Source organism: Burkholderia sp. USMB20, assembly GCF_000949135.2.
GTDB lineage: Bacteria > Pseudomonadota > Gammaproteobacteria > Burkholderiales > Burkholderiaceae > Burkholderia.
On the sequence record NZ_JTAN02000015.1, the window covers coordinates 56,993 to 114,177 of the forward strand.

Annotated in this window: 52 protein-coding genes, 1 other RNA gene and 2 pseudogenes (2 of these 55 running past the window's edge); 31 read left to right on the forward strand and 24 right to left on the reverse strand. The window is 67.4% G+C overall.

Annotated elements, in window-relative coordinates; translation table 11 throughout:
• The 3 genes from PL79_RS19465 to PL79_RS19475 form a co-directional block, all read left to right on the forward strand.
• Positions 1–1,070, forward strand: the 3' portion of a protein-coding gene (locus tag PL79_RS19465) for a replicative DNA helicase (protein WP_044847233.1). Its footprint begins 313 nt before the window's first position; only the last 1,070 of its 1,383 coding nucleotides appear in the window; the start codon falls outside the window, past its left edge; it ends in the stop codon at positions 1,068–1,070.
• A 146-nt stretch (positions 1,071–1,216) separates the two neighbouring features.
• Positions 1,217–1,843: a DUF47 domain-containing protein gene (locus PL79_RS19470; protein WP_044847234.1), complete on the forward strand. Its 627-nt coding sequence runs from the start codon at positions 1,217–1,219 to the stop codon at positions 1,841–1,843.
• A gap of 10 nt (positions 1,844–1,853) precedes the next feature.
• Positions 1,854–2,864: an inorganic phosphate transporter gene (locus tag PL79_RS19475; RefSeq protein WP_044847235.1), complete on the forward strand. Its 1,011-nt coding sequence runs from the start codon at positions 1,854–1,856 to the stop codon at positions 2,862–2,864.
• A gap of 121 nt (positions 2,865–2,985) precedes the next feature.
• On the opposite strand, the pseudogene PL79_RS19480 reads toward PL79_RS19475, so the two are convergent.
• Both PL79_RS19480 and PL79_RS19485 read right to left on the reverse strand, forming a co-directional pair.
• Positions 2,986–4,036 (reverse strand): annotated as a pseudogene (locus PL79_RS19480) (NlpC/P60 family protein).
• 239 nt (positions 4,037–4,275) lie between these two features.
• The gene (locus tag PL79_RS19485; protein ID WP_044847237.1) at positions 4,276–6,096 is read right to left on the reverse strand and encodes a PhoH family protein; all 1,821 of its coding nucleotides are present in this window, start codon (positions 6,094–6,096) and stop codon (positions 4,276–4,278) included.
• Here PL79_RS19485 and PL79_RS37035 point away from each other — a divergent pair.
• Positions 6,046–6,239: pseudogene (locus tag PL79_RS37035) on the forward strand (hypothetical protein). The gene PL79_RS19485 and the pseudogene PL79_RS37035 sit on opposite strands and share 51 nt — an antisense overlap.
• Before the next feature lie 192 nt (positions 6,240–6,431).
• Here the strand turns inward: PL79_RS37035 and PL79_RS19495 are convergent.
• The 9 genes from PL79_RS19495 to PL79_RS19535 form a co-directional block, all read right to left on the reverse strand.
• On the reverse strand, positions 6,432–6,893 hold the full coding sequence (locus tag PL79_RS19495) for a peroxiredoxin (protein WP_006756046.1): 462 nt from the start codon (positions 6,891–6,893) through the stop codon (positions 6,432–6,434).
• Positions 6,894–6,996: 103 nt separating this feature from the next.
• The gene (locus PL79_RS19500; RefSeq protein ID WP_044847238.1) at positions 6,997–7,893 is read right to left on the reverse strand and encodes a polysaccharide deacetylase family protein; all 897 of its coding nucleotides are present in this window, start codon (positions 7,891–7,893) and stop codon (positions 6,997–6,999) included.
• 12 nt (positions 7,894–7,905) lie between these two features.
• Complete coding sequence (locus PL79_RS19505; protein ID WP_052664794.1) at positions 7,906–8,961, reverse strand: bifunctional UDP-4-keto-pentose/UDP-xylose synthase; 1,056 nt, start codon at positions 8,959–8,961, stop codon at positions 7,906–7,908.
• A complete protein-coding gene (locus PL79_RS19510; RefSeq protein ID WP_044847239.1) occupies positions 8,958–9,905 on the reverse strand; it encodes a formyltransferase in 948 nt (315 codons plus the stop codon). The genes PL79_RS19505 and PL79_RS19510 overlap by 4 nt, the downstream gene beginning before the upstream one ends.
• Entirely contained in the window at positions 9,902–10,924 is a 1,023-nt protein-coding gene (locus PL79_RS19515) for a glycosyltransferase (RefSeq protein ID WP_044847240.1), read from the reverse strand. The genes PL79_RS19510 and PL79_RS19515 overlap by 4 nt, the downstream gene beginning before the upstream one ends.
• A gap of 6 nt (positions 10,925–10,930) precedes the next feature.
• On the reverse strand, positions 10,931–12,082 hold the full coding sequence (locus PL79_RS19520) for a DegT/DnrJ/EryC1/StrS family aminotransferase (protein WP_044847241.1): 1,152 nt from the start codon (positions 12,080–12,082) through the stop codon (positions 10,931–10,933).
• A gap of 139 nt (positions 12,083–12,221) precedes the next feature.
• Positions 12,222–12,593, reverse strand: coding sequence for an EamA family transporter (locus PL79_RS19525; RefSeq protein WP_044847242.1), 372 nt, complete (start codon positions 12,591–12,593; stop codon positions 12,222–12,224).
• 13 nt (positions 12,594–12,606) lie between these two features.
• Entirely contained in the window at positions 12,607–14,283 is a 1,677-nt protein-coding gene (locus PL79_RS19530) for a glycosyltransferase family 39 protein (RefSeq protein ID WP_044847243.1), read from the reverse strand.
• Positions 14,284–14,418: 135 nt separating this feature from the next.
• Complete coding sequence (locus tag PL79_RS19535) at positions 14,419–14,793, reverse strand: Mth938-like domain-containing protein (protein ID WP_006754746.1); 375 nt, start codon at positions 14,791–14,793, stop codon at positions 14,419–14,421.
• A gap of 315 nt (positions 14,794–15,108) precedes the next feature.
• Here PL79_RS19535 and PL79_RS19540 point away from each other — a divergent pair, with 315 nt between their 5' ends.
• The 6 genes from PL79_RS19540 to PL79_RS19565 all read left to right on the forward strand — a co-directional run bounded on the left by PL79_RS19540 (position 15,109) and on the right by PL79_RS19565 (position 21,757).
• On the forward strand, positions 15,109–16,347 hold the full coding sequence (locus tag PL79_RS19540; RefSeq protein ID WP_044847244.1) for a pyridoxal phosphate-dependent aminotransferase: 1,239 nt from the start codon (positions 15,109–15,111) through the stop codon (positions 16,345–16,347).
• Between the two features lie 54 nt (positions 16,348–16,401).
• Positions 16,402–17,730 carry a homoserine dehydrogenase gene (locus tag PL79_RS19545; protein WP_044847245.1) on the forward strand — a complete coding sequence of 443 codons (1,329 nt, stop codon included), beginning with the start codon at positions 16,402–16,404 and terminating at the stop codon, positions 17,728–17,730.
• Positions 17,731–17,744: 14 nt separating this feature from the next.
• Complete coding sequence (gene thrC, locus PL79_RS19550; RefSeq protein WP_044847246.1) at positions 17,745–19,196, forward strand: threonine synthase; 1,452 nt, start codon at positions 17,745–17,747, stop codon at positions 19,194–19,196.
• Between the two features lie 304 nt (positions 19,197–19,500).
• Entirely contained in the window at positions 19,501–20,748 is a 1,248-nt protein-coding gene (locus tag PL79_RS19555; protein WP_044847247.1) for a molybdopterin molybdotransferase MoeA, read from the forward strand.
• Positions 20,749–20,767: 19 nt separating this feature from the next.
• Complete coding sequence (gene moaD / locus PL79_RS19560; RefSeq protein WP_044847248.1) at positions 20,768–21,025, forward strand: molybdopterin converting factor subunit 1; 258 nt, start codon at positions 20,768–20,770, stop codon at positions 21,023–21,025.
• 255 nt (positions 21,026–21,280) lie between these two features.
• Complete coding sequence (locus PL79_RS19565) at positions 21,281–21,757, forward strand: molybdenum cofactor biosynthesis protein MoaE (RefSeq protein WP_044847275.1); 477 nt, start codon at positions 21,281–21,283, stop codon at positions 21,755–21,757.
• A gap of 69 nt (positions 21,758–21,826) precedes the next feature.
• On the opposite strand, the gene PL79_RS19570 is transcribed toward PL79_RS19565, so the two are convergent.
• Entirely contained in the window at positions 21,827–22,387 is a 561-nt protein-coding gene (locus tag PL79_RS19570) for a group III truncated hemoglobin (protein WP_044847249.1), read from the reverse strand.
• A gap of 264 nt (positions 22,388–22,651) precedes the next feature.
• Here PL79_RS19570 and PL79_RS19575 point away from each other — a divergent pair, with 264 nt between their 5' ends.
• Together PL79_RS19575 and clpB are read left to right on the forward strand one after the other, a co-directional pair.
• Entirely contained in the window at positions 22,652–23,170 is a 519-nt protein-coding gene (locus PL79_RS19575) for an Rrf2 family transcriptional regulator (protein ID WP_044847250.1), read from the forward strand.
• Between the two features lie 156 nt (positions 23,171–23,326).
• A complete protein-coding gene (clpB, locus tag PL79_RS19580) occupies positions 23,327–25,924 on the forward strand; it encodes an ATP-dependent chaperone ClpB (RefSeq protein ID WP_044847251.1) in 2,598 nt (865 codons plus the stop codon).
• Positions 25,925–26,046: 122 nt separating this feature from the next.
• On the opposite strand, the gene PL79_RS19585 is transcribed toward clpB, so the two are convergent.
• Together PL79_RS19585 and PL79_RS19590 are read right to left on the reverse strand one after the other, a co-directional pair.
• Entirely contained in the window at positions 26,047–26,478 is a 432-nt protein-coding gene (locus tag PL79_RS19585) for a YidB family protein (RefSeq protein WP_044847252.1), read from the reverse strand.
• Positions 26,479–26,566: 88 nt separating this feature from the next.
• A complete protein-coding gene (locus PL79_RS19590) occupies positions 26,567–27,193 on the reverse strand; it encodes a ComEA family DNA-binding protein (RefSeq protein ID WP_044847253.1) in 627 nt (208 codons plus the stop codon).
• 285 nt (positions 27,194–27,478) lie between these two features.
• On the opposite strand from PL79_RS19590, the gene PL79_RS19595 reads away from it, so the two are divergent.
• Both PL79_RS19595 and PL79_RS19600 read left to right on the forward strand, forming a co-directional pair.
• On the forward strand, positions 27,479–27,940 hold the full coding sequence (locus PL79_RS19595) for a MerR family transcriptional regulator (RefSeq protein ID WP_044847254.1): 462 nt from the start codon (positions 27,479–27,481) through the stop codon (positions 27,938–27,940).
• Positions 27,924–28,358 carry a carboxymuconolactone decarboxylase family protein gene (locus tag PL79_RS19600; protein ID WP_044847255.1) on the forward strand — a complete coding sequence of 145 codons (435 nt, stop codon included), beginning with the start codon at positions 27,924–27,926 and terminating at the stop codon, positions 28,356–28,358. Before PL79_RS19595 ends, PL79_RS19600 begins: the two co-directional genes overlap by 17 nt.
• 37 nt (positions 28,359–28,395) lie before the next feature.
• Here PL79_RS19600 and PL79_RS19605 read toward each other — a convergent pair whose 3' ends face one another.
• Entirely contained in the window at positions 28,396–30,327 is a 1,932-nt protein-coding gene (locus tag PL79_RS19605; protein WP_044847256.1) for a sigma-54-dependent Fis family transcriptional regulator, read from the reverse strand.
• 523 nt (positions 30,328–30,850) lie between these two features.
• On the opposite strand from PL79_RS19605, the gene PL79_RS19610 reads away from it, so the two are divergent.
• The 6 genes from PL79_RS19610 (at position 30,851) to lipA (ending at position 36,968) form a co-directional block, all read left to right on the forward strand.
• Positions 30,851–31,909: an ATP-NAD kinase family protein gene (locus tag PL79_RS19610; protein WP_044847258.1), complete on the forward strand. Its 1,059-nt coding sequence runs from the start codon at positions 30,851–30,853 to the stop codon at positions 31,907–31,909.
• A gap of 59 nt (positions 31,910–31,968) precedes the next feature.
• A complete protein-coding gene (locus PL79_RS19615; protein WP_044847259.1) occupies positions 31,969–32,745 on the forward strand; it encodes an SDR family NAD(P)-dependent oxidoreductase in 777 nt (258 codons plus the stop codon).
• A 76-nt stretch (positions 32,746–32,821) separates the two neighbouring features.
• Positions 32,822–33,805, forward strand: a complete 984-nt coding sequence (locus tag PL79_RS19620; RefSeq protein ID WP_044847260.1) for a thiamine pyrophosphate-dependent dehydrogenase E1 component subunit alpha — start codon at positions 32,822–32,824, stop codon at positions 33,803–33,805.
• A gap of 70 nt (positions 33,806–33,875) precedes the next feature.
• Complete coding sequence (locus PL79_RS19625; protein ID WP_044847261.1) at positions 33,876–34,880, forward strand: alpha-ketoacid dehydrogenase subunit beta; 1,005 nt, start codon at positions 33,876–33,878, stop codon at positions 34,878–34,880.
• 4 nt (positions 34,881–34,884) lie between these two features.
• Entirely contained in the window at positions 34,885–36,000 is a 1,116-nt protein-coding gene (locus PL79_RS19630) for an acetoin dehydrogenase dihydrolipoyllysine-residue acetyltransferase subunit (RefSeq protein WP_044847262.1), read from the forward strand.
• A 2-nt stretch (positions 36,001–36,002) separates the two neighbouring features.
• Entirely contained in the window at positions 36,003–36,968 is a 966-nt protein-coding gene (gene lipA / locus PL79_RS19635) for a lipoyl synthase (protein WP_044847263.1), read from the forward strand.
• A gap of 15 nt (positions 36,969–36,983) precedes the next feature.
• Here the strand turns inward: lipA and PL79_RS19640 are convergent, their stop codons facing one another.
• The 8 genes from PL79_RS19640 to trxA all read right to left on the reverse strand — a co-directional run bounded on the left by PL79_RS19640 (position 36,984) and on the right by trxA (position 45,595).
• On the reverse strand, positions 36,984–38,348 hold the full coding sequence (locus tag PL79_RS19640; protein WP_044847264.1) for an MATE family efflux transporter: 1,365 nt from the start codon (positions 38,346–38,348) through the stop codon (positions 36,984–36,986).
• A gap of 2 nt (positions 38,349–38,350) precedes the next feature.
• Positions 38,351–40,108, reverse strand: a complete 1,758-nt coding sequence (locus PL79_RS19645; RefSeq protein ID WP_044847265.1) for an ArnT family glycosyltransferase — start codon at positions 40,106–40,108, stop codon at positions 38,351–38,353.
• Positions 40,109–40,332: 224 nt separating this feature from the next.
• On the reverse strand, positions 40,333–40,593 hold the full coding sequence (locus tag PL79_RS19655) for a type B 50S ribosomal protein L31 (protein WP_044847266.1): 261 nt from the start codon (positions 40,591–40,593) through the stop codon (positions 40,333–40,335).
• A 161-nt stretch (positions 40,594–40,754) separates the two neighbouring features.
• Positions 40,755–41,585, reverse strand: a complete 831-nt coding sequence (locus tag PL79_RS19660) for a zinc-dependent peptidase (RefSeq protein WP_044847267.1) — start codon at positions 41,583–41,585, stop codon at positions 40,755–40,757.
• Positions 41,586–41,623: 38 nt separating this feature from the next.
• A complete protein-coding gene (locus PL79_RS19665; protein WP_044847268.1) occupies positions 41,624–43,180 on the reverse strand; it encodes an MFS transporter in 1,557 nt (518 codons plus the stop codon).
• Entirely contained in the window at positions 43,177–43,677 is a 501-nt protein-coding gene (locus tag PL79_RS19670) for a MerR family transcriptional regulator (RefSeq protein WP_044847269.1), read from the reverse strand. Before PL79_RS19670 ends, PL79_RS19665 begins: the two co-directional genes overlap by 4 nt.
• Before the next feature lie 133 nt (positions 43,678–43,810).
• Positions 43,811–45,073, reverse strand: coding sequence for a transcription termination factor Rho (rho, locus tag PL79_RS19675; RefSeq protein ID WP_006478662.1), 1,263 nt, complete (start codon positions 45,071–45,073; stop codon positions 43,811–43,813).
• Between the two features lie 195 nt (positions 45,074–45,268).
• On the reverse strand, positions 45,269–45,595 hold the full coding sequence (gene trxA / locus PL79_RS19680) for a thioredoxin TrxA (RefSeq protein WP_006402348.1): 327 nt from the start codon (positions 45,593–45,595) through the stop codon (positions 45,269–45,271).
• A 415-nt stretch (positions 45,596–46,010) separates the two neighbouring features.
• Between trxA and ffs the strand changes: the two genes are divergently transcribed.
• The 10 genes from ffs to PL79_RS19730 all read left to right on the forward strand — a co-directional run bounded on the left by ffs (position 46,011) and on the right by PL79_RS19730 (position 55,572).
• Positions 46,011–46,109, forward strand: an RNA gene (ffs, locus tag PL79_RS19685) — signal recognition particle sRNA small type.
• 127 nt (positions 46,110–46,236) lie between these two features.
• Positions 46,237–48,600 (forward strand): DNA polymerase III subunit gamma/tau, encoded by a 2,364-nt coding sequence (locus tag PL79_RS19690; protein WP_235879290.1) that lies wholly within the window; start codon positions 46,237–46,239, stop codon positions 48,598–48,600.
• 94 nt (positions 48,601–48,694) lie between these two features.
• Positions 48,695–49,021, forward strand: coding sequence for a YbaB/EbfC family nucleoid-associated protein (locus PL79_RS19695; RefSeq protein ID WP_006755698.1), 327 nt, complete (start codon positions 48,695–48,697; stop codon positions 49,019–49,021).
• A gap of 31 nt (positions 49,022–49,052) precedes the next feature.
• Positions 49,053–49,649, forward strand: coding sequence for a recombination mediator RecR (recR, locus tag PL79_RS19700; protein WP_044847271.1), 597 nt, complete (start codon positions 49,053–49,055; stop codon positions 49,647–49,649).
• A 48-nt stretch (positions 49,650–49,697) separates the two neighbouring features.
• A complete protein-coding gene (locus PL79_RS19705) occupies positions 49,698–50,903 on the forward strand; it encodes a CaiB/BaiF CoA transferase family protein (RefSeq protein ID WP_044847272.1) in 1,206 nt (401 codons plus the stop codon).
• Positions 50,904–51,120: 217 nt separating this feature from the next.
• Positions 51,121–51,882, forward strand: a complete 762-nt coding sequence (gene surE / locus PL79_RS19710) for a 5'/3'-nucleotidase SurE (protein ID WP_124486298.1) — start codon at positions 51,121–51,123, stop codon at positions 51,880–51,882.
• Positions 51,879–52,808 carry a protein-L-isoaspartate(D-aspartate) O-methyltransferase gene (locus PL79_RS19715; RefSeq protein WP_044848975.1) on the forward strand — a complete coding sequence of 310 codons (930 nt, stop codon included), beginning with the start codon at positions 51,879–51,881 and terminating at the stop codon, positions 52,806–52,808. The genes surE and PL79_RS19715 overlap by 4 nt, the downstream gene beginning before the upstream one ends.
• A 5-nt stretch (positions 52,809–52,813) precedes the next feature.
• On the forward strand, positions 52,814–53,695 hold the full coding sequence (locus PL79_RS19720) for a peptidoglycan DD-metalloendopeptidase family protein (RefSeq protein ID WP_044848976.1): 882 nt from the start codon (positions 52,814–52,816) through the stop codon (positions 53,693–53,695).
• Between the two features lie 11 nt (positions 53,696–53,706).
• Entirely contained in the window at positions 53,707–54,792 is a 1,086-nt protein-coding gene (gene rpoS, locus PL79_RS19725) for an RNA polymerase sigma factor RpoS (RefSeq protein ID WP_040144287.1), read from the forward strand.
• A gap of 3 nt (positions 54,793–54,795) precedes the next feature.
• On the forward strand, positions 54,796–55,572 hold the full coding sequence (locus tag PL79_RS19730; RefSeq protein ID WP_044848977.1) for a 3'-5' exonuclease: 777 nt from the start codon (positions 54,796–54,798) through the stop codon (positions 55,570–55,572).
• A 27-nt stretch (positions 55,573–55,599) separates the two neighbouring features.
• On the opposite strand, the gene PL79_RS19735 is transcribed toward PL79_RS19730, so the two are convergent.
• Positions 55,600–56,460 carry an endonuclease/exonuclease/phosphatase family protein gene (locus PL79_RS19735; protein ID WP_044848978.1) on the reverse strand — a complete coding sequence of 287 codons (861 nt, stop codon included), beginning with the start codon at positions 56,458–56,460 and terminating at the stop codon, positions 55,600–55,602.
• Between the two features lie 228 nt (positions 56,461–56,688).
• Between PL79_RS19735 and rlmD the strand changes: the two genes are divergently transcribed.
• A protein-coding gene (gene rlmD, locus PL79_RS19740) for a 23S rRNA (uracil(1939)-C(5))-methyltransferase RlmD (protein WP_082088767.1) crosses the window boundary here: on the forward strand, positions 56,689–57,185 show its beginning. 901 nt of this gene lie beyond the right edge of the window; only the first 497 of its 1,398 coding nucleotides appear in the window; its start codon is at positions 56,689–56,691; its stop codon lies off the right edge, out of view.

The following is a 57,185-nucleotide window of genomic DNA, read 5'->3' on the forward strand; positions in this document are numbered from 1 at the left end:
CGAACATTCGCCGCTACGCGGAAATCGTGCGCGACCGCGCGGTGCTGCGCCGGCTCGTGTCGGTCGCCGACGAAATCTCGGCCGACGCGTTCAATCCGCAGGGCAAGGAAGTTCGCCAGCTGCTCGACGAGGCCGAGTCGAAGGTGTTCTCGATCGCCGAAGAGGGCGCGCGCGGCAACCAGGGCTTCCTCGAGATCGGGCCGCTGCTCACGCAGGTCGTCGAGCGCATCGACACGCTGTATCACACCGCGAACCCGAGTGACGTCACGGGCACGCCGACGGGCTTCGTCGACCTCGACCGGATGACGTCCGGGATGCACGGCGGCGAACTGATCATCGTTGCCGGAAGACCGTCAATGGGAAAAACGGCCTTTTCCATGAACATCGGCGAATACGTCGCCGTCGAATACGGGCTGCCGGTCGCCGTGTTCTCGATGGAAATGCCGGGCACCCAGCTCGTGATGCGTATGCTCGGCTCGATCGGCCGGCTCGACCAGCACCGGATGCGTACCGGCCGGCTGACGGACGAGGACTGGCCGAAGCTGACGCACGCGGTGCAGAAGATGAGCGAGGCGCAGCTCTTCATCGACGAGACGGGCGGCCTGAACCCGATGGAATTGCGCTCGCGCGCGCGGCGTCTCGCACGTCAGTGCGGCAAGCTCGGCCTGATCATCGTCGACTACCTGCAGCTGATGTCGGGTTCGTCGCAGGGCGAAAACCGTGCGACCGAAATTTCCGAAATCTCGCGATCGCTGAAGAGCCTGGCAAAGGAGCTGGACGTGCCGGTGATCGCGCTGTCGCAGCTGAACCGCGGGCTGGAGCAGCGTCCGAACAAGCGTCCGGTGATGTCGGATTTGCGTGAATCGGGCGCAATCGAACAGGATGCGGACGTGATCCTGTTCATCTACCGTGACGAGGTCTACAACCCGGACAGCCCGGACAAGGGCACGGCCGAAATCATCATCGGCAAGCAGCGTAACGGCCCGATCGGACCCGTTCGGCTCACGTTTCTGGGGCAATACACGAAGTTCGACAACTTTGCGGGGGCGCAGAACTTCTACGGCGAGTAACACTTCTACGCCGGTTGTAAACCCTTATTTCGCCAAGCGTTGTATCCAATCCCGGCGCGCGCATATGCGCGCGTCGCGGCGCAACCGAAAACGGTACAATATCGCCCGTTTTCGTGACAGTCGTTTGACAATCTCTCAGGAATCCCATGTTCGGTCGATTCATGCCCACCGAGGGCAAGTTCTTTGAACTCTTCAACGCGCACGCGAAGCACATCGTTTCCGGTGGCCGCGAGCTCGAACTGCTGATCGACAATCTCGCCGACGCCGAGATTCACAAGCAAAACGTGCAGACCGCCGAGAAGGCCGCTGACAAACTGACGCATGAAGCGATCGATCTGCTGCACAAGACCTTCATCACGCCGCTCGATCGCGACGAGATCCACAAGCTGATCACGACGATGGACGACATCCTCGACCTGATGGAAGACGTCGCGACGGCCGTGTCGCTGTACGACGTGCAGTCCGTCACGTCCGAGGCGAGCCAGCTCGCGCACATCGTCACGCAGTCGGCGCAGCACGTGCAGCAGGCCGTCGGGTTGCTGTCCGACATGAAGCAGTCGGCACAGATCCTCAAGCAGTGCGAGGAGATCGACCGCTGGGAGTCGGAGGCCGATCGCGTGCTGCGCGCGGCGATGTCGAAGCTGTTCCGCGAGGAAGACGACGTGAAGACGCTCATCAAGCTGAAGGCGATCTACGAACTGCTCGAAGAGATCACCGACAAGTGCGAGGACGTCGCGAACATCATCGAAGGCATCGTGCTGGAAAACGCCTGAGCGGACCACGATGCATTCGATACAACTCGCCCTATGGATGGTCGCGACGCTGGTGCTCGTCGCGCTCGTATTCGACTTCATGAACGGCTTCCACGACGCGGCGAACTCGATCGCCACCGTCGTGTCGACCGGGGTGCTGAAGCCCCAGCAGGCCGTGGTGTTCGCGGCCGCGTTCAACGTCATCGCGTATTTCATCTTCCACCTGAAAGTCGCGCAGACTGTCGGTAAAGGCACGATCGATCCCGAGATCGTCGACCACTATGTCGTGTTCGGCGCGCTGGTCGGTGCGATCGGCTGGAACGTGATCACGTGGTACTACGGGATTCCGTCGAGCTCGTCGCACGCGCTGATCGGCGGCCTCGTCGGCGCGGCGCTCGCGAAGTCGGGCTGGAGCTCGCTGAACATCGACGGTCTGCTGAAGACGATTGCGTTCATCTTCATTTCGCCGCTGCTCGGTTTCATCCTCGGCTCGCTGTTCATGCTCGGCGTGTCGTGGCTGTATTTCCGCACCGCACCCAGCAAGGTCGACCGGCGCTTCCGGCGGCTCCAGCTGCTGTCGGCCGGCCTGTACAGCCTGGGCCACGGCGGCAACGACGCACAGAAGACGATCGGCATCATCTGGATGCTGCTGATCGCGTCGGGCTATGCGTCGGCGACGTCCGATGCGCCGCCCGCGTGGGTGATCGGCGCGTGCTACCTGTCGATGGGGCTCGGCACGCTGTTCGGCGGCTGGCGCATCGTGCGCACGATGGGCCAGAAGATCACGAAGCTCAAGCCGGTCGGCGGTTTCTGTGCCGAAAGCGGCGGGGCGATCACGCTGTTCATCGCGTCGTTCCTCGGCATTCCGGTGTCGACCACGCACACGATCACCGGCGCGATCGTCGGCGTCGGCGCCACGCAGAAGCTGTCGGCCGTTCGCTGGGGCGTCGCCGGCAACATCGTCTGGGCGTGGGTGCTGACGCTGCCGGCGGCCGCGCTGTTCGCGGCCGGCGGATGGTGGCTCGGGCACCAGATCTTCTGATATCGACGCTGTCGGGTCGACACGCGCAATGCGCCGCACACCGAAAGGTTGCGGCGCATTTTCTTTGCGCGGTCGGGAAAGGGGCGGCGCACGGCGGGGCCACCGCCGGGGATGCGCCGGATCAGTAACTGCCGTTCGCGAAGCGGGCGATCGGATCGTCGGCGGTGGCGGTGCGCGGGCTGACCGGCGCGGATTGCGTCGAAGCGCGCAACACCTGCACGGGCTCGGTGTTGCGCAGCGACGGCGCGGCGGCCGCGGGCGGCGGTTCTGCGTCGAACGCGGCAGCCTGGGCGGCCGTCAGCGCGGTGGTCGGAATCTGCGTGCCGGTCTCGGTGGGGCCAGTCGGCCCCGGATTCGCCGTCGTGGCGGTCATGTCGCCATTCACGGACGTTGCCTGCTGCTGCGCGGTCAGCACGCGCGGCGGCGGTTCGTATGGATCGGCGGCGGGGGCGGTTGCCGTGCCGTCGGGGCAACCGCCGCGGTCGAGACGACCGGCGCGGGCGACGGCGCGACGCCCGCCTGAGACGCGGCATACGCAGAGGCAGGCGCGCGACGCGGCTGCCGCGACGACAGGCGCCGCGCCGGCGCATCGCGCCGAGCCTCGTAGGTCGGCGCATCGAACGGCCGGGGCGCACCGCGCGCGGCGCGACGCGGCGAATGCCGTCGAAGCGCTTGGCCCAGTACGGGTTCGTCAGGTAGTCGAGCCGCACGGTGCCGCCGGTCGACGGCGCGTTGACGAAACGCAGCTTGCCGACATAGATGCCGACGTGCGAATGCGGGCGTCCGGTCGTATTGAAGAAGATCAGGTCGCCCGGCGCGACCTGGTCGGGGTCGATCGACACGCCGCGGCTGCTCATGTCGGCGGTCGTGCGCGGCAGGTCCACGTCGGCCGCGCGGCCGATCACGTAGCGCACCAGGCCGCTGCAGTCGAAGCCGCTCATCGGCGTGTTGCCGCCCCAGCGGTACGGCACGCCGACGAGGCTCATCGCCTGGATCGAGATCTCTTCCTGGCCGACGCTGTGGTCGACGAATTTCGGGAAATTGGCGGGTGCCGGGAAGGCGCGCGGCGTCGTGATCTTCATGCCGGAGGTGCGCGAGGCCGACTGCGGCGGCACGCTGGAGCAGGCCGCGAGCAGTGAAACGACGGCGACGGGAACCCAGATTCGAAGCATGGCAAGGCGGACGAGCGCGGCGCGCTCGCGAATCGTATGACAACAGACAGACCCGATGGTAGACGTTCCGGCGGGGCTTAGGCAACCATTCCTGAGAATTTACTTGAAGTTTCGCGTGTAAGTGAAGTGGTTGCGTAACGAAGCATGACCAACGTTTTCGACCCCAAAAATGAAAACGGCGCTCCGGAAAACCGGAGCGCCGCGTGGCGTCGGAGGCCGGCGGCAGCCGGCGTATCGCGTTACAGGATGTCCGACGCGTAGTCGGCGAGCCGCGAGCGTTCGCCGCGCGCGAGCGTCACGTGGCCGCTGTGGCCCCAGCCCTTGAAGCGGTCGACGACGTAGGTCAGGCCCGAGCTGCCTTCGGTCAGGTAAGGCGTGTCGATCTGCGCGATGTTGCCGAGGCACACGATCTTCGTGCCCGGGCCCGCGCGCGTCACGAGCGTCTTCATCTGTTTCGGCGTCAGGTTCTGCGCTTCGTCGATGATCAGGTACTTGTCGACGAACGTGCGGCCGCGCATGAAGTTCATGCTCTTCACCTTCAGGCGTGAACGGATCAGCTCCTGCGTCGCCGCACGGCCCCATTCGCCGGCTGCGTCGTCGGTTTTCTGCAGCACTTCGAGGTTGTCGTCGAATGCACCCATCCACGGCTGCATCTTCTCTTCCTCGGTGCCGGGCAGGAAACCGATGTCCTCGCCGACGGGCACGGTCGCGCGCGTCACGATGATCTCGTTGTAGCGCTTGTCGTCGAGCACCTGCGCGAGGCCGGCCGCGAGCGCGACGAGCGTCTTGCCGGTGCCGGCCTGGCCGAGCAGCGTGACGAAGTCGATCTCGGGGTTCATCAGCAGGTTCAGCGCGAAGTTCTGCTCGCGGTTGCGCGCGGTGATGCCCCACACGTTGTTCTTGTGATGGCTGTAGTCGCGCAGCGTCTGCAGCAGCGCCGTCTTGCCGTTCAGCTCGCGCACGATCGCGTGGAACGTCGGCTCGCCGTTCTGCGGCTCGAGATAGACGAACTCGTTGACGAGCATCGACCCGCAGAGCGGGCCGGTCACGCGGTAGTACGTGGTGCCCGTCTTCGTGTCCTGCCAGCTCTCCATCCCCTTCGCGTGTTTCGTCCAGAAGTCCTGCGGCAATTCGCGCACGCCGCTATAGAGGAGATCCTTGTCCTCGAGGACCTGGTCGTTGAAGTAGTCTTCCGCGGGCAGGCCGAGCGCATGCGCCTTGATGCGCATGTTGATGTCTTTCGACACCAGCACGACCTGGCGGTCCGGCCGGTCGCGCTGCAGCGCGCGCACGACGCCGAGGATCTGGTTGTCGGCCTTGCCTGCGGGCAGGCCTTCGACCGGCGCGATGTCCGCGAGCCTGGTCTGGAAGTAGAGGCGGCCGAGCGCCTCGCGGCTGCCGAGACGCGACAGCGGAATGCCGTCGGAGATCGGGCCGCCGTCGGCGACCAGCGCGTCGAGCGTGCGGCTCACCTGGCGCGCGTTGCGCGCGACTTCGGACATCCCCTTCTTGTGGTTGTCGAGTTCCTCGAGCGTCATCATCGGCAGATAGACGTCGTGTTCCTCGAAGCGGAAGAGGCTGCTCGGGTCGTGCATCAGCACGTTCGTGTCGAGCACGAACAGCTTCTGCAATTCGGCTTCGGCCGGCTTGCGGCTGCGCGACTTCGTCGCGGCGCCGGCATCGCGTGCGCTCGCGGTGGTCGGCTTGCCGGCCGCGGGCTTGTCGTTGCGTGCGACGACCGGCGCGGCGGGGGCGGCGGGGGCCGCCGGTTCGACCGGTGCCGGCATCGGCTGCAGCAGCGCGGCCGTCTGTCTGGTCTTGCGACCACGGGCGGGCGTGCCAGCGGCTTCTTGCGTCGACGCCGCGACGGCGCGCAGCGGCGCGGCCGTGTTCGCGGCTTCGGTCATCGGTTGGGCCACGCTGGCCGGGCCATATTCTCCGGCTGTGGAGGCGTCCCCTTCGGCGGATTTCTTCGCGGCTTTCGCGGGCCGCGCTTTCGCCTTGTATTCATCGGGCGGCAGCAGGCTGCCGAGCTTGCTGGGGGCAGTAGGCAAAGGCATGGTGTCCCTCGGGAGGAATCGTGTCGCATGGCGTGCGCCGCTGATCGCATCCTGCGTGACGTGGAAGGTGCATGCAGTTTGCGCGCGGTGGCGCACAGGAAATTCGTCTAGCCGGTTCGCCTAAGTGTCGATCAGCTCCTTGACGGGGTGAGGGGCCGGACCGAGAGCCGGCGCGCAGTCCATAAAAAAAGCCGCTGCCCCGTGGACCGGGACATGCGGCTGGCTGATACCGTTGTGATGCGCGTCAGGTGCCGGAAAGCATCGCAACGGGCACCGGCGCAGCTACGAGAAATATGGAGCGAACTGGCATTCATTGCGGCCCAATATAACGCGCCTCAAAGCGCTTGTACAGCACTTAGCACGTCGTCCACGTGACCGGGTACCTTGATGCCGCGCCATGCCTGGCGAAGCACACCGTCGGCGTCGATCAGGAACGTCGAACGCTCGATTCCGCGCACTTCCTTGCCATACATTTTCTTCATCTTGATGACATCGAACAGCGCGCACAGCGCTTCGTCGGCATCGGAAATCAGCGGGAACGGCAGTTCGAGCTTCGCCTTGAAATTGTCATGCGAGCGCAGGCTGTCGCGCGACACGCCGATCACTTCGGCGCCGGCCTTCTTGAACTTCGGATAGAGATCGCGGAACTGCAGGCCTTCGGTGGTGCAGCCCGGCGTGTTGTCCTTCGGATAGAAATACAGGACGAGCTTCTTGCCCTTGAGGTCGGACAGCGAAATGTCGCCGCCCGTCGCCGGTGCGGTGAAATCGGGAACTTGACGGTCAACTTCGACGGACACGTGTTTCTCCTGTTGTTATGGAAAGGCGCCGCTCGGGCGGCGCGGTTCGGCGGGGCGTCGCGGCGGCACGCCGCAAGGGCAGGCGGCGCGGGCGCGCGCGAACTCAGTCGGGCTGGACGATCAGCTCGCCGGAGCGGCCGGGAATCTCGCCCCACGTGACAGGGTACGATGGCAGCGAGTCGCGGTCCAGCGTCGCGTGGTAGTCGCCCATCGTCGCAAACGTATGGCCCTGTGCGCGCCAGCCGGCGAGCAGCTGCTCGAATACCGGCGCGAGCTTCTGGCCTTCCAGTTCCGCATGCAGCGTGAACACCTGGTCGTGCGGATTGGTTTCCGTGAACTTCAGGATGTGCGCGGCGACGTTGTGCGTGTCGATGCCGTCGATGCCGAGCACTTCGTCGAGGGTCGGCAGCGTGGTCGGCATCTGCACGTGCGACAGCGTGCGGCCGCCGACCACGGGCAGGTACGGCGAATGGCCGCGGCCGTCGGATGCGTAGCGCATCCCCCATGCGTCGATCTGCTCGAACGCGGAGTCGTTCATCTGCCAGCCGGCCGCGCCGTGCGTTGCGGGCGGCGCGCCGAAGACGTCGACGAAGCGCGCGTGGCTCTTCTGCATTTCACGCGCGGTCCAGTCGCGATCGCGCACGCGCACGTTGTCCTGCCAGTACACGTGATCCCACGTATGGATCCCGCATTCGAAGCCGGCCTCGTGGATCGCGCGCATGTCGGCGATCGCGCGGCGGCCGATGTCGGGGCCCGGCAGCAGCACCCCGTACATCAGCTGCTTCACGCCGTAGTGCTCGACCACCGACGTGCGCGACACCTTCTTCAGGAAGCCGGGGCGGAACACGCGCCGCAGCGCCCAGCCCGTGTGATCGGGGCCGAGGCTGAAGAGGAAGGTCGCGCGCGCGCTGAAGCGGTCGAAGATGCGCGCGAGGTTCGGCACGCCTTCGCGCGTGCCGCGCAGCGTGTCGACGTCGATCTTGAGGACGATACGAGCCAAGCGAGCGTCCCGTCAGTTCTGCTGCTCGACCAGCGCGCGCGCATCGGCGACATGGCCGCGATACGCTTCGAAGATCTTGCGCAGTGCGTCGTCGAACGTCGATTGCGGCGCCCAGGCGAGCTCCTGCATCGTGTTGTCGATCTTCGGCACGCGGTTCTGCACGTCCTGGTAGCCATTGCCGTAGTAGGCGCCCGACGTCGTTTCGACGAGTTGCACCTGCTTCGCGGAGCTGGCGTATTCCGGGTATTCGGCGGCCAGTTCGAGCATCTTGTGCGCGAGTTCGCGAACCGAGAAATTATTCTTCGGATTCCCGATGTTGTAGATCTTGCCCGACGCGACGCCGTTCTTGTTGTCGATGATCTTCATCAGCGCGCTGATGCCGTCGTCGATGTCGGTGAACGCGCGCTTCTGCGAGCCGCCGTCGACGAGGCTGATGTTCTCGCCGCGCACGATGTGGCCGAGGAACTGCGTGACGACGCGCGAGCTGCCTTCCTTCGGCGTGTAGATCGAGTCGAGGCCCGGGCCGATCCAGTTGAACGGACGGAACAGCGTGAAGTTCAGGCCTTCCATCCCGTAGCCCCAGATCACGCGGTCCATCAGCTGCTTCGAGCACGCGTAGATCCAGCGCGGCTTGTTGATCGGGCCGTAGGTGAGCGCCGATGCGTCCGGGTCGAACTGCTCGTCCGAGCACATGCCGTAGACCTCGGAGGTCGACGGGAACACGAGGTGCTTGCCGTACTTGACGGCCGAACGCACGATCGGCAGGTTCGCCTCGAAGTCGAGCTCGAACACGCGCAGCGGCTGCTGGACGTAGGTCGCGGGCGTCGCGATCGCGACGAGCGGCAGGATCACGTCGCACTTCTTCACGTGATACTCGACCCACTCCTTGTTGATCGTGATGTCGCCTTCGAAGAAGTGCATCCGCTCGTGGTTGACGAGGTCGCCAAGCCGATCGGTCTGCATGTCCATGCCGAACACTTCCCAATCGGTGGTTTCAAGAATGCGCTTCGACAGGTGATGGCCGATGAAGCCGTTCACACCCAGGATCAGGACTTTTTTTGCTTTCATGAATGACGGGAAGAATGAATGAACTGCGCGAATTCCGCGGGCGTCACGACGGTTTCGCTGCCGTCGCGCTGCTGCCACAGCTCGAGAATGGATAGGGCGCGGCTGTCGCCGCAGACGCCGAATAGCGCATTATCGCTTACGTGCAGGCCGGGCGGCAAATCCGCTGCGGCCGCGGCGGCGGCGCTGCCGGGCGCCGCGAGGCGCGCGCGGGCGATCACGAAACGCGTGCCGGCGACGTCGGTGAACGCGCCCGGATACGGGGGCGCGACCGCGCGTACCAGGTTATAGACCTGCGCGGCCGGCTTCGACCAGTCGACGCGGCCGTCCTCCGGCTTGCGCCCGCCGTAGTAGCTGCCGCTCGCGAGATCGTTCGGCAGATGCGGCGCCTCGCCCGCGAGCAGCGCGGGCAGCACGCGCCAGAGCGTCTGCTCGGCGGCGACCGTCACCTTGTCGAACACCTGCGCGGCCGTGTCGTCCGGCAGGATCGGCACGGCGGTCTGGGCGATGATCGCGCCCGCATCGGGCTTCGCGGCCATCTCGTGCAGCGTCGCGCCGGTTTCCGTTTCGCCGTTCAGCACGGCCCAGTTGGTCGGAACCCGACCCCGGTATTTCGGCAGCAGCGAACCGTGCATGTTGTACGCGCCGCGCGGCGCGATCGCGAGCAGGTCCACCGGCAGCATGTGGCGGTAGTAGAACGAGAAGATGAACTCGGGCCGCGCGTCGGATACGGCGCGGCGCAGTGCCGGATCGGCGGGGTCGGTCGGCGTGACGACCGGGATCCCGTGCTCGGCGGCCACCGATGCGACGCTGCCGAACCAGATGTTCTCGTTCGGGTTGTCCTCGTGCGTGACGACGAGCGCGACGTCGACGCCGCGTGCCAGCAGCACCTGCAGGCAGCGCACGCCGACGTTGTGATACGCGAAGACGACGGCGCGCGGCTTCATTGCGACGTCCCCGTGCGGCTCGCGGGGGCCGGCACCGCCGGCATCCCGTCGTGCTGTTCGAGCACGGCCTGGATCAGGTAGCGCGGCCGTGCACGCACTTGCTGGTAGATGCGGCCGACGTATTCGCCGAGCAGGCCGAGCGCGAAGATGATCACGCCGAGCAGGAAGAACGTGATCGCGAACAGCGTGAACACGCCTTGCACTTCCGCGCCGACGATGAAGCGGCGCACGAGCAGCAGCACGAACAGCGCGGCGGAGCCGAGCGACAGGATCACGCCGATGAACGACAGCCACTGCAGCGGCACGACCGAGAAGCCCGTCACGAGGTCGAAGTTCAGCCGGATCAGGCTGTACAGCGAGTACTTCGACTCGCCCGCGAAGCGTTCCTCGTGCGCGACCTCGATTTCGGTCGGTTTTTGCGCGAACGTGTAGGCCAGCGCGGGGATGAACGTGTTGACTTCGCCGCACACGTTGATCGTGTCGATGATGCGGCGGCTGTACGCGCGCAGCATGCAGCCCTGGTCGGTCATCTTGATCCGGGTGATGCGCTCGCGCAGCCGGTTCATCATCTGCGACGCCTTGCGGCGCCACAGGCTGTCCTGACGCTGCTTGCGGATCGAGCCGACGTAGTCGTAGCCTTCGCGCATCTTCGCGATCAGCTTGCCGATTTCCTCGGGCGGGTTCTGCAGGTCGGCGTCGAGCGTGATGACGATCTCGCCGCGCGACTGCGCGAAGCCGGCGAGGATCGCCATGTGCTGGCCGTAGTTGCCGTTGAGCAGCACGACACGCGTCGTGTCGGGGCGCACGTGGAACTGGTCCGCCAGCATCGCGGCCGAGCGGTCGCGGCTGCCGTCGTTGATCAGGATCACTTCGTACGACGTGCCGAGTGCGTCGAGTGCCGGGTAGAGCCGCGCGAACAGCGCGGCCAGGCCGTCTTCCTCGTTGTACACGGGGATGATGACCGATACCTCCGGGTTCGCGGCCCCCGGATGCCCGGCGCGTGCTTCAAGGTGATTCATGTACGCTTATTTTCCGTATTGTTCGCAAATCTGGTTGATGGCGTCGGCCACGCGACGCACGTCGTCTTCCGTCATCTGCGTGAAGAGCGGCAGCGTGACGGTCGATGCGCCGTATCGTTCGGCGTGGGGGAACATGCCCTCCTTGAAGCCGCGCGCACGATACAGCGTGAAAAGATGGATGGCCGGATAGTGGACGCCCGTGCCGATGCCGCGCTCCTTCATCTGCGCCATGAAATCGGCGCGCGAGATCGACAGCCGGTCGAGCGGCAGCGTGACCTGGAACATGTGCCAGTTGCTGTTCTCGAAATCGGCTACGGGCAGGCCGAGCCCGAGCTGCACGGCCGCACCGCCGTCGAGCGCGGCGAAATACGCGCGCGCGAGTGCGCGGCGCTGCGCGGTGAAGCGCTCGAGGTGCGGCAGCTGGCCGAGGCCGACGCGCGCGGCGACGTCGGTCAGGTTGTACTTGCCGCCGAGCACGTCGCAGTCCATCCCGTCGAAGCCGGTGCGCGTGATGCCCTGCAGCCGGTACTTCTGCGCGAGCGTCGCCTCGTCCTCGTTGTTCAGCACGAGCGCGCCGCCTTCGATCGTCGTCAGGTTCTTGTTCGCGTGGAAGCTGAACGACACGATGTCGCCGATCGCGCCGATGCGCTTGCCTTGCCACGTCGAGCCGAGCGCCTGCGCGGCGTCCTCGATCACGCGCAGGTTGTGTGCGCGCGCAATCGCGTACAGGCGGTCCATGTCGACCGGCAGGCCGGCCAGGTAGACCGGGATGAGCGCCTTCGTGCGCGGCGTGATCGCCTGCTCGAGCTTGTCGAGGTCGATGTTGCGCGTGACGGGGTCGATGTCGGCGAACACGGGCGTCGCGCCCGTCTCGAGGATCACGTTGCTGGTCGATACCCACGACGCCGGCGTCGTGATCACCTCGTCGCCGGGGCCGACGCCCGCGATGCGCAGGCCGATCTCGAGCGTGCAGGTGCCCGAATTGAACGCGCGGACCGGACGGCCGCCGCAGTACTCGGACAGCGCGGCTTCGAACTTCTGGCTCTGCGGGCCGGTGGTGATCCAGCCCGAGCGCAGCACGTCGACGACGCCCTGGATGGTTTCCTCGTCGATCTCGGGGCGGGTGAACGGCAGGAACGGAGCGGTAGTCTGGCTCATGAACACTTTGCCTGTAATGGCGTGTAATAAAGGGGTCGGGCGATCCGGCCCGAAACCGGCATTAAACACCGGTTGCCGGATTCGTACCGTGATTTTTTGTAGGCGGACGCTTAATGCCCGCCGGGCCGGCCGGGCGCGCTCAACTGCGCGCGAGCACGAGCACGCCGATCAGGATGATGCCGATGCCGACCAGCCGCTGGACCGACAGCACCTCGCCGAACAGGTACCAGGCGGCGAACGCGTTGACCACGTAGCCGAGCGACAGCATCGGGTAGGCGATCGACACGTCGACCCGCGACAGCCCGACAATCCAGACGACGACGCTCAGCACGTAGCAGCCGAGGCCGCCGATGATCGGCAGCTGGGTCGCGATCTTCAGGCCGACCGGCAGGATGTTCGCACGGCTGAATTCGAAGTGTCCAACGGCGTTGACGCCGGCTTTCAGCAGAAGTTGCGCACAGGCGTTGAGCATCACGCCGGTGATGATGCAGACGAACGAAACGGGATTCATGCGGCGGGCGTCCTTACGATTGCGGTTTCTCGACGATCACGCGGCGGTTGTCGCGCGCGATCACGCGCATCGGCACGCCTTGCCTGACCAGCGTGTCGTACTGGCCGGGCGGCATGATCGCGAGCGCATGGGTGTCCTGCTTCCAGCGTTCGATCCATTGGTCGACGGTCGGGATCCACTTGTCCGGCTCGACCGAGATGCCGAATGCGAGCTCGTCCTGGCGCTGGACCATGATCGTCGTGTGGCCCATGTAGAACGGGAACGTGTGATCGAGCATCTCGATCGAGTAGAACGGCGTGTCGGGCGGCAGCTTCGCCAGTTCGGCGCGCACGGCGGGCGCGAGCAGCGCGCCCGAGCTGTAGCGGCCGAATTCGTCGTGACCGGTGCCGCCGATCGTGCCGAACGCGAGCCACGCGGCGCCGAACGCGGTGATCGCGGCCGCGACGCCCACGCGGCGGTTCAGCCAGGCGGCCGCGAGCGTCAGCGCGCCCGTGACCGCGAGGCCCGCGTACAGCCACACCTGGAACGCGCGGTACAGCGCGTTCGGCGTGCGGGCGTCGCCCTGATACGCGAGGAAGATGATCCCGAACGCCGCGACGACGAAGAACACGAGGTAGCCGAGCAGGTGGCGGCGGAACCGGTCGGCGCTCATCAGCGGCAGGTACGCGCCGATGATCAGCGCGAGCGCCGGCGCGACCGGCAGCACGTACGAGATCAGTTTCGAGTGCGACGTGCTGAAGAACAGGAAGATGAACGCGCTCCAGATCAGCAGCACGAGCATCGGCGAGAAGCCGTTCGGCTGGCGCGGCATCCGCAGCGCATGGCGGATGCTCTGCCATGCGACCGACAGCCACGGCAGGAAGCCGACCAGCAGCACCGGCACGAAATAGTAGAACGGGCCCGGGCGGTTCTGTTCCGGGGTCAGGTAGCGGCGGAACTGCTGGACGATGAAGAAGAAGTTGAAGAACTCGGGGTTGCGCTGCTGGACGAGCACGAACCACGGCGTGACGATCGCGAAGAAGATCACGAGGCCGCTGGCCAGGTAGAGCCGCTTCCACAGCGCCCAGTCTCGGGCGATCAGCGTGTAGAGCACCAGTACGGCGCCGGGCAGGATCAGGCCGACGAGGCCCTTGGACAGCACGGCGAACGCCATCGCGGCCCAGCACGCCCACATCCAGCCGCGCACCGCGCCCGCCGGCAGCCCGGGCCGCTGCGCGAGCAGCAGCGAGCAGAGCGACAGCGCCATCCAGAACGCGAGCCCCATGTCGAGCGCGTTGAAGTGGCCCATCAGGTTCCAGTACGGCGAGCACGCGAGCACGACGGCCGCGAGCAAGCCGGACAGCGGGTTGAACAGGCGCGCGCCCGTGAAGCCGACCAGCAGCACGCCGGCGAAGCTGGCGAGGCCCGTGTACAGGCGCGCCTGCCATTCGCCGATGCCGAACCAGGCGAACGTCAGCGCGTTCAGCCAGGTCTGCAGCGGCGGCTTCTCGAAATACTTGTAGCCGTTGTAGCGCGGCGTGATCCAGTCGCCGGTGACGAACATTTCCCGCGCCATTTCCGCGTAGCGGCCTTCGTCGCTCGGGATCAGGTGGCGCAGCCCGAGCGGCGCGAACCAGACGATCGCGAGCGCGACGACGAGGAGGACGAGCGTGATGCGATTGAGCGGTAGCCTCGACGGCGTATCGTTCATGAATTTTCAGCCTGTTGGTTGTTGTAAGCGCCGCCGGCGGGTCGCGCCGGCGGCGGCCGGCTTGCCGGTTGCCGATCCGCGTGATGATCCGGGGATCGACCCGGTGTGCCGGCCCGAGTTTTACCGCATCGGGGATTAACGTTCAATTAAGAGCGCGGCGGCCACTTTGCGGCCCTCGGCCATCAGGATGTTGTAGGTCCGGCAGGCGGCCTGGAAATCCATCGTCTCGACGCCGATCCGCTTGGCCGTCAGCGCGGCCACGAGGCGCGGGTGCGGGAAGCGCAGCCGCGCGCCGCTGCCGAAGATCACGAGTTCGGGGGCCGGGTCGAGCAGCATCGCGAAATGCTCGGGCGCGAGCGCGTCGAACGACGATACGGGCCAGTCCCGCACCGGTGCGCCGGGCAGCACGATGACGCTCCCTTCGTGGCGTTGGAGGTTGACGTCGACATAATCGGGGCCGTAGCCGGTGACGGTGTTGAGCGCGCCGCTCGTGTCCTGGTGCAGTTTCAAATCGGTATTCCGCGGTTCCGTGGAGGGAAGGTCTGGCAAGGGCCGCACGGGCCCGGGCGGCCGTTTCGCGACCGGCGCACGCGGGACGCCTGACGGCGCGGGCCCGGAGCGGCCATGGTGCATTGCGAAAGTTGGCCAAAATCCGCTAAATTATAACTTTTTGGTCGCCCCGGGGCGCCACTTGCATCGTGCGTCGCCACAAGCCGCGTCCGACTGCCCGCATTTTCCCCAGTCTAGACAGCGCGCATAGACCAGCCGCTCTCCAGTTTTGATCCCGTCCCCCGGCCGCAAGGCCAACCCAGGAACCGTGTCGTCGTGAAACCGATTCAGAAGTCGAACAAGCTGCTCAACGTCTGCTACGACATCCGTGGCCCGGTGCTCGAGCACGCGAAGCGCCTCGAGGAAGAAGGCCACCGCATCATCAAGCTGAACATCGGCAACCTCGCGCCGTTCGGTTTCGACGCGCCGGACGAAATCATCCAGGACATGATCCGCAACCTGCCGGCGTCGTCCGGCTATTCGGATTCGAAGGGCGTGTTCTCGGCGCGCAAGGCCGTGATGCACTACACGCAGGAAAAGGGCGTCGTGGGCGTTGGCCTCGACGACATCTACATCGGCAACGGCGCGTCCGAGCTGATCGTGATGGCGACCCAGGCGCTGCTGAACGACGGCGACGAAGTGCTGCTGCCGGCGCCCGACTACCCGCTGTGGACGGCCGCCGTGAGCTTGTCGGGCGGCACGCCCGTGCACTACGTGTGCGACGAGCAGAACGCGTGGATGCCCGACCTCGACGACATCCGCCGCAAGATCACGCCGAACACCAAGGCGATCGTCGTGATCAACCCGAACAACCCGACCGGCGCGCTTTATTCCGACGAATTGCTGCTCGAGCTGCTCGAGATCGCGCGTCAGCACGGGCTGATCGTGTTCGCCGACGAGGTCTACGACAAGATCGTCTACGACGGGCTCGAGCACACGGCGCTGGGCTCGCTGTCGGAAGACGTGATCACCGTCACGTTCAACAGCCTGTCGAAAAGCTATCGCTCGTGCGGCTACCGCGCGGGCTGGATGGCCGTGTCGGGCCTCGGCGGCGACAACCGCCGGCGCGCGAAGGATTACCTGGAAGGCCTCGGGATCCTGTCGTCGATGCGCCTGTGCGCGAACGTGCCCGGGCAGTTCGCGATCCAGACCGCGCTCGGCGGCTACCAGAGCATCAACGAGCTGATCGTGCCGAGCGGCCGCCTCTTCAAGCAGCGCGAACTCGCGTACGACATGCTCACGTCGATTCCCGGCGTGACCTGCGTGAAGCCGCAGGCCGCGCTGTACATGTTCCCGCGCCTCGATCCGAAGCTTTATCCGATCCAGAACGACCAGCAGTTCATCCTCGACCTGTTGCTCGAGGAACGCGTGCTGCTCGTGCAGGGGACGGGCTTCAACTGGGCGGCGCCGGATCACTTCCGCGTGGTCTTCCTGCCAAACCTCGACGACCTGACCGATTCGATCAACCGGATCGCGCGCTTCCTCGACGGCTACCGCAAGCGTCATTCGGTCTGAGCGGACAGCGTCCCCCGGCATTCATTCAATTCTTACTCATCGATCACACGCAGCATGGAACCGATCAAAGTTGGCCTGTTGGGCTTCGGCACCGTCGGCAGCGGCACCTTCACGGTGCTGCACCGCAACCAGGAAGAAATCAAGCGACGCGCGGGGCGCGGCATCGAGATCGCGCGCATTGCCGTGCGCAATCCGGCCAAGGCGCAGGCCGCGCTCGGCGGTAACGCCGGCGCCGCGCAGATCACCGACGATTTCAACGCGGTCGTCGACGATCCGTCGATCTCGATCATCGCCGAGATGATCGGCGGCACGGGCATCGCACGCGAGCTCGTGCTGCGCGCGATCGCGAACGGCAAGCACGTCGTGACGGCGAACAAGGCGCTGCTCGCGGTGCACGGCACCGAGATCTTCGAGGCCGCGCGCGAGAAGGGCGTGATGGTCGCGTTCGAGGCGGCCGTCGCCGGCGGCATCCCGATCATCAAGGCGCTGCGCGAAGGCCTGACCGCGAACCGCATCCAGTACATCGCCGGCATCATCAACGGCACGACGAACTACATCCTGTCGGAAATGCGCGACCGCGGCCTCGACTTCGCGACCGCGCTGAAGGCCGCGCAGGAGCTCGGCTATGCGGAAGCCGATCCGACCTTCGACATCGAAGGCGTCGACGCCGCGCACAAGGCGACCATCATGAGCGCGATCGCGTTCGGCGTGCCGGTCCAGTTCGACCGTGCCTACGTCGAAGGCATCAGCAAGCTCGACGCGACCGACATCCGCTACGCGGAAGAGCTCGGCTACCGGATCAAGCTGCTCGGCATCGCGCGCCGCGCCGAAAAGGGCATCGAGCTGCGCGTGCACCCGACGCTGATTCCGGAGAAGCGCCTGCTCGCGAACGTCGAGGGCGCGATGAACGCGGTCGTCGTGCACGGCGACGCGGTCGGCACGACGCTGTACTACGGCAAGGGCGCGGGCGCGGAACCGACCGCGTCGGCGGTCGTCGCGGATCTCGTCGACGTCACGCGCCTGCACACGGCCGACCCCGAGCATCGCGTGCCGCATCTCGCGTTCCAGCCGGACAGCCTGTCGAACACGCCGATCCTGCCGATCGAGGAAGTGACGAGCGGCTACTACCTGCGCCTGCGCGTGGCCGACCAGACCGGCGTGCTCGCGGACATCACGCGCATCCTCGCCGCCACGGGCATCTCGATCGACGCGCTGCTGCAGAAGGAATCGGAGCAGGTCGACGACGCGAACGGCGAAACCGACATCATCCTGATCACGCACGAGACGCTCGAGAAGCACGTGAACGCGGCGATCGCGCAGATCGAGAGCCTCGCGACGGTGGTCTCGAAGGTGACGAAGCTGCGCATGGAAGCGCTGAACTGAGGACCAGGAACGACATGAACTACATCTCCACGCGCGGTGCCGGCATCGGCGAGCGCCACACGTTCTCCGACATCCTGCTCGGCGGCCTTGCGAAGGACGGCGGGCTGTACCTGCCGGCCGAGTACCCGCAGGTGTCGGCCGACGAACTCGCGCGCTGGCGCACGCTGCCGTACGCGGATCTCGCGTTCGAGATCCTGTCGAAGTTCTGCGACGACGTGCCGGCCGACGACCTGCGCGCGATCACGCGCCGCACCTATACGGCCGCCGTATACAGCAACACGCGCCACGGCGAGAACGCGTCCGACATCACGCCGCTGAAGACGCTCGGCACCGAGAACGGCGCGGCGCTGTCGCTGCTCGAACTGTCGAACGGCCCGACGCTCGCGTTCAAGGACATGGCGATGCAGCTGCTCGGCAACCTGTTCGAGTACACGCTCGCGAAGCACGGCGAAGCGTTGAACATCCTCGGCGCGACGTCGGGCGACACCGGCAGCGCGGCCGAGTACGCGATGCGCGGCAAGGCAGGCGTGCGCGTGTTCATGCTGTCGCCGCACAAGAAGATGAGCGCGTTCCAGACCGCCCAGATGTTCAGCCTGCAGGATCCGAACATCTTCAACCTCGCGGTCGAAGGCGTGTTCGACGACTGCCAGGACATCGTGAAGGCCGTCTCGAACGATCACGCGTTCAAGGCGCAGCAGAAGATCGGCACGGTCAACTCGATCAACTGGGCGCGCGTCGTCGCGCAGGTCGTGTACTACTTCAAGGGCTATTTCGCGGCGACGACGTCGAACGACGAGCGCGTGTCATTTACGGTGCCGTCGGGCAACTTCGGCAACGTCTGCGCGGGTCACATCGCGCGGATGATGGGCCTGCCGATCGCGAAGCTCGTGGTCGCGACCAACGAGAACGACGTGCTCGACGAGTTCTTCCGCACCGGCGCATACCGCGTGCGCAGCGCGGAAAACACCTATCACACGAGCAGCCCGAGCATGGACATCTCGAAGGCGTCGAACTTCGAGCGCTTCGTGTTCGACCTGCTCGGCCGCGATCCGGCCCGCGTGATGCAGCTGTTCCGCGACGTCGAGGAGAAGGGCGGTTTCGATCTCGCGGCGAGCGGCGATTTCGCGCGCGTCGCCGAGTTCGGCTTCGTGTCGGGCCGCAGCAGCCACACGGACCGTATCGCGACGATCCGCGACGTGTTCTCGCGCTACGACACGATGATCGATACGCACACGGCCGACGGCGTGAAGGTCGCGCGCGAGCATCTCGACGCGGGCGTGCCGATGGTCGTGCTCGAGACGGCCCAGCCGATCAAGTTCGGCGAGACGATCCGCGAAGCGCTCGATCGCGAGGCCGAGCGGCCGGCCGCATTCGACGGGCTCGAGGCGCTGCCGCAGCGTTTCGAGGTCGTGAAGGCCGACGCGCAGCAGGTGAAGGACTTCATCGTCGCGCATACGGGCGCGTGACGTAGCCCGCGGGGTAGCACCGGGGCAGCACCGTGCCGCGGGGTCGCAAGCCCGGCGGCGCAGCACGGCCGGAATGCCGATTCGTCGCACGGATCGGGGTTCCGGCCGTTTTGTTTGGGTTGGGCGGCGGCCGCGCACGGGCGCGCCGTCCGACGGCGCGCGAATCGAAACAAGTAAATCGAAACGAGTGCCAGTGCCGCGTGTTCGCGCCGATCACAGTTGCCGCATGTCCGGCATATCGCGCGTGGGCGCGACGGCGTCGCTACAATGACGTATTGACTCCAACGTTTCCCCGATTCCATCGATGTCGAATCCGAATCCCGCGGCGCCGCGCGCGCCGATGCTGTCGACCGCCGAGGCGCTCGCCGCGCTGCTCGAAGCCGCGAAGCCGCTGCCCGGCGCGGAAACTGTCGCCACGCTCGATGCGCTCGGCCGCGTGCTGGCGGCCGACGTGAGCTCGCCGCTCGACGTGCCGCCGATGCATACGAGCGCGATGGACGGCTACGCGGTGCGCGTCGCCGACCTGCTGCACGGCGAGCGGCGCCTGCCGGTGTCGCAGCGGATTCCGGCCGGCCATCCGGCCGCGCCGCTCGCGGCGGGCACGGCCGCGCGGATCTTCACCGGCGCGACGGTGCCGGCCGGCGCCGACGCCGTCGTGATGCAGGAACAGACGTCGGCCGACGGCGATGCGGTCGAGATCCTGCACACGCCGAAGGCCGGTGAATGGATCACCGCGCAGGGCGCGGACATCCGCCAGGGTTCGGTGATCCTGCCGTCCGGCACGCGGCTCACGCCGCAGGCGCTCGGGCTGGCCGCGTCGGTCGGCTGCGCGCAGCTGTCGGTCGCGCGGCGGATTCGCGTCGCGGTGTTCTTCACCGGCGACGAACTGACGATGCCGGGCGAGCCGCTGAAGCCCGGCGCGATCTACAACTCGAACCGCTTCACGCTGCGCGGGCTGCTCGAGCGGCTCGGCTGCCACGTGACCGATTACGGGATCGTGCCCGACTCGCTCGCGGCGACCCGCGACACGCTGCGCGAGGCCGCGCGCGATCACGACGTGATCCTGACAAGCGGCGGCGTATCGGTCGGCGACGAGGATCACGTGAAGCCGGCCGTCGAGGCCGAAGGGCGGCTCGCGCTGTGGCAGATCGCGATGAAGCCGGGCAAGCCGCTCGCGTTCGGCGCGGTGCGTCGCGGCGACGCGCGTCCCGACGCCCATTTCATCGGGCTGCCGGGCAACCCCGTGTCGAGCTTCGTCACGTTCCTGCTGTTCGTGCGGCCGTTCCTGCTGCGCCTGTCCGGCGTGCGCGACGTCGCGCCGCGCGCGCTGTCGCTGCGCGCGGACTTCTCGCAAGGCAAGGGCGACCGGCGCAACGAATTCCTGCGCGCGCGCGTCAACGCGGCCGGCGGCCTCGACCTGTTCCCGAACCAGAGCTCGGCGGTGTTGACGTCGACGGTCTGGGGCGACGGACTGATCGACAATCCGCCGCAGCACGCGATCAGCGCGGGCGAGACCGTGCGTTTCATTCCGTTTTCCGAACTGCTGTCGTAATACGACGGCTTCCCGACTTATGAAGATTCAGCTGAAATTCTTTGCAAGCGTGCGCGAGGCGCTGGGCGTGTCCGACGAGCACGCCGACGTGCCGGACGGCGTGACGACCGTCGGCGACGTGCGCGCCTGGCTGCGCCTGCGTGGCGGCGCGTGGGCCGAAACGCTCGCCGAAGGGCGCGCGTTGCGCATGGCATGCAATCACGAGATGACCGATCCCGATACGCGGCTCACCGACGGTTGCGAGGTCGCGTTTTTTCCGCCGGTGACGGGCGGTTGAGCTTTGGATGGGACCGGAGTAGGTGCTAAAGCGCTAACTCTGGTCGACCGCGACGCATCGGACTAGAGCAAGCACTAAAGCGCTAACTCTGGTCGACCACAAAGCATGGGACCCGAGTAAGCGCTGAAGCGCTAACTCTGGTCGACCGCGAAGCATGGGACCAGAGTAAGCGCTAAAGCGCTAACTCTGGTCGACCGCGAAGCATGGGACCAGAGTAAGCGCTAAAGCGCTAACTCTGGTCGACAGAGGCAGATGATGGCAACGATACGAATCCAGACCGACGACTTCGACCTGAACGCCGAAGTCGCGGCACTGCGCGCGCGCAACCCGAAGATCGGCGCGGTCGCATGCTTCGTCGGCACCGTGCGCGACCTGAACGAAGGCGATTCGGTCGCCGCGATGGAACTCGAGCACTATCCGGGGATGACCGAGAAGGCGCTCGAGAAGATCGCCGCCGAGGCCGGCCGGCGCTGGCCCGGGATCGACGTCGCGATCGTGCACCGCGTCGGCCGGCTGCTGCCGCTCGACCAGATCGTGATGGTCGCGACGGTCGCGTCGCATCGCGGCGACGCGTTCGCGTCGTGCGAATTCGTGATGGACTACCTGAAGACCGAGGCGCCGTTCTGGAAGAAGGAAACGACGCCGGACGGCGAGCGCTGGGTCGATGCCCGCAGTACCGACGATGCGGCACTCGCGCGCTGGGGCGTCGAATCGGGCAACACGCCGCGTTGAGCTCGGCGTTCGCGTCGTGCGGCGATGTGCCGCAGGCGCTCGCGGGTTCGAGCGCCGCGAATCGTCGTATCAGGCGTCCGGATCCGTGCCGCGTCCGATGATTCTCGTCGGAAACGGCTCGCCGCGGGCGCGTGACGGCAGCGCATGCGGATCGTCGCCCGTGTCGCGGCGGCGCGGCGCGATCGCGTCGAGCAGCGCCTGCTGCTCGGGCGGAATCGGGTAATCCCAGCCGAAGCGGCTCAACTGCAGGCTCTGCGCGATCCGCAGCGCGGGCTCCATGAAGCGGATGGCCGCGGGCGGCGTGTAGCGCCCCTCGACGGTCTTCAGGAACAGCGACAGCCAGCGGCTGAAATGCGCGGGCTCGATCCCGTCGAGCGGCTGGTGCGCCTGCTGCACGTTGCCGCGATAGCTCTTGGTGCCGAGCACGAGGCTCGACCAGAAGCTCACCATCTTCGGCAGATGGTCGTCCCAGCGGCCGTCCAGCTTCGCGTCGAACACGGGGCCGAGCAGCGGATCGGCGCGCACGCGGTCGTAGAACGCGTACACGAGGTCGCGGATGTTGTCTTCGGTCGGTTCGGCGTCGCGCAGGCGGGCCGGAGCGGTATCGGGCGTGGCGGGCAGGGCGGTCATGGCAAAAAAGGGCCGGGAAATTCAGGGCATCGGTGACGTGTCGGCGGAACGGCGGCGGGGTAACGCGCAGGACGCCGACGGAATTTTGACGCAAAATAGCGTCCACCCCTGCCTGAAAAATGCGCAGATGTCATGCATCTTATTGCGCGCAGGCCGTCCCGGCAACCCGGCGTCGTCAGTGGCCTCGACAGCCGCCCCGGCGCGTGTTCCGATCGACCCGCTTCGCCCGAGCGGGGCACGATCGACGATTTTCCGTATCTGCTCATGAGACTCACCGACTACACCGACTACTCGCTGCGCGTCATGCTGTATCTCGCCGTGCGCGGCGAGGGGCTCGCGACGATCCAGGAGATCTCGGACGCCTACGGCATCTCGAAGAACCATCTGATGAAAGTCGTGCAGCAGCTCGGCGAGCTCGGCTGGGTCGACACCGTGCGCGGCCGCAACGGCGGGCTGCGGCTGTTCCCCGAATCGCTGAAGCTGACGGTCGGCCAGGTGGTGCGCGCGACCGAGAACGATTTCGCGCTGGTCGGCTGCTTCGTGGCCGACGGCGACGAGGCGCGCGGCTGCGTGATCGAGCCGCAATGCCGCCTGAAGGGTGTGCTGGCGGCCGCGCGCGACGCATTCTTCGCCGAGCTCGACCGCCACACGCTCGGCGAGCTGAGCGTGCCCGCGTCGCCGCTCGCCGCGCTGCTGGGCATTCGTCCGATCGCGCTGGTGCGCGCCGAACCGTTCGGGGATGACGCGCCGGCGGCCGCCGAATCATCGTCGAGGGGCGACTGACACGCCGGCGCCATCCCCGCCGTCCGCGCTGCGGCCCGCCCGCAGGCCGTCGCGTTGCCGCCCGGCGATTTTTGCGTTGAATCAACCCGAATTTCGCTTGAAACCCGTATAACCATCCTCATCTTGGTGTTAATCGAAAATTGGAGGTCTCACCAAATGAGAATCGACAAGCTCACCACCAAGTTCCAGGAAGCACTCTCTGACGCGCAAAGCCTCGCGGCAGGGCGCGACAATCAATACATCGAACCCGTTCACGTGCTGGCGGCGCTGGTCGCGCAGCAGGACGGCTCCGCCCGCTCGCTGATGTCGCGCGCGGGCGTTCACGTGCAGGCGCTGCAAGGCGCGCTGAACGAAGCCATTTCGCGCCTGCCGCAAGTGACGGGCACGGGCGGCGACATCCAGATCGGCCGGGAGCTGGCCGGGCTGCTGAACCAGGCCGACAAGGAAGCGCAGAAGCTCAACGACACGTTCATCGCGAGCGAGATGTTCCTGCTCGCCGTGTCCGACGACAAGGGCGAAGCCGGCAAGCTGGCCCGCCAGCACGGCCTCACGCGCAAGGCGCTCGAAGCCGCGATCGCCGCGGTGCGCGGCGGCTCGCAGGTGCACAGCCAGGACGCGGAAAGCCAGCGCGAGGCGCTGAAGAAATACACGGTCGACCTGACCGAGCGCGCCCGCGCGGGCAAGCTCGATCCGGTGATCGGTCGCGACGACGAAATCCGCCGTTCGATCCAGATCCTGCAGCGCCGCACCAAGAACAACCCGGTGCTGATCGGCGAGCCGGGCGTCGGCAAGACCGCGATCGTCGAAGGGCTCGCGCAGCGGATCGTCAACGGCGAAGTGCCCGAGACGCTGAAGGGCAAGCGCGTGCTGTCGCTCGACATGGCCGCGCTGCTCGCCGGCGCGAAGTATCGCGGCGAGTTCGAGGAGCGCCTGAAGGCCGTGCTCAACGACATCGCGAAGGACGAAGGCCAGACGATCGTGTTCATCGACGAGATCCACACGATGGTCGGTGCCGGCAAGGCCGAAGGCGCGATGGACGCGGGCAACATGCTGAAGCCGGCGCTGTCGCGCGGCGAGCTGCACTGCATCGGCGCGACCACGCTCGACGAATACCGCAAGTACATCGAGAAGGATGCCGCGCTCGAGCGTCGCTTCCAGAAGGTGCTCGTCGACGAGCCGAGCGTCGAGGCGACGATCGCGATCCTGCGCGGGCTGCAGGAGAAGTACGAGCTGCACCACGGCGTCGACATCACCGACCCGGCGATCGTCGCCGCGGCCGAGCTGTCGCATCGCTACATCACCGATCGTTTCCTGCCGGACAAGGCGATCGACCTGATCGACGAGGCTGCGTCGAAGATCAAGATGGAAATCGATTCGAAGCCCGAAGAGATGGACAAGCTCGATCGCCGGCTGATCCAGCTGAAGATCGAGCGCGAGGCCGTGAAGAAGGAGCAGGACGAAGCGTCGCAGAAGCGCCTGCAGCTGATCGAGGAAGAGATCGAGCGCCTTGGTCGCGAATATGCTGACCTGGAAGAGATCTGGACCGCCGAGAAGGCCGCGGTGCAGGGCAGCGCGCAGCTCAAGGAAGAGATCGAGAAGGTGCGCGCCGACATCGCGCGTCTGCAGCGGGAAGGCAAGCTGGAGAAGGTCGCCGAGCTGCAGTACGGCAAGCTGCCGCAACTCGAGTCGCGACTGAAGCAGGTCACGCAGGCCGAAGAGCAGGAGCAGCACAACCCGACGCGTCCGCGGCTGCTCCGCACGCAGGTCGGCGCCGAAGAAATCGCGGAAGTCGTGTCGCGCGCAACCGGGATTCCGGTGTCGCGGATGATGCAGGGCGAACGCGAGAAGCTGCTGCACATCGAGGAAAAGCTGCACGAGCGCGTGGTCGGCCAGGACGAGGCGATCAGCGCGGTCGCGGATGCGATCCGTCGTTCGCGCGCGGGTCTCGCCGATCCGAACCGTCCGTACGGCTCGTTCCTGTTCCTCGGCCCGACGGGGGTCGGCAAGACCGAGCTGTGCAAGGCGCTGGCGTCGTTCCTGTTCGATTCCGAAGAGCACCTGATCCGCATCGACATGAGCGAGTTCATGGAGAAGCACAGCGTCGCGCGGCTGATCGGCGCGCCGCCGGGCTACGTCGGCTACGAGGAAGGCGGCTACCTGACGGAAGCCGTGCGCCGCAAGCCGTACAGCGTGATCCTGCTCGACGAGATCGAGAAGGCGCATCCGGACGTGTTCAACGTGCTGCTGCAGGTGCTCGACGACGGCCGCATGACCGACGGGCAGGGGCGTACGGTCGACTTCAAGAACACGGTGATCGTGATGACGTCGAACCTCGGCTCGCAGGTGATCCAGGCGATGACGGGTTCGCCGCAGGAAGAGATCAAGGACGCCGTGTGGCTCGAAGTGAAGCAGCACTTCCGTCCGGAGTTCCTGAACCGGATCGACGACGTCGTCGTGTTCCACGCGCTCGATCGCAGCAACATCGAGTCGATCGCGAAGATCCAGCTCGCGCGCCTGCACGACCGGCTCGCGAAGCTCGACATGGCGCTCGATGTGTCGCCGGCGGCGCTCGAACAGATCGCGAAGGTCGGCTACGATCCGGTGTTCGGCGCGCGGCCGCTGAAGCGCGCGATCCAGCAGGAGATCGAGAACCCGGTCGCGAAGCTGATCCTCGCGGGCCGCTTCGGTCCGAAGGACGTGATCCCGGTCGACGTCAACGACGGCCAGTTCGTGTTCGACCGCGTCGTGCACTGATCGCCGGCCATCGGCCGCGTGCCCGGTTCGCGCCGGGCACGCAAAAACAAACACCCCGCTCAGGCGGGGTGTTTGCATATGGGGCGGCCGAAACCGCCGCCGAGGCCGTTAGCCGGCGCGGCTCAGCCTTGCTTGTTGCCGCCGAACATGCCGGCGAGCTGCGTGAGCGTGCCGAGCACGTTCGACGTGTCGATCTGGCCGCCGGCCGGCACTTCGCCGTTCGGCGTCGCGCTGTTGACGACGTGCGGCAGCACCTGCGCGAGGATCGACGAGGCCTGGCCCGGATCGATGCCGATCTTGCTGGCGAGCGAACCGACGACGTCCGAGCCGAGTACGTTCTGCAGCGTGTCGGGCGAGATCGGCTGGTTTTCGCCGGTGCCGACCCACGAGCCGATCACGTCGCCGGCGCCGCCTTTCTGGAACTTCTCGATCAGGCCGTTCAGCCCGCCCGGCTGGTTGTTGATGAATTCGAGCGCGGTCGCGATCAGCGCGCTTTGCGAGTTGCCGCCGGCCTGGCCGCCGAGCAGACCGCCAACGATATCGAGGAGACCCATGGTTCTTCACCTTTACTGAAAAGGGCGCCGTGACGACGGCGCCCGTTGATCGAATGCCGCGCGCACGCCATCGCGCACGCGGCGCACATCAGGCGCCCGACGCCGCGGCGGCGGAGGCTGCCTTGTCCTTCTTGCTCTTCTTCTTCGAACCCTTCGTCGCCTTCGTGGACGACGCTGCGGCCGGCACGCTCGCGCTCGCGCCCGCGTCGGCGGAGGCCGCCGCGGCTGCGGCCGCCTTCTCCTTCTTCGAGGCGCGCTTGCCCTTGGCCGGCTTGGTCGCCGCTTCCGGAGCGCTCGCGGCCGGTGCGGGTGCCGTCGCCGTCGTGCCGGCCGTCGCGGTCGTCGCGGTCGTCGACGTCGGAGCGGTGCCTGCCGGCGTCGTGGCCGACGTGGTCGACGAGGTCGTCGCGGCGGGCTTCGACAGCTTCACGCCCTTCGGCGGCGTCGACGAACCGCCGATCGTCAGGCCGTTTTCCTCGAGATGCCCGACCGACTTCGTGCCGAGACCCTTCACGCGGTTCGCGAGATCGTCCGCGTCCTTGAACGGGCCGTTCTTGGTGCGTTCGTCGATGATCGCCTTCGACTTCACGGGGCCGAGGCCCTTCACCGATTCGAGCGCGGCCTGGTCGGCCGTGTTGACTTCGACGGCCGCGGCGAGGCCGGCGGCAAGCGACAGCGATAGCGCGACGAACAGCATCAGCAGCTTTTTCAGCATGGCAAAGGCTCCCTGGTTCTGACGGATGAATGGCTGTTGCAACGGACGGCGGGGCGAGACCTGGCCGGGCGTCGCCGTTAAGCATAGGACAAATGCATGCCCTTTTTGAGACAGGCTGACCGAATCTTGCTGAAGGCTTGCGTCGCTGTAAAGACGGAAAGCGCGTCGGGTGGCCGTTTTGACCATTCTTTACGGTGTCCGCGGCGGGGATTCCAAATTGTTGTACTTGGCCGTGCGACAACGCTTGACTTAGAGTGAACTCTAACTCCTAACCTTGTTCCTGCCATGTCGAAAACCGTATCCAGACCTTCCGCCGCCGGTCCGCTCACGATCGGGCAAGTCGCCGAACTGATCGGCGTGTCGACGCATACGCTGCGGTATTACGAGCAGGCCGGCCTGCTGCGCGCGATTTCGCGCACGGCGGCCGGGCACCGGCTCTACGCGCCGGCCGATCTTGACTGGCTGGACTTCGTGATGCGCCTGAAGGCGACCGGCATGCCGATCGCGCAGATGCAGCAGTTCGCGGCGCTACGTGCGCAAGGCGAGTCGACGTTCGGTGCGCGGCGGCGCCTGCTGGCCGCGCATCGCGACGTGGTGCGCGCGCATATCGCGGAGCTGCAGGCGAGCCTCGACGCGATCGGCGACAAGATCACGTACTACGAGACGCAGGAACGCGAGACGGGACGACGGGCGAACCCTACTCACTCATTCTCGGAACAGGACGGACACCATGGAACGACTCGTTGAAGATCGCTACACGCGCGGCTGGAACAAGCTGAAGGAAATCGACGGCGAAGTGGGCGAACGCGTGATCGCGTCGCTTGCGCCGATCGCGCCGGACTTCGGGCGGCTGATCGTCGAATTCGGTTTCGGCGACATCTACAGCCGGCCGCAGCTCGACCTGAAAGCGCGCGAGATCGCGACGATCGCCGCGCTGGCCGCGCTCGGCAACGCGCAGCCGCAACTGAAGGTGCATGTCGAGGCGGCGCTGAACGTCGGCTGCACGCGCGACGAGATCGTCGAGGTGTTCATGCAGATGGCCGTCTACGCGGGTTTTCCGGCCGCCCTCAACGCGTTGTTCGCCGCGCACGAGGTGTTCACGCGGCGCGATGAAGCGGCCGGCCGGGACGGCGGCACGACCGAAGCGGTCGCGCGCGCCGCGTGATGCGACGCGTGCCGACGCATCGCGCGAGCCCAATGCTTCAGAGGCGGTGCGGTGCGACGATCCGGTGTTTCGCGATCCGCCGGTACAACGTCGCGCGCGAGATGCCGAGCGCCTGCGCGGCAGCGTCCGGCCGCCAGCGATGCGCGGTGAGCGCCGCGACGATGCGGCCGCGTTCGTCGTCCGGCAGCGCGCCGGGCGGCCCGGCGCCGAGCTGCGCGGCGAGATCGGCGGGCAGGTCGCGCCGCGTCACGCGTGCGGCGTCGCACACCGCGCACGCATAGCGCAGCACGTTGCGCAGCTGCCGCACGTTGCCGGGCCACGGATACGCGGCGAGCTGCTCGGCGAGCGTCGCGTCGAGCGTGAGCACATGGCCGGTCGCCTGCGCTTCCTCGGCGAACACCGCGGCGATCACGTCGCGCACGTCCGCGCGCTCGCGCAGCGGCGGCAGTTCGAACGTCGCGCCGCTCAGCCGGTAATACAGATCCTCGCGGAACGTGCCGTCGGCCACCATCCGCGCGAGATCGCGGTGCGTCGCGCAGATCACGTCGAGATCGACGCGCACCGGCGTATCGCTGCCGAGCGGGACGACCTCGCCGTCGGCGAGCACGCGCAGCAGGCGCGTCTGCAGCGTGAGCGGCATGTCGCCGATTTCGTCGAGGAACAGCGTGCCGCCGTCGGCGAGCGCGATCTTGCCGCGCGCGCCGTGCTTGCGCGCACCGGTGAACGCACCGGCCGCATAGCCGAACAGCTCGCTTTCGATCAGCGCCTCGGGCAGCGCGCCGCAGTTGACCGCGACGAACGGCCGTGCGCGTCGCGCACCGGCGTCGTGGATCGCGCGGGCGAACACTTCCTTGCCCGCGCCGGTTTCGCCGAGCACGAGAATCGGCAGCCGCTTGCTCGCGACACGCAGCGCGAGTTCGGCCTGCTGCGCGACGCGCGCGTCGCTGCTGTGCAGGAACGGCGTCAGCGCGCCGACGTGGCGCTGCGCGGTGCCGGGGCGGCGCGATGCCGGGGCGGCCCGTGCCGTGCCGGTTTCGCGGCCGGCGCGCCGTAGCGGCGCGCGCAGCCGTGCGTAGAGCGGGGCGCCGGTCGCGCGCAGCCGCAGCGCGACGATCGCGTCGAGCCGCGCGGCGTCGCGCAGCGGCATCTCGGTCGCATCGAAGATCTCGTCGATATGGCGCGGCTCGCGCAGCGCCGGCAGCGCGTCGCGCGCCGTCCGGTTCGCGGCGACGATATTGCCGCATTCGTCGAATGCGATCAGCCATTCGGGCTGCGCCTCGACGTAGTGACGATTCGGATGCCCGAACAATATCCAGTGCTGCGCGGTGCTGTGCACGAAGTAGCCATCCTCGATCAGCGCCGCGCTCTGCCGCACGAGCTGGTACACGAGACGCTGGCTGTCGCGGCCGTCCGGCGACTGGACGGCCGACGCATCGAGCACGCCGATCAGTTCGCCGCCCGGCGCGAAGATCGGGGCCGCGCTGCAGGTGAGCGTGGTGAAGGCCGCGCGGAAGTGGTCGGTTTTGTGCACGGTGATCGGCGCGAGATCGGTCAGCACGCTCGCGACGCCGCAGGTGCCTTCCTCGCTTTCCGACCAGCACGAGCCGATGTGCAGCCCCGCATGACGGAAGTCGTTGCGGCGTTCGCGGTCGATCCGGTAATCGATCGTCACGCCGTGCGCGTCGGTCAGCATCACGCAGTAGTCGGCGACGCGAATCATGTCGTGCAGGCGCGTCAGGCACTGGCCTGATGCGCGCAGGAAGGCCTCCTCCTTGTCGCGCACCTCGCGCAGCTCGGCCGCGGTCAGCACGCGCGGGCCGATCGACGACGCCGGGTCAAGCGCGTAGCGCTCGAGCGAGCGCTGCCACGACGACACGAGACGCGCGGAATCGGCCGGCGCGGGCAGGCGTCCGGCGAGCGCGCCGAGCACACGGTCGGCGTGCTGGGCCTGGGGGACTGCGTAGGGCATGATCGGCTCCGGTTCCGTATGGCGGGGAATTCGATGTTCTTGTAGCACATCCGCTTGCGCGGATCACATTGCATCGCAGCACGCGCGCGGCGTGAGACGTTCGTCTCAGCGGTATCTCAGCCGGTCTCGCGCGGCTGAGACGCGCGGGCAGGCCGCGCGCAACGGTGGGCCGGCGCACGGCGGTGCGCGCCGCGCCGCGAGCCGCGTGGCTTGCCGGCGAAATTGCGGTCCGGATGAAGGCGCCGAAACCGGCGCGCCAGGAGATCGACCGCGTGAGACGCACGGGCAGTTTCGCAGGGCGTCGGGCGCTCGCGGCAGCAGATGCCGATGCCTGGCGTACCGGCCGAGCCAGTCCGCACGCGGGTTTCGCGGTCATTGCACACACGGTGGCACGCCGCTTGCAGATGTCACGGGCAAGCCGGCGCAATCGCGTCGGCGACGACGATCCGCTGCCCTCGATGACGGCGGACGACACATGCAAGGCCGGCGCGCGAGCGCCGGCCCACTGGATGGAGACAAGCCCGTGACGACGCCCGTGACCGTCGGCGTGATCGCGAACCCCGCATCGGGGCGCGACATTCGCCGCCTGACGACGCATGCATCCGTATTCCCGACGGCGGAAAAGGCCAACATGGTCGTGCGCCTGCTGGCCGGCCTCGGTGCGATGGGCGTCGAGCGCGTGCTGACCTTGCGCGACAAGACGGGCATCGCGACGCTGCTGATGCGTGCGCTCGATACGCATCGCGCGGTCGCGCCGCACGAGCGCTGGCCCGACGTCGAATTCGTCGACCTGCCGATCTCGGACACCGTCGCCGACACGCAGGCCGGTGCCGCCTACATGCGCCGGATGGAAGTCGCGCTGATCGTCGTGCTCGGCGGCGACGGCACGCATCGCGCGGTCGCCGCGCATTGCGGCGCGACGCCGCTCGTCGCGCTGTCCACCGGCACCAACAATGCGTTTCCCGAACATCGCGAAGCGACCGTCGCGGGCGTCGCGGCAGGACTCGCCGCGACCGGCGCCGTGCCGGCGGAGGTCGCGTTCACGCGCAACAAGCGGCTCGTCGTGCGCTGCGCGGCGGGCGCGAACGCGGGCCGCGAGGAGATCGCGCTCGTCGACGTGTGCGCGGCCCGCCAGCGCTTCATCGGTGCGCGCGCGATCTCGGGGCCCGACGACATCGACACGCTCTACCTGACGTTTGCGGAGCCGGACGGCATCGGCCTGTCCGCGCTCGGCGGCGCGTGGGCACCGCTCGAGCGCAGCGCGCCGCACGGGCTCGCGATGCGCTTCGCCGCCGACGGCAAGACCGCCGGCACGCCGCTCGTCGCGCCGATCGCACCCGGCCGCGTCGATCGTGTCGTGATGCGCAGCTGCGAGCGGCTCGAGCCGAATGCGTGGCAGACGATCCCGTTCGAGCACGGCACGCTCGCGTTCGACGGCGAGCGCGAGATCGAGGTCGCGCGCGGCGAGCGCTACGAGATCGCGCTCGACTGGCGCGGGCCGCTGACGGTCGACGTCGGCCGCACGCTGCGTTACGCGTCGTCGCGGCGGTTGTTGCGCGATGCCGGCGCGTGGCGTGGTTGAGCATCCGTCGTCCCGAACAGTATTTCGGCATCCATAACGATCATCAAGGAGACATTGCCATGAAAAACCCGCTCGAAGGACAGGTCGCCATCGTGACCGGCGGCGCGCGCGGCATCGGCCGCGGCATTGCGCTGACGCTCGCCGGCGCGGGCGCCGACATCCTGCTGGCCGATCTGCTCGACGACGCCCTCGACGCGACCGCCCGCGAGGTGCGCGCGCTCGGCCGCCGCGCGGCGATCGCGAAGGTCGACGTCACGCAGGCCGCGCAGGTCGACGCGATGGTCGCGCAGGCGCGCGCCGAACTGGGCCGGCTCGACATCCTCGTGAATTGCGCGGGCGTGATCAGCATTCATCCGGTCGAGGCGCTGACCGAGCGCGACTGGGATTTCGTGATGGACGTGAACGCGAAGGGCACGTTCCTCGGTTGCCGCGCGGCGCTCCCGCATCTGAAGGCGCAGGGGCGCGGCCGGATCATCAACGTCGCGTCGATCGCGGGCAAGGAAGGCTTTCCGAATCTCGCGCATTACAGCGCATCGAAATTCGCGGTCGTCGGCTTCACCAACGCGCTCGCGAAGGAGCTAGCGCGCGACGGGGTGACCGTCAACGCGATCTGCCCCGGCATCGTCCGTACCTACATGTGGGACCGGCTGTCCGACGAATGGAAGACCGACGGCGAATCGGTCGAGGAATCGTGGCAGCGGCACCAGTTGACGCTGATCCCGCAGGGCCGCGCGCAGACGCCGGAAGACATGGGCCGGCTCGCGCTGTTCTTCGCGACGATGGACAACGTGACCGGCCAGGCCGTGAACGTCGACGGCGGCTTCACGTTCCATTGACGGCGCACGCCGTGCAATCCGTCGCCGGGGCGTTGCCGCGGCGGCATTCGCAGTCAGACCTATCCAGGAGACACACATGACCGTTTCGACACAGCTCAGCAGGGACACGCTGCTGGACGCCTACCGGCTGATGCGCACGATCCGCGAATTCGAGGAGCGCCTGCACGTCGAGTTCGCGACCGGCGAAATCCCCGGCTTCGTTCACCTGTACGCGGGCGAGGAGGCTTCCGCGGTCGGCACGATGCTGCATCTCGGACTTGCAGACTACGTCGCCACCACGCACCGCGGGCACGGCCACTGCATCGCGAAAGGCGTCGACGTGCACGGGATGATGGCCGAGATCTACGGCAAGAAGACGGGCGTCTGCCACGGCAAGGGCGGCTCGATGCACATCGCCGACCTGGCGATGGGGATGCTCGGCGCGAACGGGATCGTCGGCGCGGGCGGCCCGCTCGTGTGCGGCGCGGCGCTCGCGGCCAAGCACAAGAAGACCGGCGGCGTCGGCGTGTGCTTCTTCGGCGACGGCGCGTCGAACCAGGGCGTGATCTTCGAATCGATGAACCTCGCGTCGGTGTGGCGCCTGCCGGCGATCTTCGTGGCCGAGAACAATGGCTATGCGGAAGCGACGTCGTCGAGCTGGTCGGTCGCGACCGACAACATCGCCGACCGCGCGAACGGCTTCGGGATGCCGGGCGTGATCGTCGACGGCTTCGACTTCTTCGCGGTGCACGAGGCGCTCGGCGAAGCCGTCGCGCGCGCGCGCAACGGCGGCGGCCCGACGCTCGTCGAGGTGAAGTTCACGCGCTACTTCGGCCATTTCGAAGGCGATGCGCAGACCTACCGCGCGCCGGGCGAAGTGCAGAAGCTGCGCGACGAGAAGGATTGCCTGAAGCATTTCGAAGCGCGCGTCGTGCGTGCCGAGGTGCTGACGACCGACGATCTGCGCGCGGTCGATGCGCAGGTGAAGGCGCTGATCGACGATGCGGTCGCGCAGGCGAAGGCCGCGCCGCTGCCCGACGCGGCCGACCTGCTGACCGACGTGTACGTGTCGTACCCGTGAGCGCGCTCTGACATAGCCGCCAGCGGCCGGCGCAGCCGGCACGCCGAACCGAATATCCCAGGAGACAGACATGGCAAGGAAGATCACTTATTCGCAGGCGATCAACGAGGCGCTCGCGCAGGAAATGGCGCGCGACGACAGCGTGATCGTGATGGGCGAGGACAATGCGGGCGGCGCGGGTGCGCCGGGCGAGGACGACGCATGGGGCGGCGTGCTCGGCGTGACGAAGGGGCTGTTTCACAAGTTTCCGGGCCGCGTGCTCGATACGCCGCTGTCGGAAGGCGGCTACATCGGCGCGGCGGTCGGCGCGGCCGCGTGCGGGATGCGGCCCGTCGCGGAGCTGATGTTCATCGATTTCATGGGCGTGTGCTTCGACCAGATCTTCAACCAGGCCGCGAAATTCCGCTACATGTTCGGCGGCAAGGCCGTGACGCCGGTCGTGATCCGCGCGATGTACGGCGCGGGCCTGCGCGCGGCCGCGCAGCATTCGCAGATGCTCACGTCGCTGTTTACGCACATTCCGGGGCTGAAGGTCGTGTGCCCGTCGACGCCTTACGACGCGAAGGGGCTGCTGATCCAGTCGATCCGCGACAACGATCCCGTGATCTTCCTCGAACACAAGCTGCTTTACACGCGCGAAGGCGACGTACCTGAGGAATCCTATGCGATTCCGTTCGGCGAGGCGAACGTCGTGCGCGAAGGCGACGACGCGACGATCGTCACGTACGGCCGGATGGTGCATCTCGCGACCGACGCGGCCGCGAAGCTCGCGAAGGACGGCATTCACGTCGACGTGATCGACCTGCGTACGACGTCGCCGCTCGACGAGGAAACGATCCTCGAAAGCGCGGCACGCACCGGGCGCGTGGTGGTGGTCGATGAAGCGAACCCGCGCTGCTCGATCGCGACCGACATCGCCGCGCTCGTCGCACAGCGCGCATTCCGGACGCTCAAGGCGCCGATCGAGCTCGTCACCGCGCCGCATACGCCCGCGCCGTTCGCCGGCGTGCTGGAAGACCTTTACATCCCGTCCGCCGACGCGATCGCGCAGGCGGTACTCAAGACCAGGAGCTGACACGATGTCGATTCACATGATCACGATGCCCAAGTGGGGGCTGTCGATGGAGCAAGGGCAGGTCAACGGCTGGCTGAAGGCGATCGGCGAGCGCGTGACGAAGGGCGACGAAGTGCTCGACGTCGAGACCGACAAGATCTCGTCGGGCGTCGAGTGCGCGTTCGACGGCACGCTGCGCCGGCAGGTCGCGCAGGAGGGCGAGACGCTGCCGGTCGGCGCGCTGCTCGGCGTGGTGGCCGCGGCCGAGGCGAGCGATGCCGACATCGACGCGGCGATCGCCGAATTCCAGCGCGATTTCGTGCCGGCCGCGGCCGCCGACGACGCGGCCGGCCCGCAGCCCGAGAAGGCGCAGATCGGCGGACGCACGGTCCGGTTCCTGAAGCTCGGCGACGGCTCGGGCACGCCCGCCGTGCTGATCCACGGCTTCGGCGGCGACCTCAACAACTGGCTGTTCAACCACGCGGAGCTCGCCGCGCACCGGCCCGTCTGGGCGCTCGATCTGCCGGGGCACGGCGAGTCGGGCAAGGCAGTCGACACCGGCAGCCTCGACGAACTGGCCGATGCGGTGCTCGCGCTGCTCGATGCGCAGCACATCGAGCGCGCGCACCTGATCGGCCATTCGATGGGCGGAGCGGTGGCGATGACGTTGGCCGACAGCGCGCCGGAGCGCGTCGCATCGCTGACGCTGATCGCGAGTGCTGGGCTCGGCGCCGACATCAACCGCGATTACATCGACGGCTTCGTCGCCGGCAACAGCCGCAACACGCTGAAGCCGCACCTCGGCGCGCTGTTCGCGGACCACGCGCTCGTCACGCGGCAACTGGTCGAGGATCTCGTCAAGTACAAGCGGCTCGAAGGCGTGCAGGCCGCGCTGGAGAAGATCGCGAGCGCCGCGTTCGACGGTGCGGCCCAGCGGCGCGTGTTCCGCGACCGCGTCGGGTCGCTCGCGCCGCGCACGCTCGTGATCTGGGGCGAGCACGACCAGGTGATTCCGGCGCGGCACGCGCAGGGCTTGCCGGACGGCGTGCGTGCCGAGGTGATTGCCGGCAGCGGCCACATGGTGCAGATGGAGGCGGCTGCCGACGTGAACCGCCTGATCGTCGCATTTCTCGGAGACTGACGATGACCGCCGCGCTCGAACGACCCAGCCTCACCGCGCTCGGCCAGCCGGGCGCGCGCAGCCGCGACAAGCTCGCGCGCATTCCGGTGCGCGTCGAGCCCGCGGGCGGCGCGGCGCTGCCGAAGCCGCCGTGGCTGCGGGCGCGGCCGATGATGAGCGGGGCGGTCGCCGACATGGCGGCCGTGCTGCGCGAGCATCGGCTGCATTCCGTCTGCGAGGAGGCGATGTGCCCGAACATCGGCGAATGCTTCGCGCAGCGCACCGCGACCTTCATGATCATGGGCGGGCTGTGCACGCGGCGCTGCCCGTTCTGCGACGTCGCGCACGGCCGTCCCGAGCCGCTCGATGCCGACGAGCCCGCGCGGCTCGCGGCCGCGGTCGCGGCGCTCGGGCTGCGCTACGTCGTGATCACGTCGGTCGATCGCGACGACCTGCGCGACGGCGGCGCCGCGCATTTTGCCGCCTGCATCGCGGCGGTGCGCGCGAGCGTGCCGGGCATCGGCGTCGAGGTGCTGACGCCCGATTTCCGCGGCCGCGTCGGGCGTGCGCTCGATGCGTTGTCGTCGGCGTGGCCGGACGTGTTCAACCACAACATCGAGACGGTGCCGTCGCTGTATCGGGCGGCGCGGCCGGGCGCCGACTATCGCGGCTCGCTCGAACTGCTCGCGCACGCGAAGGCCGCGCGGCCGACGCTCGTGACGAAATCGGGCTTGATGCTCGGGCTCGGCGAGTGCGACGACGAGGTGCGGGACACGCTGCGCGACCTGCGCGCGCACGAGGTCGACGTGCTGACGCTCGGCCAGTATCTCGCGCCGTCCGCGCACCATCTGCCGGTGCGACGCTACGTGAGCCCCGATGCGTTCGCCGCGTGGCGCGACGAGGGGCTGGCGCTCGGTTTCAGGGAAGTCGTTGCCGGACCGCTCGTGCGGTCCTCGTACCACGCGGCCGACGTGCTGGAGGACGCGTAGGCCGCACGCCGTGCGTCATGCGCCAAATGCGCCGACGGCCGGTTGCGCGCGGCTGACGCGGCGCAGGTAGAGCGCGAGACCCGCGCCCGCCAGCATCAGGCTGATCGTGTTCGCGAACCAGAAGCCGCGCGCGCCGGTCAGCCAGGCGGGGGCGAGGCCGCCGACGTCGAAGCCGAGCACGTAGCCGCCGCCGAGTCCGACGCCCCACAGCGCGACCGCATAGATCACGGTCGGCACGACCGCGACCTTGTACGCGCGCAGCACGAAGGCGGACGTGATCTGCAGCGCGTCGAAGAAGTGGTAGCAGGTGACGATCGCGACCAGCGGCAGCGCGGCGGCGGCCACGGCCGGATTCGGCGTGTAGCCGCTGACGATCAGCGGACGCAGCGTGAACACGAGCACGCCGTACGCGGCCGCGATCCCGCACGCGAGCATCACGCTGTGCCGGCCGAGCAGCCGCGCCTCGTCCGGGCGGCCGGCACCGAGCGCGCGGGCCACCAGCGTCGACGCCGCGACCCCGATCGACAGCGGCGTCATGTACAGCACCGCGCCGATGTTGCCGGCGATCTGGTGGCCGGCGAGCGTCGTCGTGCCGAACTGCGCGATGAAGAGCGCCATGCACGTGTACGACGTGACCTCGATCAGGTACGACAGGCCCATCGGCACGCCGAGCTTCAGGATCGCCTTCTGGCGCGCCCAGACGGGCCAGCAAAAGCGCGAGAAGATCGAAAGCGGCGAGAACACGTCGAGCTTCGCGAGCAGCGTGAAGCCGATCAGCGCGAGCGCCCAGTTGATCAGCGTACTGGCGAGCCCGCAACCGGGGCCGCCGAGGGCCGGCACGCCGAGCCCGCCGAAGATGAACCACACGTTGAGCGGAAACTTGAGCAGCAGCGCGCCGACCTGCAGGATCATCGCGAGGCGCGGCTTGCCGGCCGCGTTGGTCAGCGCGTTGTAGATCCGGAACACGAGGCTCGCCGGCAGGCCGTACGACAGGATTCGCAGGTAATCGACCGTGCGGTCGTGCAACGCGGATGGCGCGTGGGCGATGTGCAGCAGCGGTTCGGGAAAATGCAGCAGCAGGAAGCCGGGCACCGCGAGCATCAGCGCGAGCCACAGCGCCTGGCGGACTTCCTCGCCGATCTCGGCATAGCGCCGCGCGCCGTACAGCTGCCCGGTGATCGGCTGCAGCGCGGACAGGATACCCGTCAACCCGATGTAGACCGACACGTAGATCGACGAACCGAGCCCGAGCGCGGCGAGGTCGATGGCCGAGTAGCGGCCGACCATCGCCGTGTCGATCACGCCGAACGCGATGATCGCGAGCTGGCCGACGAGCACCGGCCACGCGAGGCCGACGATCCGGCGAATGTCGGCGAACATCGTCAATCGACCGCCCGGTGGCGTGGGCCACGGCGCTTGACGGGCGCCGCCGGCCGCTCGATGCGCTCGTACAGGCGGAAGCGCTCGTCGCGGTCGGCCACGCGGCGGCCTTCCCATACGAGGCGCCACACGTATTGCGACATCGCGCTCGGCTCGCCGAAGTCGGAGCGGTCCTGGCGCAGGATCACGTCGCAGTCGCCCGAGAATTCGAAGTGCATGTCGCCGAAATAAGCGAAGGTCGCGATCTGCGCATCGCCGAGCCGCACGGGCGAGATGCACTCATAGTCTTTCGGCAGGTGCGACGCGATCTGTTGCGCGACGTCGCTGTAGGTCCGGCCGTAGTTGACGATCGGCAGCCACAGCGTCATCAGCAGCACCCACATCAGCGTGGTGCCCGCACCCGACAGCACGACGCTGCGCCACAGCACCTTCGGCTGGCGCGAGACGCGCCAGCGCGCGAGCAGGCACCAGCACACGGTGACGATCACCGCGCAGACGAACGACAGGATCTTGAAGTGCGGTTCGTAGCCCGGCACGAGGCGCGCGAGGTTGCGCGCGAGCGGATGCGGGAAGCCGGTGAGCGACGCGAGCCACACGAGCCACACGAAGGTGCCGAGGATCGTGAAGCTCAGCACCGCGAACCAGTCGAACGCGTTGATCGCGCCGCGCTTGAGGGTCGGCAGCGCGAAGGTGGCGAGCACCGCGAGCGGCGGCAGCAACAGCATGTACATGCGGTTCGACTGCTGGCTCTGCAGGATCACGAGCGCGACGAGCGGCACCACGACCGACAGTGGAATCGCGATGTGCGCGCGGCGGCGCATGCCGGCCCAGCTCCACCAGGCCCAGATCGCGAGCGGCCACGCGGGCCACGTGAACAGCGGCAGGTTCTTCGCCGCATAGGCGAGCACCGCGGTCGGCGGCCCCGAGAAGCGCATCAGGCTGCCGTGGATCCACTGGTTGAAGAACCACGCGGCGTCGTCCGGCGCTGCCTGGAAGGCGGCGAGCGGCCACAGCGCGAAGATCGCGGCCGCGAGCGGCAGGCCGATCAGCGGCAGGCGCAGGTTGCGCATCTCCGGCGTGACGAGCCACAGCGCGGCCGTGCCGGCGAGCAGCGCGACGACCAGCACCGGGTTGCCGGACAGCGCGACGAGGCCGATCGCGGCGCCCCACCACAGAGCACCCTGCAGCGGCTTGTCGATGCCGCGCACGATGCCGTACACGAACATCGCGATCCACGCGAACTGCGCGAGCTGCGGCGTCGTTTCGTGGCCGCGCTCCGCGAGCCCGAAGCATGCGACGAGGACCAGCAGCGCGCCGTCGGCGAGCGTGCGGCCGTAGTCGCGCGGCTCCGGCTCGCCGCCGAATGCGTACTTGAACGGTTGGACCTCCGCACGCCGGCCGAGCAGATAGGCCGCGTACCAGACGAACGCGCACGCGACGCAGAACAGCACGCCCGTGTCGACGCGCGACGCGTTGCTCGCGTCGACCCACGGCGCCAGCGCGCGGATCGAAAGCGCGCCGAGCCAGTAGGCGAGCGGCCCGTCGGTCGTGATGAACTTGCCGACGAGATTCGGCAGCAGCCAGTCGTGCCAGCCGCCGGTGGCCATCGTCCACATCACGCCGAAGCCCGCCGCGTCCTCGTTCTTCCACGGATCGCGGCCGAACAGGCCGAACGCCGCGTAGACGAGGCAGAGCGTGAGCAGCAGCCAGCGCGGCAGCGCGCGCGTGGCGGAGGCGGTGAGGCGAACGACAGGCTTCATGCAGATGAGCGATTTGTTATGGGCGGGCGGCCGGTGCGGTCATGCGCCGACGGCGCGGATTCGAGCATCCGGCATTGTAGACGCGCCGGCCGTTGCGCGTCAGACGATTGCCGGGCCCCGGCCGCCGTGCGGCGTTGTCCCGGCGAGCGGCGACAAAAAAGGGCAGCCTGGGCTGCCCTTTCGTGCGGTACCGGTGCATTGCAACCACCGGAACGGTGCGAAGCTTACTTCGCCTTGCCGTTGGCGCGAACGCCGAACTTGTTCTTGAACTTCTCGACACGGCCTGCCGTGTCCATGATCTTTTGCTGACCCGTGTAGAACGAGTGCGATTCCGACGACACTTCGATCTTGGCGAGCGGGTAGGTCTTGCCTTCGTGTTCGATGGTTTCACGCGTCTGGATCGTCGAGCGCGTGATGAACTTGAAGCCGTTCGACATGTCTTGGAAGACGACTTCGCGGTAGTCCGGGTGAATGCCAGGTTTCATGATGTTCCTTGGTGAGAGCGGTAGCCAACCCGCCGCTTGCCGTGCCGGACCGCACACATTTGCGCGATTTCAGCCGACGTCAAGCCCGGCGCGAGCCACTTGCCTAAGGTCGAAAAACGGCGATTATGCCAGAAAATCAGACGGTTGACGAATAATTTTCATCACGCGTCGAGGGCGCCGGTGCGGGCCGGATCCTGCCGGTAATAGCGGGCGAGCAGCCGGTAGAGCTCCGGAAATTCGGACTCGAACGCGCGCGGTCGCACGAACAGCGCCTCGCTGCACACCGCGAAGAACTCCGACGGGTGATCGGCCGCATAGGGATCGATCAGCGAGTCGCGCTCGAAGCGCGCCCACGCGCGATCCGGCACCGCATCGACGCGCGCGCAGAACTGGTCGTACGCGTGCTCGAACACGTCGGCCCAAGCCTGCGCGTCGAGGTGCGGCGCGTGCCAGCGGCGAAAGAGGGGCGGATAGCCGTCGGCCTCGCCGTTGACCATGTCGATCTTGTGCGCGAACTCGTGGATCACGACGTTGTACGCGTCGCGGCCGTCCGTCATCTGCGCGTCTTCCCACGACAGGATCACCGGCCCGCCTTCCCACGCTTCGCCGCTCGCGTCCTGCTCGACTTCATGGACGACGCCGTCCTCGTCCTGAACGGTCTTGCGGATCACGAATTCGCCCGGATACACGACGACGCCGACCCAGCCGTCGTACAGCGACAGATCGAGATTCAGCACGGGCAGGCACGCCTGCGCGGCGATCGCGACGATCATCTCGTCGGTCAGCTCGAGCCCGTGCGCGGTCGAAAACGATTTCTTCGCGATGAACAGGCTCGTCAGCTCGCGCAGGCGGCCCAGGTCGGCGGGCGTCAGCGCATCCAGGAACGGCAGGCGTGCGACGGTGTCCTGCCACAGCGCATCGGGAATCGGATGGCTGCGCAGCGCGCGGTCGCGGCGGCGATCGTCGAACCAGCGGGTCAGTTTCGAGAGCATGGAAGCAGCGCGGGGAAATCCAAAGCCTGTCTTTTAACTCAATCGATCTCTTTTTGCCATGCCGCGAACAGGCCGCCGACCAGCGCGACGCCCGCGAGGAAATAGAAACCGTCGAGCGACGCGAGGAACGACGCCTGTTGCGCAACCATCCGCGCGATCGATGCGATCGCGAGGGCGTGCGCCTCGTTCAGTGCATGGCCGGCGGCCGCATAACCGCGCGTGAGGGCGTCGACGGTCTGCTGGAACAGCGGATCGAACACGTTCGCGCGCTCGACGAGCCGCGTCTGGTGCAGGGCCAGCCGGTGTTGCTCGACGATGATCACCGACGACGTCGCGAACGAGATCGTCAATTGCCGCACGATGTTCTTCAGCCGATAGCCGTGCGTGTATTCGTCGATCGCGAAGATGCGGAACGTCAGGTTCGCGACCGGCAGCACGATGAACAGCAGCAACAGCCCGCGCAGCAGCAGCGGGACGATCAGCGCGGCCTCGCCGACCTGGGGCGTCATCCGCGTCATCCACAGCGCGGCCGTGACCGCGATCGCGAACCCCGGCACGACGAACCACTTCTTGTGCGTGACGCGCTTCGCATGGCGCAGGTAGGCGAACAGCGCGGTGGCCGAGATCAGCGACATCGTGCCGACCAGGCGCCCGGCGTTCTCGACCGGGTAGCCGAGCCCGCCTTCGAGCAGGCGGGACGTCAGGTAGCTGAAGCCCGTCGACTCGTAGTAATAGAACATGTACAGCAGCAGCCCGACCTGGAACGTGCGCTCGCGAAACGCGTGCAGCCGCACGAGCGGCGTCGGATGGTTCCACTGGTGATAGGCGAACCACGCGAGCGCGCCGAGGCCGGCGATCGTCAGCAGGATCAGCATCGGCGAGCCGCTGTAGAGCTGGTAGTGCACCTGCTGCAGCACGATCTGCAGCGCGCCTTGCGCGAGCGCGAACACGACGTATGGCCAGAAATGCCCGGAGCCGCGTTCGTCGTCGGGCGTCCTGCCGGAATCGGGGAGCGTGAGCAGCGCGAGGATCGCGAACGCGATGCCCGCGGGCGCGGTGCAGGCGAACAGCGCGCGCCACGTCGAATGTGCGACGAGCAGCCCGCCGACGATCGGCGCGAGCGCGCTGCCGAGCAGGATCATGATCAGGAACGCGCGCGTGGCGGGCGGCCGCTCCTGCGGCTTGAAGCTGACCTGGATCAGGATCCGGCAGGCACCCATCATCGGGCCGATGAAATAGCCCTGGAAGCCGCGCGCGAACGCGAGTTCGAGCGACGTGTCGGCGAGCGCGGCCGCGATCGCGCCGAACGAGAACATCAGCATGCAGCCGGCGACGTAGCGGCGATGCCCGAGCCGGTCGACCCACCATTGCTGCTGCAGGACGCCGAGCACGGCCGTGACCGCATACGCGCTCGACGACCACACGAGTTCGTCGGGCGATGCGTTGACGCCGCCCGCGATGTAGCTCGCGAAGAACGAGAAGGCCGCGTTGTCGAAATAGTCGATGCCGGTGACGAGCGCGAGCGCCCACGGGAACAGGTCCGCGCGCAGGTTCGCGCGGCTCCAGAGCGGCGAGCGACCCGGCGCGACGTTCATTCACGGTCCTTGCGCGTACGCCGCGCGCCGGCCTCGGCCTGCCGTTGCGCGATCAGCGCGTCGGGGTTTTCGCCGGCGAGGCGCCGTTCGACGTAGTCGATGTCGTGCTGCAGTTCCTTGCGCAGCGCGACCGCTTCCTTCAACTCGCGCTGGACGGCCGCGATCCGCTCATCGAGCGTGTCGATCTGTTCGGCGAGCCCCGAGCGGATCTCGCGCAACGATGCGTCCGAATAGCGGCGCCGGCCGTCTCCCGTTTCTTCCAGCGGGCGCTTGAGCATCTCGGTGATGCCGTGCAGCGAAAAGCCGAGCGCGCGCAGCCGCAGGATGCGGGCGAAGCGTTCGAGATCGGCTTCGTCGTACAGGCGATAGCGGCCGCCGCTGCGCGACGGCGTGACGAGTCCGCGCTCTTCGTAGTACTTCAGCGTGCGCGGCGTGACGCCGAGCCGCGACGCGGCGTCGCTCACGGTCAGTAGCGAGGGGGAGGCGTCGTTCGGCATCGGGATGGCAGGGGCTTCGGTCGGGACGATGGCGCGATTATAGATCAACCTGTACGTTCACGTACAGGTTGGCGCGAAAAAACGGCCGCCGGGCGAAACGCGCGGGCGGCCGTTCGGTGCGGGGCGAGGGCGATCAGCCGCCGCGGCGCATCAGGTCGAAGAACTCGGAATTGCTCTTCGTCTGGCGGATCTTGTCGAGCAGGAACTCCATCGCCTCGACTTCGTCCATGTCGTGGATGAATTTGCGCAGCACCCAGATCTTTTGCAGGATCTCGGGCTTGATCAGCATTTCTTCGCGGCGCGTGCCCGACTTGTTCAGGTTGATCGACGGATAGACGCGCTTTTCCGCGAGACGGCGCTCGAGGTGCACTTCCATGTTGCCGGTGCCCTTGAACTCTTCGTAGATCACGTCGTCCATGCGGCTGCCGGTCTCGATCAGCGCGGTGCCGATGATCGTCAGCGAGCCGCCTTCCTCGATGTTGCGCGCGGCACCGAAGAAGCGCTTCGGACGCTGCAGCGCGTTCGCGTCGACACCGCCCGTCAGCACCTTGCCCGACGCCGGGATCACGGTGTTGTAGGCGCGTGCGAGACGCGTGATCGAGTCGAGCAGGATCACGACGTCGTGCTTCATTTCGACGAGGCGCTTGGCCTTCTCGATCACCATTTCGGCGACCTGCACGTGACGCGTGGCCGGTTCGTCGAAGGTCGATGCGATCACTTCGCCGGCGACCGAGCGCTGCATTTCTGTCACTTCTTCGGGGCGCTCGTCGATCAGCAGCACGAACAGGATGACGTCCGGATGGTTCTGCTTGATCGCGTGTGCGATGTGCTGGAGCATCACGGTCTTGCCCGACTTCGGCGACGCGACGAGCAGGCCGCGCTGGCCCTTGCCGATCGGCGCGATCATGTCGATGATGCGGCCCGTGACGTTTTCTTCGCCGCGCATTTCGCGTTCGAGCGACAGCGGCTTGTTCGGGTGCAGCGGCGTGAGGTTCTCGAACATGATCTTGTGTTTCGAGGCCTCGGGCGGCTGCCCGTTGACTTTGTCGACCTTCACCAGCGCGAAGTAGCGCTCGCCGTCCTTCGGCGTGCGGACTTCACCTTCGATGGTGTCGCCGGTGTGCAGGTTGAAGCGGCGGATCTGCGACGGGCTGATGTAGATGTCGTCGGTGCTCGCGAGGTACGACATTTCCGGCGAGCGCAGGAAGCCGAAGCCGTCCGGCAGCACTTCGAGCGTACCGTCGCCGAAGATCGTCTCTCCCGTCTTGGCGCGCTTTTTGAGAATGGCGAACATCAGCTCCTGCTTGCGCAGGCGGTTCGCGTTTTCGATCTCCAGGCCATTGGCCATTTCGATCAGTTCGGACACGTGCAGAGACTTGAGCTCGGATAAATGCATACGGAGAACCCGCCAGGGAGGAGAAGCGACGAAAAGAAATAAGGGAGGAGGGGCGAGCGGAGGCGCTCTGAGACTTAATGCGTCTTGTAGACGTTTTTTGATTCTAGCATACGCCGATTCGCGCCTGAGCGGCCGATCGGCGGCTTGACGGCGGACGTGTTGTCGGTTGACAACACGTCCGCGGAACGGCCGGTATTACAGGTGGCTGTCCAGGAATGCGGTGAGTTGCGACTTCGACAGCGCACCGACCTTCTGTGCGGCGGCCGCGCCGTTCTTGAACAGGATCAGCGTCGGGATGCCGCGCACGCCGAACTTCGCAGGCGTTGCCTGGTTGTCGTCGACGTTGATCTTCGCGATCTGCAGCTTGTCGCCGTAGTCCTTCGCGACTTCGTCGAGGATCGGGGCGATCATCTTGCACGGGCCGCACCATTCGGCCCAGAAGTCGACGAGCACGGGCTTGTCGGATTTGACGACGTCCTGTTCGAACGATGCGTCGCTGATGTGTTTGATCTGTTCGCTCATTGGGTCAATACCTCTTACGGTTCGGGGACTGCCTGCTTGGCGCGTTGCGGCGCTCCGGCGGCCTGTCGGCTGCCGGCCGCTGCGGCAGGTCACTCCGCTCCCCGGAAGGAGGGGCGTAAGCGCTGCTTGGCGCGGCTCGCGGGTCGTTCGGGCGTCATATTAGCCTAAATTGCTATCTGCTGCGGGCGGCGATAGTAGCCGCTACGCGAGTAGGGGTACGACGCGCCGTTCGACCGTTGTGATCCGAACGTGGAGGCCGCCTCGCAAAATACAAGAGCCGCGGTCTCTATCGCGGAATCTGTCCGCCTGTTCGCGCCGGATCGACGGGCCCGTACGCGCGCCGGTTCGCTCGATCGTGCGCATTGTTGCGAACAAACGGTCGCATTTGGCCGGAAGCGGTGATAGAATATGCCGTGACGGGCCTCCTCGCATGGTGGGGCGGTGAACCTGGTCAGGTCGGGAACGAAGCAGCCACAATCGTTTTCTGCCAGTGCCGAGGGTCGGGCTCGTCACCTTTCCTCTCGCCCCGTTCGCCGGGCGTTTTTTATTTCTGCGTCATTCTCCGTTTTACCTGCGTCTTGCTCGTTTTCCGCACCGTTTCGCGTGTCGGCGCGACGCAGCGTTACTGATACAATTTCCCGATGACCTATCAAGTTCTCGCACGCAAGTGGCGTCCGAAGGATTTCGCTTCGCTCGTCGGCCAGGAGCACGTCGTCAGGGCGCTCACGCACGCGCTCGACGGCGGGCGTCTCCATCACGCCTATCTGTTTACCGGAACCCGCGGCGTCGGCAAGACGACGCTGTCGCGGATCTTCGCGAAGGCGCTCAACTGTGAAACCGGCGTCACGTCGCAGCCGTGCGGCGTGTGCCGCGCGTGCCGCGAGATCGACGAAGGCCGCTTCGTCGACTACGTCGAAATGGATGCCGCGAGCAACCGCGGCGTCGACGAAATGGCCGCGCTGCTCGAGCGCGCGGTGTACGCGCCCGTCGATGCGCGCTTCAAGGTCTACATGATCGACGAAGTGCACATGCTGACGAACCACGCGTTCAACGCGATGCTGAAGACGCTCGAGGAGCCGCCGCCGCACGTCAAGTTCATCCTCGCGACCACCGATCCGCAAAAGATTCCCGTCACCGTGCTGTCGCGCTGCCTGCAGTTCAACCTGAAGCAGATGCCGGCCGGGCACATCGTGTCGCACCTCGAACGGATCCTCGGCGAAGAGCGGATCTCGTTCGAGCAGCAGGCGCTGCGTCTGCTCGCGCGCGCCGCGCAGGGCAGCATGCGCGATGCGCTGTCGCTGACCGACCAGGCGATCGCGTACTCGGCGAACGAAGTGACCGAATCGGCAGTGTCGGGCATGCTCGGCGCGCTCGACCAGACTTACATGGTGCGCCTGCTCGATGCGCTCGCGGCCGGCGCCGGCCCCGAGATCCTCGCGATCGCCGACGAGATGTCGCTGCGCAGCCTGTCCTTTTCCACCGCGCTGCAGGATCTCGCCAGCCTGCTGCACCGGATCGCCTGGGCGCAGTTCGCGCCGGGCTCGGTGCTCGACGAATGGCCGGAAGCGGCCGATCTGCGCCGCTTCGCGGAGACGTTGAGCCCCGAGCAGGTTCAGCTGTTCTATCAGATCGCGACGGTCGGGCGCGCGGAGCTCGGCCTTGCGCCGGACGAATACGCCGGCTTCACGATGACGTTGCTGCGGATGCTCGCGTTCGAGCCGGCCGTCGGCGCCGGCAGTGCGCCGGGAGGTCGGCCGGCCGTGCCGCGTGCCGTGCCTGCACCAGCATCCGCGCCGCGTGCGGCCGCTGCCGTTGCGTCGGCTGCGGCACCCAGGTCGTCGGCGCCGCAGCCGGCAGCCGTGGCGGCCGCACGTCCGCAAGCGGCTGCGCCCGCTGCGCGTCCGGCAGCGGTCCAGTCCGACGATGCGGCGATTGCGCCGGCAGTGAAGGCTGTTTCGACACCGGCATCTGAATCTGCATCCGCGGCAACATCGGCTGCGACCGCAGCGCCGGCCGCACCGCAGCCGCAAGCGATCCCGGCACCTCAGGCGGTACCGCCGAGCGATGCACCGCCGGCTGTCCGCAACGAACCTGAACCGCCGGTTGCCGCCGCCAGCGCAACGACGAACCTGCGCTGCCTGCCGAACGGCGCGCGTGCTGCGCCGGCCGAACCGCCGCGCGCCGTCTGCCGCGGCGTGCAGCTGCCGCACTCGACGTGCTGCGCACGCCGGCATGCGCGTGTCGTCCGACCGCGCGCGTGCGGCGCCGCGCCAAGCCGCGGCGGCCCAGCCGGCCGTCAAAAGCCGGCGGCATCGCGTCCTGCCGTGCAGGTACCGACGCCGCGCGCGCCGGCCCGCGCGCCGCAGGCTGCCGACACGCGCCAGGCCCCGCCGCCGTGGGAAGACATTCCGCCGGACGAATACGTGCCGCTCAGCGCCGACGAGATGTTCGGCGGTGCGGCGGACGACGGCTTCGTGCCCGTGTTCGACAGCGGCCCCGACGACGTGCGCATTGCGCCGAAGGCAGTGGAGTCCCGTCCGTCCGCGCCGGTCGACACGCGCCCGCTGCCGCCCGCGATCGCGCTCGACCCGGTCGGCTTCGACGGCGAATGGCCGGCGCTGGCCGCGCGGTTGCCGCTGAAGGGCGTCGCGTATCAGCTCGCGTTCAACAGCGAGCTGACGGCCGTCGACGCGACGACGTTGAAACTGTCCGTGCCGGTGCCGCAGTATGCGGACGCCGCCCAGGTCGCGAAACTGAAGGCGGCCCTGGCCGATGCGCTCGGCAAGGCCGTCGAGGTCGCGGTCGAGGTCGGGCCCGCGCGGCGCACCGCGGCGGCACTCGATGCGGCTGCACGTGCGGCACGCCAGCGCGAGGCAGAGCAGGACATCCATGGCGATCCGTTCGTCCAGCAGCTCGTGCGTGACTTCGGCGCGCGTATCGTCGAAGGCTCGGTGCGGCCGCTCGCCGATCCGGCGCCGGACGGCACGCCGCCGACGCTGCATTGAACGAATCGCACTGCGACAGGCACAATCACGCCCGCACACATTGACCGGCACGCGCCGCGTGCCGGTTTTCACACGATCAAGAAGGAGTATTCCCATGTTGAAAGGCAACCTCGCCGGACTGATGAAGCAAGCGCAGCAAATGCAGGAAAACATGAAGAAGATGCAGGAGCAGCTTGCGCAGATCGAAGTCGAAGGGCAGTCGGGTGCCGGCCTCGTCAAGGTGACGATGACCTGCCGCAACGAAGTGCGTCGCGTGGCGATCGACCCGAGCCTGCTCGCGGACGACAAGGACATGCTCGAGGATCTGGTCGCGGCCGCGTTCAACGATGCGGTGCGCAAGGCCGAAGCGACGTCGCAGGAAAAGATGAGCGGCATGACGTCGGGCCTGCCGCTGCCCCCGGGTTTCAAGCTGCCGTTCTGAGCGCAGCCTCCGTTCAGCTTTCAGCCGCCGTATGAAACAGCCGTCCGCCCTGTCCGCGCTCGTCGAAGCGTTGCGCGTATTGCCCGGCGTCGGGCCGAAATCCGCGCAACGCATGGCGTACCACCTGATGCAGCACGATCGGGAGGGCGCGGAACGGCTCGGCCGGTCGTTGCTGTTCGCGACCGAGCACCTGCAGCACTGCGAGAAGTGCAATACCTTCACGGAGGCGCAGATCTGCGAGGTGTGCAGCGACGAGGAGCGTGATCCGACGCTGCTGTGCGTCGTCGAGACGCCGGCCGACCAGATCATGCTCGAGCAGACGATGACGTACCGCGGGCTGTATTTCGTGCTGATGGGGCGGCTGAGCCCGCTCGACGGGATCGGCCCGAAGGAAATCCATTTCGACCGCCTCGTGCGGCGTGCGTCCGACGGTGTCGTCAAGGAGGTCGTGCTCGCGACCAACTTCACGAACGAGGGCGAAGCCACCGCGCACTACCTCGGCCAGACGCTGAAGGCGCGCGGGCTCGCGGTCACGCGCCTCGCGCGCGGCGTGCCGGTGGGCGGCGAACTCGAATACGTCGACGCGGGCACCATCGCCCGCGCGATGCTCGACCGCCGCACGATGTAAGCCGGGCGCCGCCGGCCGGCGGCGCCGTTCCTCATGCCAGGGAGACACATGAGCACCAGCCAGGGCCCGCTCGCGGGCGTCAAAGTGCTCGAATTCGGGACGCTGATCGCGGGGCCGTTCGCATCGCGCCTCTTTGCCGAATTCGGCGCGGAAGTCATCAAGATCGAGGATCCGAACGGCGGCGACCCGCTGCGCAAGTGGCGCAAGCTGCATCCGGAGCAGGGCGGCACGTCGCTGTGGTGGTCGGTCCAGGCACGCAACAAGAAATCGGTCACCCTCAACCTGAAATCCGATGCCGGCAAGGCGATCGCGCGGCAACTTGCGCGCGAGGCCGACATCGTGATCGAAAACTTCCGCCCGGGCCTGCTCGAGAAGCTCGGGCTCGGCTACGACGTGCTGTCGGCCGACAACCCCGGGCTCGTGATGGTGCGCCTGTCCGGTTACGGGCAGACCGGCCCGTACCGCGACCGGCCCGGCTTCGGCGCGATCGCCGAATCGATGGGCGGCTTGCGCCACATCACCGGCTATCCCGATTTGCCGCCGCCGCGCATCGGCATCTCGATCGGCGACTCGATCGCCGCGCTGCACGGCGTGATCGGCGCGATGATGGCGCTCCACCACCGCAACGTGAACGGTGGCGCGGGGCAGGTGGTCGACGTTGCGCTGTACGAAGCGGTGTTCAACATGATGGAAAGCGTGGTGCCCGAGTACGGCGTGTACGGGATGGTGCGCGAGCGTACCGGCGCGTCGCTGCCGGGCATCGTGCCGTCGAACACCTACGCGTGCCGCGACGGCAGCATCGTGATCGGCGGCAACAGCGACCCGATCTTCAAGCGGCTGATGAAGGCGATCGAACGCGACGACCTCGCCGACGATCCCGCGCTCGCTCGCAACGACGGCCGCGTGCCGCGCACGCAGGAGATCGACGACGCGATCGCCGCGTGGCTCGCGCCGCGCACGATCGACGACGCGCTGGCCGTGCTCAACGCGGCCGACGTGCCGGCCGGGCGCATCTACAGCGCCGCCGACATGTTCACCGATCCGCAGTTCATCGCGCGGCAGATGATCCAGCGTTTCAAGCTGGCCGACGGCACCGACATTCCGCTGCCGAACATCACGCCGAAGCTGTCCGGCACGCCGGGCGAAACACGCTGGCTCGGGCCGGAACTCGGCGAGCATACGGACGAGGTGCTGCACAGTCTCGGCTACGACGCGCAGGCGATCGCCGCGCTGCGCGAGGCCGGCGCGATCTGAGCGCCGCGCACTCGACGCTGCGCGTCAGGTTTGCCGAACGGGCATCTCGTCACGGCGGCCCTTCGAGGGGAAAACCCGGGCGGCACCGCGTTTTCCCGAACCTGCAAACGCCGCCGCGCGATGCGACGGCGCACCGCGCGCGCGTCGTGCGTGCGGGCCTGTCCGCACCCGCCGGACTGTCGCTCTCGCGCCATCTTTCCTCGGTTACAATCGCCGGATGCGAATCCTACTCAGCAACGACGACGGCTATCTCGCCCCCGGTCTCGCCGCGCTCAGCGACGCGCTGCAGCCGCTTGCCGACCTCACGGTGATCGCGCCCGAGCAGAATTGCAGCGGCGCGTCGAATTCCCTGACGCTGTCGCGGCCGCTGTCGGTGCAGCGCGCGACGAATACGGGTTTCTTCTACGTGAACGGCACACCGACCGATTCGGTGCACGTCGCGCTGACCGGGATGGCCGACGCGCGGCCCGACCTCGTCGTGTCCGGGATCAACAACGGCCAGAACATGGGCGAAGACACGCTCTATTCAGGGACAGTTGCGGCCGCCACCGAAGGCATCATGTTCGGCGTGCCGGCCATCGCGTTTTCGCTGGCCGACAAGGGCTGGGCGCATCTGGCGGATGCGGCGCGCGTCGCCGCGGAAATCGTCGAGCACTTTCTCGCGCATCCGCTGCCCGGTCAGCCGCTGCTGAACGTCAATATTCCGAATCTGCCGTACGACGAACTGAAAGGCTGGCAGGTCACGCGCCTCGGCAAGCGTCACCCGTCCCAGCCGGTGATTCGCCAGACCGACCCGCGCGGCGAGCCGGTCTACTGGATCGGCGCCGCGGGTGCGGCGCTGGACGCGAGCGAAGGCACCGATTTCCACGCCGTCGCAAACGGTTTCGTCTCGATCACGCCGCTGCAGCTCGATCTCACGCATACGCAAATGCTGCCTGCAACGCGCGAATGGGCGCGCGCAGGGGGGCGGGCTTCATGAGCGGCGAGCGCGCGAAGCGGTTCCCGCTCGCGCTCGAAGATCTCAAGCGAGCGCCACGCAAATCGGAGGGCCGGGCCGGTGAACGCCATGCGGCGAGCGCGGTGCCGAAGGCCGTCGACAAGCCCGCTGCCGTGCTGAAGCCGGTGGCGGTGAAGGCGGGCGTCGCGCGCACGGTGCCCGGTGCGGCCGCCGCGAAGCCGGCGAGCGCACCGAAGCCGACCGCGCTGAAGCCCGCGATGCCGAAGCCGGCGGCGCCGAGCGTCGCGCCGGCCGGTGCATTCGCGTTGACGTCGGAACGTGTGCGCGAGCGCATGGTCGAACGCCTGCGCGCGAACGGCGTGACCGACGCGCGCGTGCTGGATGCGATGGCCGCGGTGCCGCGCCACCTGTTCGTGGATCCCGGGCTCGCGACGCAGGCGTACGAGGATGCCGCGTTGCCTATCGGCCACCAGCAAACGATTTCAAAGCCGTCGGTCGTCGCGCGCATGATCGAGCTCGCGATGGCCGGCCGCACGCTCGAGCGCGTCCTCGAGATCGGCACCGGTTGCGGCTACCAGGCCGCGGTGCTGAGTCACGTGGCACGCGACGTGTATTCGATTGAACGCATCAAGCCGCTCTACGAGCGCGCGAAGCTGAACCTGCGGCCGCTGCGCGTGCCGAACATCCGTCTGCATTACGGCGACGGGCGTGTCGGCCTGCCGTCCGCGGGCCCGTTCGACGCGATCGTGATCGCGGCGGCGGGGCTCGACGTGCCGCAGGCGCTGCTCGAGCAGCTCGCGATCGGCGGGCGGCTCGTCGCGCCGGTCGGCGCGCAGAGCGGGCAGCCCCAGGTGCTCACGCTCGTCGAGCGCGTCGCGCACGCGCAATGGCGGGAGTCCCGGCTTGATCGCGTTTTCTTTGTCCCTTTAAAATCCGGAGTGATTTGAAACCGATGAGTATGTTGCGCGCGATGCAAAACAACCGAACCAGGGAACCGCTCACGTTCGCCCAGCGCGCGATCTGTGTGGCTGCGTTCTCCACGCTACTGGCCGCCTGTGCGACGCGGCTCGACAACGCGCCCGTCGTCGACCGCTCCGGATCGCTCGGCACGACCGCCGCCGCGCAGCCGGCAGTGCCGCTCGGCCCGCCGCCGCCCGGCTTCTACCGTGTGAAACCGGGCGATACGCTGTACCGGATCGCGCTCGAGAACGGGCAGAACTATCGCGACATCGCCACCTGGAACAACCTGGCGAACCCGAATCAGATCGAAGTCGACCAGCTGCTGCGTGTCGCGCCGCCGGGCGGTGCCGCGCTTGCCGGCTCGCCGGCTGCCGCACCGATCACCGGCGCCGCCGTCGCGACCGCGCCGCTCAGCAGCGGTCCCGCGACGCCGGCCGCGGGCTCGTCGTCCGCGAGCACGCCGCCGGCTGCCGCCGCATCGAGCGATACGGCAGCCGCGCCGAGCGGCCCCGTGACGTTCGCATGGCCCGTGCGCGGTCCGGTGCTGAACGGTTTCGACGACGCGAAGAACAAGGGCGTCAATATCGGCGGCACGTCCGGCGAGGCCGTGAAGGCGGCGGCCGACGGCCGCGTCGTCTACTCGGGCAACGGCCTGCGTGGCTATGGCAACCTCATTATCATCAAACACGATGCAACTTACCTCACGGCGTATGCACACAATCGCGCTTTGATGGTAAAAGAGGGGGACGCGGTAACGAAGGGGCAGAAGATCGCCGAGATGGGTAATAGCGATGCCGACCGCGTGATGCTGCATTTCGAGGTTCGCCGGCAGGGTAAACCTGTCGATCCGCTGAAGTATTTGCCGCCTCAATAACCGAGACGACCATGCCGAAATCGAAGCGCCACGAGCCGCAAGCCGAATCTGAGAAGATCAGTCGTGCCACGCAAGCATCGGTGGAGCGAGCTGGCGCTTCGACGGACGACGAAGACGACGTCGCGGAAAACGAACGCGATCTCGAGGCACGCGACGCCGAAGCGGACGGCGACGACGAGCACGAAGGTCGGGCGGAAGCCGCGCCCGACGTCGACGATTTCCGCGCATTGCTGCAGGCCGAACTCACGGCCGACACGATCCAGCATTACCTGAACCGTATCAGCGTGAAGCCGCTCCTGACCGTCGAGGAGGAGCAGCGCTATTCGCGTCTTGCGAAGGCCGGCGAATTCGAGGCGCGGCAGGTGATGATCGAGCGCAACCTGCGTCTCGTCGTCAGTATCGCGAAGGGTTACCTGAACCGCGGCGTGCCGCTGCTCGACCTGATCGAGGAGGGCAACCTCGGCCTGATGCACGCGATCGAGAAATTCGATCCGACGCGTGGCTTTCGGTTCTCGACCTACGCGACGTGGTGGATCCGGCAGAGCATCGAACGGGCGATCATGAACCAGGCCCGCACCGTGCGTCTGCCCGTGCACGTGATCCGCGAACTGAACCAGGTGCTGCGCGCGAAGCGCCACCTCGAAAAGAATTCGATGTCGACGGGCGAGGCGGCCGAGCGCCGTGAAGCCAGTATCGACGACATCGCCTATCTCACCGGCAAGACCGCCGAGGAAGTCACCGACATCCTCGCGCTCAACGAGCACACCGCGTCGCTCGACGCGCCGCTCGATCTCGATCCCGCGAGCAGCCTGCTCGACCTGCTGCCCGACGACCAGAGCCAGTCGCCCGACGCGGAGGTGCAGCACCGCGAACTCGAGACGCTCACGCGCGCATGGCTGTCGCGGCTGTCCGACAAGCATCGGCACGTGATCGAGCGCCGCTTCGGCCTGAACCACATCGAACCGGCCACGCTCGAGGAGCTGGCCGACGAGATGGGGCTCACGCGCGAGCGCGTGCGGCAGATCCAGCAGGAAGCGCTGGTGCGCCTCAAGCGGTTCTTTGCCTCCAATGGCGTGCGCAAGGACGCCGTTCTGTAACTGATGACACCGATTCTCGTTTTTGACATCGAGACCATTCCCGATGTCGACGGCATTCGCCGTCTTGAAGACCTGCCCGCGACGCTGGACGATGCCGCGGTGGCCGAACATGCGTTCGCCGCGCGCCGCGAGAAGACCGGCAGCGATTTCCTGCCGCATCACCTGCAGCGCATCGCGGCGATCTCCTGCGTGTTCCGCGACAACAACGGTTTCCGCGTTCGGTCGCTGGGCACACCCCAGGACAATGAGGCGACACTGGTCCAGTCGTTCTATCGCGTGATCGAGAAATACACGCCGCAGCTCGTGTCGTGGAACGGCGGCGGCTTCGATCTGCCGGTGCTCCATTACCGTGCGCTCGTACACGGGATCCCCGCGACGCGCTACTGGGATCTGGGCGAGGACGACCGCGAGTTCAAGTGGAACAACTACATCTCGCGTTATCACTCGCGGCACACCGATCTGATGGACGTGCTCGCGATGTATCAGGCGCGCGCGAATGCGCCGCTCGACGCGCTCGCGAAGCTGTGCGGCTTCCCGGGCAAGCTCGGAATGGACGGCAGCCAGGTGTGGCCGGCGTTCCAGGATGGCCGGATCGAGGAAATCCGCAACTATTGCGAAACCGACGTCGTCAATACCTACCTGCTGTATTGCCGGTTCCAGCTGATGCGCGGCGGCCTGACGCCGAGCGAATATGCGGACGAGATCCTGCTCGTGAAGAATTCGCTCGCGCAGGAGCCCGCGTCGCACTGGGCCGAATACCTGGCCGGTTTCGACGCGTGACGCGGGCGGCCCGCATGGCGGCCGCGATCAATTTCGATCGAGTTCGAGCACGACCGGCTGGTGATCCGATTCGCGCGCGTCGCCGTCGATTTCGCAGCGCGTGACGCGCGCCAGCAGCGTATCGGTCACGAACACGAAGTCGCATGCGAGCGGCCCGTCGGACCATTGCGCCGTGTCGTAGACGCCGGCGGTCGGCGGCGGCGTGCGGCCCGGGTGCCGGGCGATCCACGCATCGACGAACGACGGTGCGTCGGCGATCGGCTCGAGCATGCGCCGGTACGCGTCGCTGCCGAACGCGCTGTTGAAGTCGCCGCAGAGGATGGCATCACGCGGCTGGACGGTCTCGCTGAACGGCCCCGTGGCATTTTCGGCCGGCGCAGGCTGGTCCGCATGCGCACACGCTTCGCGGTGCCGGGCGCGCAATGCGTCGACCTGCGCGAGTCGCTGGCGCGCCGAATAGAATTCCAGATGCGTCGTGACGACCCGCAGCCGACCCGACGGTAACACCAGTTCGACGTCGAGCGCGACGCGCGGCATGGAAGGCGCGTCGGCGTCTGCCGGCCACGGCAGCAATTGGCGCAGCACGCGCCCGATCGGCAGCCGGGTCGCGACCGCATTGCCGAACTGGCGGCGCGGTGCGCCGGGTTCGAGCGGCGGCAGGTCGGCGCCGACCGCTTCGACGATCGTATAACCGGGCAGCAACGCCGCCAGTTCGGCGAACTGGTCGGGGCCGGGCTGGCCGGGCAGTGCGCCGAAACCGCGCGTGACTTCCTGCAGGCACAGCACGTCGAAGTCGCCGAGCCGGCGAGCGGCGGCGATCGTGCGCGGTAGGTCGACGACGCCGTCCGCGTCCCGACCCCATTGGATGTTCCAGTCGATCAGTCGCATGGTCGAGTCTCCCGAATCTCCTGAGTCTGTTGCGAGCAGAACGTGTGCCGCCGGCTGAGCTCGCGAGAGGCCGCGCATGCGGGCCGGCGGCGGGCGGCCTGCGGGTCGTTCCCGCATGACGCGGCGCGGCAGAGGCGTCAGTATCGACGCTTGCGCCACGAAAGCGGGCGACGCGGGCTTTCGTCGTCTACAATCTCGCCTTCTTCAACGTTTTGTCAGGAAAAGCTGGTGTCCGAAGCTGTCCCCACTTCTGCGCGCAAATCGAAAAATGCGCCCGTCGCGCCCGGGCCTGCCCCGGTTCTCGAGATCGAATCGCTCGACATGGAAGCGCGCGGTGTCGGCCGCACGGCGACCGAGGACGGCACGCCGGGCAAGGTCATCTTCGTCGAGGGTGCGCTGCCCGGCGAGCGCGTGACCTATTCGAGCTACCGTCGCAAGCCGAGCTACGAGCAGGCGACCGTCGTCGACATTCTGCGCCCGAGCGTGCTGCGCACGGAGCCGAAATGCAAATTCTTCGGCACCTGCGGCGGCTGCTCGATGCAGCACCTCGACATGCGCGCGCAGGTGGCGATCAAGCAGCGCGTGCTCGAGGACAACCTGTGGCACCTCTCGAAGCTGCGCGCCGAGACGATGTTCGCGCCGATCCACGGCCCGTCGTGGGGCTACCGTTATCGTGCGCGCCTGACCGTGCGCAACGTCGCGAAGAAGGGCGGCGTGCTGGTCGG

Coding starts and splice junctions, on each gene's coding strand:
- PL79_RS19470 (WP_044847234.1), top strand. CDS start 1,217: ATGTTCGGTCGATTCATGCCCACCGAGGGCAAGTTCTTTGAACTCTTC.
- PL79_RS19475 (WP_044847235.1), top strand. CDS start 1,854: ATGCATTCGATACAACTCGCCCTATGGATGGTCGCGACGCTGGTGCTC.
- PL79_RS19485 (WP_044847237.1), bottom strand. CDS start 6,096: ATGCCTTTGCCTACTGCCCCCAGCAAGCTCGGCAGCCTGCTGCCGCCC.
- PL79_RS19505 (WP_052664794.1), bottom strand. CDS start 8,961: ATGAAAGCAAAAAAAGTCCTGATCCTGGGTGTGAACGGCTTCATCGGC.
- PL79_RS19510 (WP_044847239.1), bottom strand. CDS start 9,905: ATGAAGCCGCGCGCCGTCGTCTTCGCGTATCACAACGTCGGCGTGCGC.
- PL79_RS19515 (WP_044847240.1), bottom strand. CDS start 10,924: ATGAATCACCTTGAAGCACGCGCCGGGCATCCGGGGGCCGCGAACCCG.
- PL79_RS19520 (WP_044847241.1), bottom strand. CDS start 12,082: ATGAGCCAGACTACCGCTCCGTTCCTGCCGTTCACCCGCCCCGAGATC.
- PL79_RS19525 (WP_044847242.1), bottom strand. CDS start 12,593: ATGAATCCCGTTTCGTTCGTCTGCATCATCACCGGCGTGATGCTCAAC.
- PL79_RS19530 (WP_044847243.1), bottom strand. CDS start 14,283: ATGAACGATACGCCGTCGAGGCTACCGCTCAATCGCATCACGCTCGTC.
- PL79_RS19545 (WP_044847245.1), top strand. CDS start 16,402: ATGGAACCGATCAAAGTTGGCCTGTTGGGCTTCGGCACCGTCGGCAGC.
- thrC (WP_044847246.1), top strand. CDS start 17,745: ATGAACTACATCTCCACGCGCGGTGCCGGCATCGGCGAGCGCCACACG.
- PL79_RS19555 (WP_044847247.1), top strand. CDS start 19,501: ATGTCGAATCCGAATCCCGCGGCGCCGCGCGCGCCGATGCTGTCGACC.
- moaD (WP_044847248.1), top strand. CDS start 20,768: ATGAAGATTCAGCTGAAATTCTTTGCAAGCGTGCGCGAGGCGCTGGGC.
- PL79_RS19565 (WP_044847275.1), top strand. CDS start 21,281: ATGGCAACGATACGAATCCAGACCGACGACTTCGACCTGAACGCCGAA.
- PL79_RS19570 (WP_044847249.1), bottom strand. CDS start 22,387: ATGACCGCCCTGCCCGCCACGCCCGATACCGCTCCGGCCCGCCTGCGC.
- PL79_RS19575 (WP_044847250.1), top strand. CDS start 22,652: ATGAGACTCACCGACTACACCGACTACTCGCTGCGCGTCATGCTGTAT.
- clpB (WP_044847251.1), top strand. CDS start 23,327: ATGAGAATCGACAAGCTCACCACCAAGTTCCAGGAAGCACTCTCTGAC.
- PL79_RS19585 (WP_044847252.1), bottom strand. CDS start 26,478: ATGGGTCTCCTCGATATCGTTGGCGGTCTGCTCGGCGGCCAGGCCGGC.
- PL79_RS19590 (WP_044847253.1), bottom strand. CDS start 27,193: ATGCTGAAAAAGCTGCTGATGCTGTTCGTCGCGCTATCGCTGTCGCTT.
- PL79_RS19595 (WP_044847254.1), top strand. CDS start 27,479: ATGTCGAAAACCGTATCCAGACCTTCCGCCGCCGGTCCGCTCACGATC.
- PL79_RS19600 (WP_044847255.1), top strand. CDS start 27,924: ATGGAACGACTCGTTGAAGATCGCTACACGCGCGGCTGGAACAAGCTG.
- PL79_RS19605 (WP_044847256.1), bottom strand. CDS start 30,327: ATGCCCTACGCAGTCCCCCAGGCCCAGCACGCCGACCGTGTGCTCGGC.
- PL79_RS19615 (WP_044847259.1), top strand. CDS start 31,969: ATGAAAAACCCGCTCGAAGGACAGGTCGCCATCGTGACCGGCGGCGCG.
- PL79_RS19620 (WP_044847260.1), top strand. CDS start 32,822: ATGACCGTTTCGACACAGCTCAGCAGGGACACGCTGCTGGACGCCTAC.
- PL79_RS19625 (WP_044847261.1), top strand. CDS start 33,876: ATGGCAAGGAAGATCACTTATTCGCAGGCGATCAACGAGGCGCTCGCG.
- PL79_RS19630 (WP_044847262.1), top strand. CDS start 34,885: ATGTCGATTCACATGATCACGATGCCCAAGTGGGGGCTGTCGATGGAG.
- lipA (WP_044847263.1), top strand. CDS start 36,003: ATGACCGCCGCGCTCGAACGACCCAGCCTCACCGCGCTCGGCCAGCCG.
- PL79_RS19640 (WP_044847264.1), bottom strand. CDS start 38,348: ATGTTCGCCGACATTCGCCGGATCGTCGGCCTCGCGTGGCCGGTGCTC.
- PL79_RS19645 (WP_044847265.1), bottom strand. CDS start 40,108: ATGAAGCCTGTCGTTCGCCTCACCGCCTCCGCCACGCGCGCGCTGCCG.
- PL79_RS19655 (WP_044847266.1), bottom strand. CDS start 40,593: ATGAAACCTGGCATTCACCCGGACTACCGCGAAGTCGTCTTCCAAGAC.
- PL79_RS19660 (WP_044847267.1), bottom strand. CDS start 41,585: ATGCTCTCGAAACTGACCCGCTGGTTCGACGATCGCCGCCGCGACCGC.
- PL79_RS19665 (WP_044847268.1), bottom strand. CDS start 43,180: ATGAACGTCGCGCCGGGTCGCTCGCCGCTCTGGAGCCGCGCGAACCTG.
- PL79_RS19670 (WP_044847269.1), bottom strand. CDS start 43,677: ATGCCGAACGACGCCTCCCCCTCGCTACTGACCGTGAGCGACGCCGCG.
- rho (WP_006478662.1), bottom strand. CDS start 45,073: ATGCATTTATCCGAGCTCAAGTCTCTGCACGTGTCCGAACTGATCGAA.
- trxA (WP_006402348.1), bottom strand. CDS start 45,595: ATGAGCGAACAGATCAAACACATCAGCGACGCATCGTTCGAACAGGAC.
- PL79_RS19690 (WP_235879290.1), top strand. CDS start 46,237: ATGACCTATCAAGTTCTCGCACGCAAGTGGCGTCCGAAGGATTTCGCT.
- PL79_RS19695 (WP_006755698.1), top strand. CDS start 48,695: ATGTTGAAAGGCAACCTCGCCGGACTGATGAAGCAAGCGCAGCAAATG.
- recR (WP_044847271.1), top strand. CDS start 49,053: ATGAAACAGCCGTCCGCCCTGTCCGCGCTCGTCGAAGCGTTGCGCGTA.
- PL79_RS19705 (WP_044847272.1), top strand. CDS start 49,698: ATGAGCACCAGCCAGGGCCCGCTCGCGGGCGTCAAAGTGCTCGAATTC.
- surE (WP_124486298.1), top strand. CDS start 51,121: ATGCGAATCCTACTCAGCAACGACGACGGCTATCTCGCCCCCGGTCTC.
- PL79_RS19715 (WP_044848975.1), top strand. CDS start 51,879: ATGAGCGGCGAGCGCGCGAAGCGGTTCCCGCTCGCGCTCGAAGATCTC.
- PL79_RS19720 (WP_044848976.1), top strand. CDS start 52,814: ATGAGTATGTTGCGCGCGATGCAAAACAACCGAACCAGGGAACCGCTC.
- rpoS (WP_040144287.1), top strand. CDS start 53,707: ATGCCGAAATCGAAGCGCCACGAGCCGCAAGCCGAATCTGAGAAGATC.
- PL79_RS19730 (WP_044848977.1), top strand. CDS start 54,796: ATGACACCGATTCTCGTTTTTGACATCGAGACCATTCCCGATGTCGAC.
- PL79_RS19735 (WP_044848978.1), bottom strand. CDS start 56,460: ATGCGACTGATCGACTGGAACATCCAATGGGGTCGGGACGCGGACGGC.